61 protein-coding genes and 1 pseudogene (2 of these 62 only partly in view) are annotated in these 57671 nt (G+C 47.0%); 13 read left to right on the top strand and 49 right to left on the bottom strand.

The window, feature by feature from the left end; all coding sequences use genetic code 11:
- Window positions 1–830, top strand: partial view of a hybrid sensor histidine kinase/response regulator gene (locus RB297_RS05725; protein ID WP_375120004.1) — the 3' portion only. It extends 2305 nt beyond the left edge of the window; 830 of the gene's 3135 nt are visible here — the last part of the coding sequence; its start codon lies off the left edge, out of view; the stop codon is at window positions 828–830.
- Window positions 831–959: 129 nt separating this feature from the next.
- Here the strand turns inward: RB297_RS05725 and RB297_RS05730 are convergent, their stop codons facing one another.
- Window positions 960–1865: a LysR family transcriptional regulator gene (locus RB297_RS05730; protein ID WP_192571682.1), complete on the bottom strand. Its 906-nt coding sequence runs from the start codon at window positions 1863–1865 to the stop codon at window positions 960–962.
- A gap of 143 nt (window positions 1866–2008) precedes the next feature.
- On the opposite strand from RB297_RS05730, the gene RB297_RS05735 reads away from it, so the two are divergent.
- On the top strand, window positions 2009–3028 hold the full coding sequence (locus tag RB297_RS05735) for an alpha/beta fold hydrolase (protein WP_096774576.1): 1020 nt from the start codon (window positions 2009–2011) through the stop codon (window positions 3026–3028).
- Window positions 3029–3130: 102 nt separating this feature from the next.
- Here the strand turns inward: RB297_RS05735 and RB297_RS05740 are convergent, their stop codons facing one another.
- The 19 genes from RB297_RS05740 to RB297_RS05830 all read right to left on the bottom strand — a co-directional run bounded on the left by RB297_RS05740 (window position 3131) and on the right by RB297_RS05830 (window position 21227).
- Window positions 3131–3661 carry a GNAT family N-acetyltransferase gene (locus tag RB297_RS05740; RefSeq protein ID WP_375120005.1) on the bottom strand — a complete coding sequence of 177 codons (531 nt, stop codon included), beginning with the start codon at window positions 3659–3661 and terminating at the stop codon, window positions 3131–3133.
- Window positions 3662–3737: 76 nt separating this feature from the next.
- Window positions 3738–4526 carry a nucleotidyltransferase domain-containing protein gene (locus RB297_RS05745; protein WP_096773974.1) on the bottom strand — a complete coding sequence of 263 codons (789 nt, stop codon included), beginning with the start codon at window positions 4524–4526 and terminating at the stop codon, window positions 3738–3740.
- A 178-nt stretch (window positions 4527–4704) separates the two neighbouring features.
- Entirely contained in the window at window positions 4705–4974 is a 270-nt protein-coding gene (gene rpsN / locus RB297_RS05750) for a 30S ribosomal protein S14 (RefSeq protein WP_375120006.1), read from the bottom strand.
- Between the two features lie 29 nt (window positions 4975–5003).
- The gene (locus tag RB297_RS05755; RefSeq protein ID WP_375120007.1) at window positions 5004–6185 is read right to left on the bottom strand and encodes a metal ABC transporter substrate-binding protein; all 1182 of its coding nucleotides are present in this window, start codon (window positions 6183–6185) and stop codon (window positions 5004–5006) included.
- Entirely contained in the window at window positions 6172–7038 is an 867-nt protein-coding gene (locus tag RB297_RS05760; protein ID WP_192571677.1) for a metal ABC transporter permease, read from the bottom strand. The genes RB297_RS05755 and RB297_RS05760 overlap by 14 nt, the downstream gene beginning before the upstream one ends.
- Window positions 6984–7691 (bottom strand): metal ABC transporter ATP-binding protein, encoded by a 708-nt coding sequence (locus RB297_RS05765; protein WP_096773978.1) that lies wholly within the window; start codon window positions 7689–7691, stop codon window positions 6984–6986. The genes RB297_RS05760 and RB297_RS05765 overlap by 55 nt, the downstream gene beginning before the upstream one ends.
- Before the next feature lie 111 nt (window positions 7692–7802).
- The gene (locus RB297_RS05770; RefSeq protein WP_096773979.1) at window positions 7803–8615 is read right to left on the bottom strand and encodes an AAA family ATPase; all 813 of its coding nucleotides are present in this window, start codon (window positions 8613–8615) and stop codon (window positions 7803–7805) included.
- Between the two features lie 80 nt (window positions 8616–8695).
- Window positions 8696–8944 (bottom strand): type B 50S ribosomal protein L31, encoded by a 249-nt coding sequence (locus tag RB297_RS05775; protein WP_375120008.1) that lies wholly within the window; start codon window positions 8942–8944, stop codon window positions 8696–8698.
- Between the two features lie 261 nt (window positions 8945–9205).
- The gene (locus tag RB297_RS05780) at window positions 9206–9880 is read right to left on the bottom strand and encodes a stalk domain-containing protein (RefSeq protein WP_096773981.1); all 675 of its coding nucleotides are present in this window, start codon (window positions 9878–9880) and stop codon (window positions 9206–9208) included.
- 60 nt (window positions 9881–9940) lie between these two features.
- The gene (locus RB297_RS05785) at window positions 9941–11029 is read right to left on the bottom strand and encodes a HAMP domain-containing sensor histidine kinase (protein WP_096773982.1); all 1089 of its coding nucleotides are present in this window, start codon (window positions 11027–11029) and stop codon (window positions 9941–9943) included.
- Window positions 11022–11717, bottom strand: coding sequence for a response regulator transcription factor (locus RB297_RS05790; RefSeq protein ID WP_096773983.1), 696 nt, complete (start codon window positions 11715–11717; stop codon window positions 11022–11024). The genes RB297_RS05785 and RB297_RS05790 overlap by 8 nt, the downstream gene beginning before the upstream one ends.
- Window positions 11718–11980: 263 nt before the next feature.
- A complete protein-coding gene (locus tag RB297_RS05795) occupies window positions 11981–14899 on the bottom strand; it encodes a hypothetical protein (RefSeq protein WP_375120009.1) in 2919 nt (972 codons plus the stop codon).
- A 108-nt stretch (window positions 14900–15007) separates the two neighbouring features.
- Window positions 15008–16348 carry an ABC transporter substrate-binding protein gene (locus RB297_RS05800; RefSeq protein ID WP_096773985.1) on the bottom strand — a complete coding sequence of 447 codons (1341 nt, stop codon included), beginning with the start codon at window positions 16346–16348 and terminating at the stop codon, window positions 15008–15010.
- A 44-nt stretch (window positions 16349–16392) separates the two neighbouring features.
- Entirely contained in the window at window positions 16393–17547 is a 1155-nt protein-coding gene (locus RB297_RS05805; protein ID WP_375120010.1) for an efflux RND transporter periplasmic adaptor subunit, read from the bottom strand.
- Between the two features lie 36 nt (window positions 17548–17583).
- Window positions 17584–18402 carry a carbohydrate ABC transporter permease gene (locus RB297_RS05810; RefSeq protein WP_375120011.1) on the bottom strand — a complete coding sequence of 273 codons (819 nt, stop codon included), beginning with the start codon at window positions 18400–18402 and terminating at the stop codon, window positions 17584–17586.
- Window positions 18403–18480: 78 nt separating this feature from the next.
- Window positions 18481–19347, bottom strand: a complete 867-nt coding sequence (locus tag RB297_RS05815; protein WP_375120012.1) for a carbohydrate ABC transporter permease — start codon at window positions 19345–19347, stop codon at window positions 18481–18483.
- A gap of 341 nt (window positions 19348–19688) precedes the next feature.
- Window positions 19689–20234, bottom strand: coding sequence for a spermidine/spermine N(1)-acetyltransferase (gene paiA, locus RB297_RS05820; RefSeq protein ID WP_375120013.1), 546 nt, complete (start codon window positions 20232–20234; stop codon window positions 19689–19691).
- A gap of 25 nt (window positions 20235–20259) precedes the next feature.
- Window positions 20260–20712, bottom strand: a complete 453-nt coding sequence (locus RB297_RS05825; protein ID WP_096773989.1) for a MarR family winged helix-turn-helix transcriptional regulator — start codon at window positions 20710–20712, stop codon at window positions 20260–20262.
- Window positions 20713–20918: 206 nt separating this feature from the next.
- Window positions 20919–21227, bottom strand: coding sequence for a hypothetical protein (locus tag RB297_RS05830; protein ID WP_096773990.1), 309 nt, complete (start codon window positions 21225–21227; stop codon window positions 20919–20921).
- Between the two features lie 238 nt (window positions 21228–21465).
- Between RB297_RS05830 and RB297_RS05835 the strand changes: the two genes are divergently transcribed.
- The 4 genes and pseudogenes from RB297_RS05835 to RB297_RS05850 form a co-directional block, all read left to right on the top strand.
- Window positions 21466–22140 (top strand): response regulator transcription factor, encoded by a 675-nt coding sequence (locus tag RB297_RS05835; RefSeq protein WP_375120014.1) that lies wholly within the window; start codon window positions 21466–21468, stop codon window positions 22138–22140.
- Complete coding sequence (locus tag RB297_RS05840; RefSeq protein WP_375120015.1) at window positions 22125–23207, top strand: HAMP domain-containing sensor histidine kinase; 1083 nt, start codon at window positions 22125–22127, stop codon at window positions 23205–23207. The genes RB297_RS05835 and RB297_RS05840 overlap by 16 nt, the downstream gene beginning before the upstream one ends.
- Window positions 23208–23265: 58 nt before the next feature.
- On the top strand, window positions 23266–24747 hold the full coding sequence (locus RB297_RS05845) for a serine hydrolase domain-containing protein (RefSeq protein WP_375120016.1): 1482 nt from the start codon (window positions 23266–23268) through the stop codon (window positions 24745–24747).
- A 50-nt stretch (window positions 24748–24797) separates the two neighbouring features.
- A pseudogene (locus tag RB297_RS05850) lies at window positions 24798–24980 on the top strand (TetR/AcrR family transcriptional regulator); the annotation flags it as partial.
- A 229-nt stretch (window positions 24981–25209) separates the two neighbouring features.
- On the opposite strand, the gene RB297_RS05855 reads toward RB297_RS05850, so the two are convergent.
- The gene (locus tag RB297_RS05855) at window positions 25210–25986 is read right to left on the bottom strand and encodes an NAD-dependent epimerase/dehydratase family protein (protein ID WP_375120017.1); all 777 of its coding nucleotides are present in this window, start codon (window positions 25984–25986) and stop codon (window positions 25210–25212) included.
- A gap of 253 nt (window positions 25987–26239) precedes the next feature.
- Here RB297_RS05855 and RB297_RS05860 point away from each other — a divergent pair, with 253 nt between their 5' ends.
- On the top strand, window positions 26240–26995 hold the full coding sequence (locus tag RB297_RS05860) for a YqjF family protein (RefSeq protein ID WP_375120018.1): 756 nt from the start codon (window positions 26240–26242) through the stop codon (window positions 26993–26995).
- 202 nt (window positions 26996–27197) lie between these two features.
- Here RB297_RS05860 and RB297_RS05865 read toward each other — a convergent pair whose 3' ends face one another.
- The 8 genes from RB297_RS05865 to modA all read right to left on the bottom strand — a co-directional run bounded on the left by RB297_RS05865 (window position 27198) and on the right by modA (window position 35362).
- Complete coding sequence (locus tag RB297_RS05865) at window positions 27198–27830, bottom strand: Vat family streptogramin A O-acetyltransferase (protein ID WP_096773996.1); 633 nt, start codon at window positions 27828–27830, stop codon at window positions 27198–27200.
- Window positions 27831–28098: 268 nt separating this feature from the next.
- Window positions 28099–29463: an amino acid permease gene (locus tag RB297_RS05870; RefSeq protein WP_096773997.1), complete on the bottom strand. Its 1365-nt coding sequence runs from the start codon at window positions 29461–29463 to the stop codon at window positions 28099–28101.
- Window positions 29464–29696: 233 nt separating this feature from the next.
- Complete coding sequence (locus RB297_RS05875) at window positions 29697–30575, bottom strand: metallophosphoesterase family protein (RefSeq protein WP_192571657.1); 879 nt, start codon at window positions 30573–30575, stop codon at window positions 29697–29699.
- 88 nt (window positions 30576–30663) lie between these two features.
- The gene (locus tag RB297_RS05880) at window positions 30664–31500 is read right to left on the bottom strand and encodes a DMT family transporter (RefSeq protein ID WP_192571656.1); all 837 of its coding nucleotides are present in this window, start codon (window positions 31498–31500) and stop codon (window positions 30664–30666) included.
- Window positions 31501–31682: 182 nt separating this feature from the next.
- Complete coding sequence (locus RB297_RS05885) at window positions 31683–32447, bottom strand: DeoR/GlpR family DNA-binding transcription regulator (protein ID WP_036660720.1); 765 nt, start codon at window positions 32445–32447, stop codon at window positions 31683–31685.
- Between the two features lie 190 nt (window positions 32448–32637).
- Window positions 32638–33624, bottom strand: coding sequence for a phage baseplate protein (locus tag RB297_RS05890; protein WP_375120019.1), 987 nt, complete (start codon window positions 33622–33624; stop codon window positions 32638–32640).
- Window positions 33625–33851: 227 nt separating this feature from the next.
- A complete protein-coding gene (gene modB, locus RB297_RS05895; RefSeq protein WP_096774580.1) occupies window positions 33852–34511 on the bottom strand; it encodes a molybdate ABC transporter permease subunit in 660 nt (219 codons plus the stop codon).
- Between the two features lie 11 nt (window positions 34512–34522).
- Window positions 34523–35362 carry a molybdate ABC transporter substrate-binding protein gene (gene modA, locus RB297_RS05900; RefSeq protein WP_375120020.1) on the bottom strand — a complete coding sequence of 280 codons (840 nt, stop codon included), beginning with the start codon at window positions 35360–35362 and terminating at the stop codon, window positions 34523–34525.
- A 224-nt stretch (window positions 35363–35586) separates the two neighbouring features.
- On the opposite strand from modA, the gene RB297_RS05905 reads away from it, so the two are divergent.
- Entirely contained in the window at window positions 35587–36537 is a 951-nt protein-coding gene (locus RB297_RS05905) for a helix-turn-helix transcriptional regulator (protein WP_332296022.1), read from the top strand.
- 121 nt (window positions 36538–36658) lie between these two features.
- Here RB297_RS05905 and RB297_RS05910 read toward each other — a convergent pair whose 3' ends face one another.
- The 5 genes from RB297_RS05910 to RB297_RS05930 all read right to left on the bottom strand — a co-directional run bounded on the left by RB297_RS05910 (window position 36659) and on the right by RB297_RS05930 (window position 41364).
- The gene (locus tag RB297_RS05910) at window positions 36659–37042 is read right to left on the bottom strand and encodes a VOC family protein (RefSeq protein ID WP_213578850.1); all 384 of its coding nucleotides are present in this window, start codon (window positions 37040–37042) and stop codon (window positions 36659–36661) included.
- Between the two features lie 37 nt (window positions 37043–37079).
- Window positions 37080–37358 (bottom strand): ArsR/SmtB family transcription factor, encoded by a 279-nt coding sequence (locus RB297_RS05915; RefSeq protein ID WP_375120572.1) that lies wholly within the window; start codon window positions 37356–37358, stop codon window positions 37080–37082.
- A 200-nt stretch (window positions 37359–37558) separates the two neighbouring features.
- Window positions 37559–40174, bottom strand: coding sequence for a phosphoenolpyruvate synthase (gene ppsA, locus RB297_RS05920; RefSeq protein ID WP_375120021.1), 2616 nt, complete (start codon window positions 40172–40174; stop codon window positions 37559–37561).
- A gap of 223 nt (window positions 40175–40397) precedes the next feature.
- Complete coding sequence (locus tag RB297_RS05925) at window positions 40398–40862, bottom strand: hypothetical protein (protein WP_009592531.1); 465 nt, start codon at window positions 40860–40862, stop codon at window positions 40398–40400.
- A gap of 22 nt (window positions 40863–40884) precedes the next feature.
- Window positions 40885–41364: a GyrI-like domain-containing protein gene (locus RB297_RS05930; RefSeq protein ID WP_375120022.1), complete on the bottom strand. Its 480-nt coding sequence runs from the start codon at window positions 41362–41364 to the stop codon at window positions 40885–40887.
- A 109-nt stretch (window positions 41365–41473) separates the two neighbouring features.
- Between RB297_RS05930 and RB297_RS05935 the strand changes: the two genes are divergently transcribed.
- A complete protein-coding gene (locus RB297_RS05935; RefSeq protein WP_375120023.1) occupies window positions 41474–42436 on the top strand; it encodes a helix-turn-helix transcriptional regulator in 963 nt (320 codons plus the stop codon).
- Window positions 42437–42580: 144 nt separating this feature from the next.
- On the opposite strand, the gene RB297_RS05940 is transcribed toward RB297_RS05935, so the two are convergent.
- Together RB297_RS05940 and RB297_RS05945 are read right to left on the bottom strand one after the other, a co-directional pair.
- Window positions 42581–43039 (bottom strand): DinB family protein, encoded by a 459-nt coding sequence (locus RB297_RS05940; RefSeq protein WP_228468903.1) that lies wholly within the window; start codon window positions 43037–43039, stop codon window positions 42581–42583.
- Between the two features lie 203 nt (window positions 43040–43242).
- The gene (locus RB297_RS05945; protein ID WP_096774009.1) at window positions 43243–43866 is read right to left on the bottom strand and encodes a flavin reductase family protein; all 624 of its coding nucleotides are present in this window, start codon (window positions 43864–43866) and stop codon (window positions 43243–43245) included.
- 308 nt (window positions 43867–44174) lie between these two features.
- Between RB297_RS05945 and RB297_RS05950 the strand changes: the two genes are divergently transcribed.
- Complete coding sequence (locus tag RB297_RS05950) at window positions 44175–44918, top strand: EcsC family protein (RefSeq protein ID WP_096774010.1); 744 nt, start codon at window positions 44175–44177, stop codon at window positions 44916–44918.
- Window positions 44919–45221: 303 nt separating this feature from the next.
- Window positions 45222–46571, top strand: a complete 1350-nt coding sequence (locus RB297_RS05955; RefSeq protein ID WP_192571648.1) for a glycoside hydrolase family 64 protein — start codon at window positions 45222–45224, stop codon at window positions 46569–46571.
- A 164-nt stretch (window positions 46572–46735) separates the two neighbouring features.
- On the opposite strand, the gene RB297_RS05960 is transcribed toward RB297_RS05955, so the two are convergent.
- Window positions 46736–47140: a nuclear transport factor 2 family protein gene (locus RB297_RS05960; protein WP_096774011.1), complete on the bottom strand. Its 405-nt coding sequence runs from the start codon at window positions 47138–47140 to the stop codon at window positions 46736–46738.
- A 93-nt stretch (window positions 47141–47233) separates the two neighbouring features.
- A complete protein-coding gene (locus tag RB297_RS05965) occupies window positions 47234–47701 on the bottom strand; it encodes a DinB family protein (protein WP_096774012.1) in 468 nt (155 codons plus the stop codon).
- A gap of 197 nt (window positions 47702–47898) precedes the next feature.
- Between RB297_RS05965 and RB297_RS05970 the strand changes: the two genes are divergently transcribed.
- Window positions 47899–48801: a LysR family transcriptional regulator gene (locus RB297_RS05970; protein ID WP_096774013.1), complete on the top strand. Its 903-nt coding sequence runs from the start codon at window positions 47899–47901 to the stop codon at window positions 48799–48801.
- Window positions 48802–48841: 40 nt separating this feature from the next.
- Here RB297_RS05970 and RB297_RS05975 read toward each other — a convergent pair whose 3' ends face one another.
- Both RB297_RS05975 and RB297_RS05980 read right to left on the bottom strand, forming a co-directional pair.
- Window positions 48842–49237: a VOC family protein gene (locus RB297_RS05975; protein WP_036660737.1), complete on the bottom strand. Its 396-nt coding sequence runs from the start codon at window positions 49235–49237 to the stop codon at window positions 48842–48844.
- 114 nt (window positions 49238–49351) lie between these two features.
- Window positions 49352–49537, bottom strand: coding sequence for a hypothetical protein (locus RB297_RS05980; RefSeq protein WP_375120024.1), 186 nt, complete (start codon window positions 49535–49537; stop codon window positions 49352–49354).
- 164 nt (window positions 49538–49701) lie between these two features.
- Here RB297_RS05980 and RB297_RS05985 point away from each other — a divergent pair, with 164 nt between their 5' ends.
- Complete coding sequence (locus RB297_RS05985) at window positions 49702–49842, top strand: hypothetical protein (protein WP_375120025.1); 141 nt, start codon at window positions 49702–49704, stop codon at window positions 49840–49842.
- 176 nt (window positions 49843–50018) lie between these two features.
- Here RB297_RS05985 and phaZ read toward each other — a convergent pair whose 3' ends face one another.
- The 9 genes from phaZ to RB297_RS06030 all read right to left on the bottom strand — a co-directional run.
- Entirely contained in the window at window positions 50019–50897 is an 879-nt protein-coding gene (gene phaZ, locus RB297_RS05990) for an intracellular short-chain-length polyhydroxyalkanoate depolymerase (protein ID WP_375120026.1), read from the bottom strand.
- 17 nt (window positions 50898–50914) lie between these two features.
- Window positions 50915–51613, bottom strand: coding sequence for an ABC transporter permease (locus tag RB297_RS05995; RefSeq protein WP_277746073.1), 699 nt, complete (start codon window positions 51611–51613; stop codon window positions 50915–50917).
- A gap of 7 nt (window positions 51614–51620) precedes the next feature.
- Window positions 51621–52535 (bottom strand): ABC transporter ATP-binding protein, encoded by a 915-nt coding sequence (locus RB297_RS06000; protein WP_096774582.1) that lies wholly within the window; start codon window positions 52533–52535, stop codon window positions 51621–51623.
- Between the two features lie 170 nt (window positions 52536–52705).
- A complete protein-coding gene (locus RB297_RS06005; RefSeq protein ID WP_375120027.1) occupies window positions 52706–53644 on the bottom strand; it encodes a sensor histidine kinase in 939 nt (312 codons plus the stop codon).
- Window positions 53645–53647: 3 nt separating this feature from the next.
- Window positions 53648–54346: a response regulator transcription factor gene (locus RB297_RS06010; RefSeq protein WP_375120028.1), complete on the bottom strand. Its 699-nt coding sequence runs from the start codon at window positions 54344–54346 to the stop codon at window positions 53648–53650.
- A gap of 230 nt (window positions 54347–54576) precedes the next feature.
- On the bottom strand, window positions 54577–55521 hold the full coding sequence (locus RB297_RS06015; RefSeq protein WP_375120573.1) for an MBL fold metallo-hydrolase: 945 nt from the start codon (window positions 55519–55521) through the stop codon (window positions 54577–54579).
- 241 nt (window positions 55522–55762) lie between these two features.
- Window positions 55763–56311, bottom strand: a complete 549-nt coding sequence (locus RB297_RS06020) for a TetR/AcrR family transcriptional regulator (RefSeq protein WP_332296009.1) — start codon at window positions 56309–56311, stop codon at window positions 55763–55765.
- Window positions 56312–56414: 103 nt separating this feature from the next.
- Window positions 56415–56810 carry a MerR family transcriptional regulator gene (locus RB297_RS06025; RefSeq protein ID WP_332296008.1) on the bottom strand — a complete coding sequence of 132 codons (396 nt, stop codon included), beginning with the start codon at window positions 56808–56810 and terminating at the stop codon, window positions 56415–56417.
- A 56-nt stretch (window positions 56811–56866) separates the two neighbouring features.
- Window positions 56867–57671: the 3' portion of an aldo/keto reductase gene (locus RB297_RS06030; protein ID WP_213579831.1), read on the bottom strand. 176 nt of this gene lie beyond the right edge of the window; the window shows 805 of its 981 coding nt (coding positions 177–981); its start codon lies off the right edge, out of view; its stop codon occupies window positions 56867–56869.

Consider the following 57671-nt stretch of genomic DNA (forward strand, 5'->3'; position numbering starts at 1 on the left):
ATGTCATGATGCCGGAGATGTCCGGCTACGAGCTCACCCGCACCGTAAGGGAGCGCTTTAACGCCTCGGAGCTGCCCGTACTGCTGCTGACGGCTCGAGGCGAATCGGCCGATGTGTATGCCGGCTTCCAATCCGGCGCAAATGATTATGTGACGAAGCCGGTTGATCCTGTAGAATTGAGATATCGCATCCATTCCCTGATCACGCTGAAGCATACGGTGGATGATCGCATGCGCATGGAAGCAGCGTATTTGCAGGCACAGATCCACCCTCACTTTTTGTTCAACACCTTGAATTCGATTATGGCGCTTAGCGAAATGGACATCGATCGCATGCGAAGCCTTGGCGAGGCTTTCAGCTCCTATCTGCAGATCAGCTTCCATTATCGGAATCAGGATCGATTGGTACCGCTGCAGCAGGAGCTTGAGCTTATCCAAGCCTATTTATACGTAGAGAAGGAACGATACGGGGAACGCCTTAACGTGACCTGGGAAGTTGATTGGAATATCAATATCCTCATCCCGCCGCTGGCGATCCAGCCATTATTGGAGAATGCGGTTCGGCACGGCATTATGAAGAGGGCCCTTGGAGGCACGATACGGGTCAGAATTGCGATGCAAGAGGACTTTATCGTTGTTGAAGTGACGGATAACGGGCTTGGCATGGAACCCGACCAGGTTGCCCAGCTGCTGAATGCACCCGACCATCGTAAAGGCGGCATCGGTCTCTACAACACGAATCGTCGTCTGCTCCAAACCTTCGGCTGCGGGCTGGTCATCAAGAGCACGATGAATCAAGGCACTACGGTTTCTTTTAAAATTCCGATATAGCTCCCATTACATTCTTTATTAAAAAAAATCCCAACCTCAACATGTTGGGATTTTTTATAAAGTGGGTGAGTACATTTACAGGTGAAGAGCGGCCTCTTACCGGCGCAGAGGACATTCTTCACCTTGTTCCTACGGCCTATTATCCTCCTCTGTTGCAAGAAGTTCCCTTGCCGCTTCTATGAACGACATCATGATTGGTGAAAGCCACTTGTCCTTATGCCACAACATTTGTGTATACACGTGCAAATCCGGAATTTGCCATGGAAGGGCAACCAGTTCCCCTCGTTCCACTTCGGCTTCCGCTACGATTTCAGGAAGAAAGGCAATGCCGATTCCCGAAATGGCACATTGTTTAATGGCTTCGGCACTTTGAAACTCTAAATACGTAATACTGTCAATGCCCTCTTTTTCAAAGGACCGGTCAAACATGGTTCGATAGGGACACCCCTTTTCATTCGTCAAGAACACTTCTTCGTGAAAATCTTCGAGCCGCAGCACAGTCCGTTTTGCGAGCGGGTGGTCTGGAGCGGCGAATAAGCGGAACGTTTCTTCCAGCAAGGGTTCCACGGCAAGTCCGCTTGAGCGAATGGGTTCGTCCAACATAAAGACAACGTCCGCGCTTCCTTCAAATAGTGTTTGTTTGAGCTCTTGATTGGGAACGGAGCGGAAGATGAGACGCACGCCCGGATGACGCGAACGAAATAACTGAAAGACGGCCGGAAGCCGATAGGCGCAAATCACCTCGTTGGCACTGATCGTTAGGGTGCCGCTTAGAACCTCGTTGTCATGAACGACGGTTTTAGCTTCTTCCAATTGGTCAAGAACACTCTGGACATGTGTTAAAAATCGTTTACCCGCCGTTGTGAGTACGAGCTGCTTGCCCAAACGGTCAAACAGGCGAACCCCCAGCTCATCCTCCAATGCCTTCATTTGCATCGTGACGTTGGAAGGAACGTAACTCAGCACTTCCGCAGCACGACTGAAATTTAATGTGGACGCCACCGTGCGGAACGTAATCAGTTGGCGTAATTCCATATACGATGCCCCTTTTACTTTCAATTTTATTGAATACTGTTTTGAATTCTATTCACTTTTATTGAGAGTATCATGACTCTATACTGAGTACAAGAACGACATTCTAAATATATGGATTCATTTTGAAGGGAGCAAACGATATGATGGATTATGAAATTTTTGATTTGGGTGACGTAACCTTGCAATCCGGAGTGACGTTACCGGACGCTTTTCTTGCCTATAAGACATATGGACGATTAAATGAGAAGAAAGATAATGTCATCGTCTATCCAACTGCTTTTGGAGACCAGCATATACAGAATGAATGGTTGATTGGAAACGGAAAGGCCTTAGATCCGCGTGAATATTTCATTATCGTTCCAAACCTGTTGGGTAACGGATTATCTTCCTCCCCCAGCAACACGCCTCCCCCATTCGACCGGGCTCATTTTCCGCAGGTAACCATCTATGACAACGTTAAATTTCAGCATCGGCTGGTGACCGAAAAATTCGGCATTCACAAGATCGCTCTTGTCGTTGGGTGGTCCATGGGAGGCATTCAAGCATTCCAATGGGGTGCGAGTTATCCCGACATGGTGGAGCGAATCGCCCCTTTTGCCGGCGTTGCCAAGACTTGGCCCCAAACGTACGTGGTCCTGGAAGGAATGAAAGCTCCGCTCATGGCTGCAGTCGGCTTCGATTCAAGCAAACTAAACAAGTTGACTTCCGCAGACATGCGCGCCGTCGGCCGCGTCTATGCCGGGTGGGGCGTATCGCAGGCGTTTTATAGAGAGGGACTTTATCGTGAGATGGGTTTTGACTCTTTGGCAGAATTTATGGAGGGCGTCTGGGAAGACAGCTTTATGAAGATGGATCCGCACAATGTCCTGGCCATGTTATGGACTGGTCAACATGCAGACATAAGTGCGAACCCCTCCTATGAAGGAGATTTCGATAAAGCGCTCAAAAGCATTTCGGCGCTTGCCTGCATCATGCCGGGTAGCACGGATCTCTTCTGCCCGGCCGACGACAATGAATACGAGGCCAATCTTATACCTCATGCTCTATTTAAGCCCATTGAGTCGATCTGGGGTCATTTTGCCGGACGTGGAATCAACAGCGCCGATAATCAATTTATAGATGATAACTTAAAACGCTTGTTAGCGCTTCGTACAAACGAATAGAACATCAATAGCTGAGGTCACCAGAGCTTGCTGGTCGACCTCTTTTTATCCATCGCCCTCAAGCCCGGACTAGGATGGGTAAAATCTCTCAATGCAAAGAGTCTATAAGAATATCCAGAATCGTCTTACAACGTTCTCATTCTCCTCCACATACTCCGACTCAAACTGACCACCATTCTTCAGAATCGTTTTTTCCGATGCCACATTTCCTTTATCGCAAACCAGCAGCACTTTGTTTAGTCCCATATCTCTCGTGATTTCAAGGGTTAATGCTAAGAGTACGGAAGCATAGCCCTTTCTTCTTTCCGACGGACGTATTCCGTAACCGATATGCCCGCCGCTATTCAAAAGTTTTTCATTAAGTCTGTGTCTAATATTGACTGCACCCATTACTTTTTTTGAATAGCTGTCGATAAGCCAGTACGTAGAATGTGGGACAAAGCTCTTGTTCTGTAATTTCTCCTCTGTATCCTCCGCATATAAAAATTCGATCATGGAATCAAAATCAGAAGGATCTTTCCTCACTACCCACGGGGTAATATCCTGTTCATCCGACATCCAATCTTCGTAAAAAGACAGATACTCCTTCTTATATGCAGCTGAAGGTTTCACCAACTCAACGGAGTTCGACATTACACCATATCCCATCTGTTAAAATTTATGTAACTCCTAGTAAAATGCGTTTACCTTTATTGTCGTCCGACCTTTTTTATTGAAGTTTGGCTGAATAGACATGGTCAAGAAACTCGATAGAGATGCGTTCTGCTTCCGTTTTGGTTACAATTTCCGATGCCTGGCGTAAATTTTGGTACAACGCTATCGAATTCTTTAAAGCCTGGTAGCAACTATCAAAGTTGTGGAGGGAAATCGTTCCTTTAAGCTCCTCTAATTCCTGGACACCGTATTTCTCTAATTTTCGAACCCCTCGCGGTTGCTGGCCGTTACTCATGAGAACGAGCGGCCCCAAGACGGCGCTTCGCATAAATGTTAAAAGATCTATTACTTCAAACAACTCGCCTCTCCCTAGTTTTGTTGCACCGTAATGAACCCATACCCAAAAGCGGTCTTCAATCCATTGCGGATCAGGGTTAGGAAAAGACATCGTCGTTTTGTTCAGTATCGTTGTAATGTCAGAACCTCTCTCCCATAGAATTCTCGGATCTTCGATTCGAGATTCGAGCTCTTGCGGCTGTACAAATTTGAGGTCGACATGAAGCGGATCGGGGCCGTATAGGCAAATAACCAAACGAGGTTCACCAACATGCTCCCCGGTGAATGCCGACAGCAGGTTACCCAGCCCTTCCGCAATTTGAAGCCGTTGTTCCATGATCTCACTTCGGAATTCATTACGATAAACCACAATTAAATCTAAATCACTGTACTCATCCATAGCGCCGTGCACCATAGAACCGCCTGCGAGCAAACCTGCAAATCGTTGATCTTGGCGAAAATGCGCTATTGCCTGTTCAATGAATCGTTCATGCACGGGTAACCTCATACAAAACACTCCTTAAATGATGACCCATAAAATGGGTATTATTAAAAAGTAACATTGAAGCAATGCGCGTGTCAATCAAATGAAATCCAATTTGCGAAATATGAAAAAAGCCGCAGTTTATGCGGCTTATCCATGTTTATCTGTTCTTGTCGTCCAACAATAGCAGTTGACAAGGTAGTTACCAGCTGGACTTCGTTATACCAGGAATTTGCCCCTTATGGGCCAACTCCCGAAAAACAATGCGTGAAACGCCAAATTTACTGATATAACCTCGTGGCCTGCCGCTAACCGCACAGCGATGATGAAGCCTGGTCGCGGAAGAGTCGCGGGGCAGTTTTTGGAGCGTTGCATAGTCGCCCTTCTCTTTCAGTTCCTTACGCTTCTGCGCGTATTTAGCAACCATCTGTTGTCTTTTCCGTTCTTTCACGACTTTCGATTTTTGTGCCACTTGGAACACACCTCCCTTCCTATTCGCGATTATTCATTCAAAGCCTGTGCTAAAGCGTCGAGATTTTGTCGCATAATGGCAATGTAATCATGGTTATCCGCGATATCTTCCTCGGTTAACCCTTCGATCGGATTAAGGACGGAAGTCGAAGCCCCGATCTCAGAGGCTATCGTCTCTGCAACGTTTGACGACACAAGCGTTTCAAAGAATATCGTTTTTACATTGTGCTCCTTGGCAAATTCGATCACTTCAGCCATTTGAGAAGCCGAGGGCTCTTGATCCGGAGACAAGCCTGCAATCGGCACTTGAGTCAAACCGTATTCTCTGGCTAAATACCCGAACGCAGCATGCTGCGTAATGAAGTCTTTTCGTTTGGTATTTTTCAGCCCGTCTCGAAACTCCTTGTCCAATGCCTCCAGTTTACTAACATAAGCATCTGCGTTTGCTTTGAATGCCTCTTGATGTTCCGGAGCAGCTTTGGCCAAACCTGCCTCGATGTTGCGCACTTGTTTGACAGCCATGGCCGGCGAGAGCCATACATGCGGATCCAGTCCACCGTGGTCATGGTGATGCCCCTCATCCTCATGATCATGGGCATGCTCATCGTGGCTGTGATCCCCCTCTTCACCATGATCATGGGCATGCTCATCATGGCTGTGATCGCCCTCTACAGCATGATCATGGGCATGCTCATCGTGGCCGTGATCGCCCTCTTCACCATGATCATGGGCATGCTCATCGTGGCCGTGATCGCCCTCTTCACCATGATCATGAGAATGACCGGTACCTTCCATGATCTCTATTCCCTTACTGGCCTCAATGGCAAATACCCCGGTGCCTTGGATGCTCTCCAGAACCTGATCCACCCAGCCTTCCATGCCGGCGCCATTATACACCAGCACATCGGCATCGGAAATTCCCGCCATGTCCTGGGGTGTCGGCTCCCAATCATGCGCTTCAATACCCGGAGGAATTAAATTCTCCACATCTGCCAGATCGCCCGCTACCTGTCTAGTAAATTCATACATGGGATAGAAGCTGGTTTTAACTTTCAGCTTTGTAGTTTCCGTTGTGGAGGCATCTGTCGCTTGGTTATTGGCGGAGGAAACGTTTCCCTCATGAGTAACCGTCGAATTTCCCGAGCCGCAGCCTGCAATAGCCAATACTGCGGATAGGGATAGTAGGGTTAATACTCGCTTAAATCTCTTCATAATTCTTATGACTCCTATTTCTATTTATTTTTTGTATCGACCTTCGATTTTGTAACCGAAGTAATTTTTGAAAGATTACGGCCATGATTAGAAATCCTAATAGAATCAGGGCAATGGTACCTCCTGGCGGCGTATTGAGATAGTATGAAGCAGCAAGGCCCGAAAAAACACCACTCAACCCAACAACGACGGCGATCCCCATGGCTGCTAAAAAACCTGTTGCCATCCGCAGTGCGATCGAGGCCGGCAGCACAATTAACGCCGAAACCAACAGCACGCCGACTACCGGCATGGCGGCGGCAACCGTCATTCCCGTAAACACGGCGAATAAAAAAGACAGGAGAGAGACACGCATACCGGATGCCGCAGCGGTCTCCTCATCAAAAGCAAAGTTATAAAGCGGCCGGCGCAGTCCAACAAAAAAGATCATTCCCACTGCTGCTACCACCGCAATAAGCCGAAGCTGCGTATCGCTAACCGCAACAATCGATCCGAACAAATAGGAGCTGAAGCTCTTGCTCAGATTTTGATTCAAGCTCATCAGGACCACCGATAGAGCAAGCCCAGAGGTCATAATAATGGCAACCGGAACCTCGGTGTATGTACGATACACTCTTCTAAGCTGTTCAATCACAAGTGCCCCGATCATAGCCATTGCAAAACCGCTGAGTGCGGGATTCAGTTTCAAGAAAGAACCCAATGCGACTCCCGCCAAGGATACATGAGAGAGTGTGTCAGCCATGAGAACCTGGCGCCGGAGCATTAAAAACACGCCCAGAACGGGACCGATCACGCCGATCAGGCCTCCTGCCCAAAACGCGCGCTGCATAAATTCGTAACCGAGCATCGCCATCCCTCATTCTCCTTTCGCTCCAATTGGACGACCTGGTCCAGATATGGACCGATTTCATCAAGCGAATGGGTGACCATAATGACCGTGCTGCCTTTGTCCTTGACATAATCGTTTAATAGTCGGTACAGATCCGTACGACTCGACACATCCATCCCTGTCGTAGGCTCGTCAAGAATCAACACCTGCGGCTCCTGGGCCAACGCTCTGGCAACGCATATTCGCTGCTTCTGCCCTCCCGATAACTCGCCGATCCTCCGATAACGATATTCCCACATCCCCACTTCCTTCAGGCTTCGCTCAACGATCTCATGATCTGCGGATGTGAAACGTTTGAACAATCCAAGTCGTCCGTAGCGGCCCGATCGTACAAGCTCAATCACTTTACTGGGAAAGCCAGCGTTGAACGAGGCCACTTGCTGCGGAACATATCCAACAGATATCCTGGATCCGTCCTCCAATACTCGCTTGAAAACGATGGACCCGCTCCAGGGCTTTATCAAACCAAGCATCAATTTCAGCAAAGTTGATTTTGCGGCGCCATTTGGACCGGATATACCGATGAATTGTCCGCCATGAATGTCGAGCGACAAATTCTCAACGACAGCTTGATCCCCGTATCCAAACATAACGTCGCGCATGGAAGACAATAACATATCCCCATCTCTTCCTTCCTTGTGACAGAAAAACTGTTTTATTCAGCATGAAACCCGGTGTATCCTAAATCTAATCCCTTTTCCAACTCGGCAGCATGACAGCCGTCCCACTTAAACCTTTGCCAGATCAGGGTTATATTCATCATAGGAATCTTTTATATGGCTTCTTAGCAGCGGCTGCCGTTCAATAATGGCTTTTCGCTTTGCTTTCAATACAATTTGCTCCATGTCGGCAAAGCTGCACCCTTCAAGCAGGTCGCATGCCTCCGTCAACGCTGACGCCTCACACCGGAAATCTCCGAGAAGAATTTCGATATAATGCTGCCTTCTGCCAAAGTCCGGCAGGGAATACGTCATCTTCGTGTCGAACCTGCGCCATATTGCCTGATCCAATTCCTTCTCCAAATTGGTGGCCGCCATCATGATGCTTTTGTCCCCAAAATCATCCAGACACTGCAGCAATGTATTTACGGCACGGGCCATCTCCTTCACTTCATCGTTGCTGTCCCTCGTCCTGGCAATGGCATCGAACTCATCAAGGAAAAGAACGCAGGGAAATGTGTCTGCATATTCGAAGATTTTGCGAATATTGCTCCCCGTTTCGCCCAGATGACTATGGATGATAGCATCCAGTCGAGTCAGAACGAGTGGAAGCTCCAGTAGGTTGGCCATATAAAAGGCCGTTAAGGTTTTACCTGTTCCCGGAGGACCGTACATGACGATCTTGTTAGGTATCGGTACGTGATGCTCTTCGAATTCCTCCCTCATCCCCAAAATGGCTATAAACTCATCCACAATTCTCTGATTGAAATCCGGCAAAATCAAGTGCCTCGCTTTTTTGCCGCACTCCTTAGGTGAATACACGGTTGCCATATCGATCCCTTTGGCACGCGGAATACGCTGGCTTGCATTGCTTTTGCTCATGATCAACTGCTGCTCCTTCACTGCATAAATCGAGTATCATGACGTGACCGTTCTTTCTCTGATTCGGTACGTTAACCTCTCTACCGTTTATAACTTAATCGTTTCTTGAACTTATCGACACGCCCGCCGATTTCGGTATTTTTCTGCTTGCTCGTAAAGAAAGGGTGTGAAGCCGAACTGGAATCTACGCGAATCACGGGATAGGTTTGACCGTCTTCCCACTCCATCGTTTCTGTCGAAGTCTTGGTGGAGGCACTGAGAAATGAATAGCCCACGCTCGCGTCTAGGAATATGACTTTTTGAAATGTTGGATGTATCCCTTTTTGCATGGTAATGTTCTCTTCTTTCCGAGCCGATCGACTCTGTATTATTTGTTATTCGTAATTTTTACGATTAACGTCATGGATGAATATTAAAATATAAAATCATTTCTGTCAACTCTCGGCTCCATACTGAAAAAATCGTTTCATTACTCTTGGGCATAAAGAAAAAACCGCATACCATGAATGGAATGCGGTCGGACTATGCGATCATAAAGGCGTAAAGTCTAATTTGATAGAGTTCTAAACTAATCTTTAATCGCTTATACCCTAGCCGTCAGTAATATGTACAACAAAAGCATACGAGGTGAATCCTGCCTTCCAATCCGAATTCACTAAAATCGTATAAACTCCCGGTTCCGTTGGCAGCTGTAAGCGCCGATTCACCACCATCATGTCAACAAACTGCTCGGTTTCATTGCCCGTATCCATGACGTTAAATACCGTCAATCTGTCAGGCTCCAATCCAGCCGGATAGGTTATTACAAGATTAGAGTCCGGCTTCACGCTGACCGGCGGATACCGGGCTTCGGTTACCCATTGCCCTACAGAGTCTTTTACTTCCAGGCATCCATTCCAGCAAGAGCTTCCCTGTAGCAGCGGAATCTCCTGCATCCAAACGCTACCATCCTTGTATGTGTTCTCATAAGCAATGGATGGAACGGGTGCCTCTACCTGTTCATCGAATGCTAAGCTTTGCTGTTTGATCGTGATTAATTCCTTCTCCTCATCGTAATGAACTTCAGCATGCATTTCTTTCCCTACAAGGCGAAGAGGAACGTAGACGTTTCCGTTGTAGTTAATGACGGGCAGTCTTGCTGATATGCCATTGATCACAAATTTTCCGGATGTCAGGAAGTCGATCGAGGAGCTTGCGCCATAAGCCACCAGACCGATAACGGCTAACAAACCGAACCATATCCATACCAAAACATATTTCCGCAAAAAGCATCTACGCTCCTTTCCTTAGTCAGTCATATCAGTTATTTATTCAGATATTGGCATTCATCGCGGCAGCCTTACTTCAAAAACTGTACGAAGCAAGCTGCTGTCGGCCGTGATCGTGCCATTATGCTGCATCATGATATTTTTCGAGATAAATAAACCGAGGCCTGTGCTGCCCTCCCGATGAACCCGGGACGCATCGCCGGTATAAAACATGTCGAATAGATGCGGCAGCTCGTTCGGATGGATGCGATCCCCATAATTGATTACCTGGACCACCGTTTCGTCTGCTTCAAGGAAAGCGCGGATATCTACAAACTGGCCGTCGCTGCCGTACCGTATCGCATTGGTCATTAAATTTTCAAATACGCGTGCCAGCAAGTCGCCATCTCCCGAAATGATCAGATTAGGCGTAACGTGCAATCGAGCTTCCAGTTTATTTTTCTCAAGAGCCGGAAGCAATTCTTCACTTAACTGCGTCAGCAGCTCGCTTAAATTGATCGGCTGTTTATCGACAGGCAGCATACCGTAATTCATTCTCGTGATTTCGAACAATTCGTCTATCAGCCTCTCCAGGCGCTTAGACTTCGCGAAAGCAATGCCCGTGTAATGCCGTACCTGTTCTTTGGTCAATAATTCGTCCCTAAGAATGAAATCCAAATAACCGATGACGGAAGTGAGCGGCGTTCGCAAATCATGAGCCAAATTCAATATCAGCTGATCTTTGCTGCTCTCAGCAAAATCTCCTCTCGCCACCGCTTGCTTCAGCATCTCTCCCGTCAGATTAATATCCGCCGCGATATCACCGAACTCGTCCCGGGACGAAACCGAAACCCGCTTGTCGAAATCGCCGCTGGCGAGATGACGAATCCCCGCAGAAATTTCACGAAAATATGCCACATAAGGCTTCGTAAGCAGGAAGAAAAACAAAACCGCCAACGGGATAAAAAATATCAGAAAAAAATTAATATCCCCGACCGTTCTTATGAACAAGCGGACATAAGCCAGCGGATCCTCGAATTTGACCTGTGTTCGGTAATAATATTGCAGGATTTTATATAGTGCGTACATGATGATGCCGGATATGATCATGCTGAAGCCGAACAGCACGATCATTTTGGAGCGGAAGCTTCGTATCAAATTAGCCATTGAACGTATAGCCTACCCCCCAAACCGTTTTGATCAGCTTATTTTTGTTCGTATCATCGCACATCTTTTTTCGCAATGTTCGAATATGGACCATAACCGTATTGCTTGTTTCAAAGTAGGCCTCGCCCCATACGTGTTGAAAGATATTTTCCGTACTAAACACCTTCTTCGGGTAACTGGCCAATAAGTACAGAATGTCAAATTCCTTAGGCGTCAGCTCGATCGTTTCGCCGTATAGGGTCACAACTCGCTGATCGGGGTATATGACCACTCCTCCTGCTTCCAGGGCGGGTTTGCCGGAAGTCGCCGGCTGGTTCATCTGCATATAACGGCGAAGGTGCGCATTCACGCGAGCGATCAACTCCATCGGGTTAAAGGGCTTGGTCATATAGTCGTCTGCGCCTCTCACCAGCCCGGCAATTTTATCAAGATCGGACGTTTTCGCGCTCAGAAAAATGATCGGCATATGATTGCGTTCCCGAATGTGCTGGATCACTTCATAACCGTCCAGCTTCGGCATCATAATGTCCAATATCGCTAAATCGACGGAATGCGCTCGAACGGCTTGCACCGCCTCCTGCCCGTCAGCCGCTTTCAGGACATCATAACCTTCTTTTATCAGGTGCAGCTCGATCAGGTCCGCTATTTCCGCCTCATCGTCCGCAATGAGAATAGTAATCCGCTTCATGGTATGTATCCATCCTTTGCATATCGTTTACGTAGGAACATGATTGAAATTTAGGACAATAAGAAGGAGGTTCGTTAACACTCCATTACGCTTGTAAGCACCTTCCGACTATAGCTTACGTGGAAAATCTTAAAAATTCTTTTAGAATAATTAAAGAGTTATTAAATTGACAAACCAAACGGAAAGAAGTATATCAAAAACACCCCCGAATCTCCTCATTCTTCAGGGGTGTTGTCTTCACTGCCAGTGTATTGGTGATTCTTTTAATCGGTACCTGGCCTGTTGGCCTGATTCTCTTCATACATGATTGGATAGCTTTGACTTCCTAGCAGCATTCTACGTCCTTGGAACTCGTCATACAGATTGATTCGAACCGCCCCTCCACTCACGATTTTACTGAAGTTGCTATTCAAGCTAATGGAGTAGGATTGATTGTTGCCGATGGTCAAATCGGTACCGAGTGTTAACGTCTTCTCTGTGGATAGACCGTTTGGATCAATCAGCTCCATGATGAGTTTATGGTCATAAGGACCTGCCTCGTAATCCCCATTCCTAGAGAGATTATAATGAATAACGGTAGTGAGCATATCTTTCCCTGCGCTAAGCGTACCTTCTCCTCTCGTGATGGTTAGATGGTACGGAAACAATTCCACATTTTGCAGATTCGTTGCCGGATGCGTAACTTTAGGGTTAAGCGCTAAACCCACCGTATTGATAGATCCCGTTGATTCTTCCCCTAAATTTGTCATTTTTCCGTTCGCTACGCCTTCCCCGACAAATAAAACAAGCTGGGAAGCATTCACATTCTGCGGAAGCTTGCTCCAAATGGTCACAAGATTCTTTCCATTGGGACTTGTCTTTTCGGATGATTGACTAATCTTTGCCTCAAAAAACTCGTTGTCCGGTGTTTTATAGTAAGCAACCAGCTGCGCCTGTTTGGATTGGCGTGTTTCCTGACTCGTCATCACCAGTTCCGTATATATTAGATTGGAGCCGTTGTCTTGGTATACGGTCGTCAAGCGTTCCCGGACTTCCGCTTTCTTGCCTGTCGTATGGATAAGATAAGATTCGCCTGCAGCCACCTGTTTCATGACATTGTTGAGCGAATGGGTATTCAGCGACAGAAATTTGTGAACATCCTCTCCTGAAGTTTCCTGCAGATCGACTTTGAGCTGATTGAATGAATAGGAATACGGTACATTGGCAAGCACATACAGCTCCATGGTTTCATTCGGCGCCAGAGTTGTTTGATCATTCGGCACTACCATTTGGGACGTATTGCTGAGATTGCGCATGCCTGCCTTAACTGCAGCTTTAAACTCAGGCAGCGATACGGTCGTCGATTGGGTATTGCGAATGCTGATTTGGGCTACAATTTGATCCACATCTCCCAGCGGCACACGCTGATATGAGCTTAGTTTGACGCCGAATGTTCCATGAGCATTTTCGACGATGTTTTCTACACCCAGATGACTTTTCCCCTCAGGGGCATAAGGAATTTTATAGTGGGCAGCCGGGAAGCTGATCCTCCCCTCCACAGCCGGCTCTGTCAATTGCAGCTGCAATTGATTCTGTTTCATGTGCAACGGCACATCTGCACTGAGGTCGATAAGCTTCTCTTCCAGCGGCTTCAGCGTTACATGGTCAAGCGCCTTCGTATTCACCGGGATGCTGTAGCCTTCATCCGTGAGGATGGAAAGCTCATAAGCCGGCAGCTTCAAGGATTTATCACCGAGATTTTTAACGCGGAATTGAAGGTTCCATTTGCCGGTATCGTTCTCTGCAAATACCGAAGCATGTTTCAGCTGCGTCTCTATCGTTTGATGGTTCACCGATATGTTTCGGATGGCATAATTCGCCGCAGGCACATCAGCGGTAACACCCGGAAGTTTGAAGGTTTTGACCGGAAGCAGCTTGTTCAGAGCCTCGTCTTTCTGCGTGAATTGCATCGTCATTTGGTCTGTTTTAAGTTGGGACGGAACCTCTGCCAGATAAAACACCGTTCGTTTTTGTCCTGGCTGGATCCTGAAGCTGCCCCCTGTGACATCCTCAGGCGTAAGATCGAATACCGAGCCGCCGGCCGACTTCAGTTGTACTGTATATCCGGGATCACTCAGCACCTTCTTGCCTCCGTTTGCAAAATGAACCCCCACTCTCAAATACACTTTTCCATTATGCTTCATTCGCTTCACACTTTCCGCCTTGACCGTAACAGGCTGTTGTTTCATAATCAGCTTTGCGCTTTTGCCCTTGGCCACGGCGAAATCCGTCGCTGCCGCCGGAAGCTTGAACGTTTGCACAGGAATACTGATCTTCAATGCTTCGTCCTCCTGCGCCAGCTGCAGTGTCATGCCGTTCGTCTTTATCGTGGATGGGATCTCCGCCCAATAGAAGATGATGCTGCTCTCCTGAGGCTGCAGCTTGTATCCGATGCTGGCTGAATCGGAGGTGAGCTCAAATACCGAGCCGCCGGCCGACTTCAAATATGCCTTATACCCGGGGTCGCTTAATGCCTTTGTCCCTCCATTCGTGAGCCTGAGTCCTAATTTTATAAATACTTTTCCATTGATGGTATACCTCTGCAAGGTATCCGCCTTGGCCGTAACCGGAAGATGATTCATCGTGATCTTCTTGCTCTTTCCTGTCGGAACTACCGAAGAGTAATCGGCCGGAACGGTGATCTGCCCCAGTTTTTTCTGATAGTTCGCGCTGTCAAAATCCCATCCGAACAGGGAAACCTTGGCTCCGTTGACCTTAGTTGATTTTCCAACGTTTACATAATACGTCACGGAGAGGCTGCTGTTCGCCGGCACCGTTCGTTTAATCGCGTCACTCGTAACGTTCTTGCCTTTTCCCGTTGCCCCACTAGGCATAGAAACTTTGGAAAAATAATCGATAAGATCTACTCTACTGCCGCTGCTGTTACGATAACGAAGCGTATAGACCAAAATATTCCCGTCTGGCTGAGTTAAAATATCCATCCCCGTCAGCTTCACGCTGACGTTCTGCTTCAATGGAACAGAGCCCAGTTTATCTAATGCCATGCTGGACGCGACTGCAGCTGCTGATTTAGAAACAGAGTAGCCTGTTGCGGATGCCCCATACGCATCAAGGGCAAACCCATGACTTAACATCGCTGCACCAAGCATGATGACCGCGCATGTCTTTTTTGGTCCGTGCATAATGTACCTCCTGTATAAAAAGAAAATCAAAAAGCCTATTCTCCGTTGTCCCTCTTCTGTGAAATAGGGAGCAGCGCACAAATGTGAGCCGCTTCCTGGATGATCCTCCTATTCGTTTAAATAGGTGGTGACCCGGTTCTGGATCAGCTTCGCCACTTCTTCTGCCGTTTTCTGTCCGCTGAAGTACGCCATAGACTCTTCACCGGCAATCGATATGACTTTACTGTCCAGATCGACGTATTGATCCGCGGACTGAACAATTTGTTTAAACACGTTGAATTGTTCGTCAGATACTTTGGCCGGCTGCCCGTTCGGAAGTGTATAATCGCCGCTCCCCACCTTTTCCTGGAGGTCATTGATCAGCTTTTCATTCACGGATTTAAGCATCGAGAACCCTTCTCTTTCCTGCAGTAATTGTGCTTCTTCAGACAATAGGAAGGAAATGAACTTCCAAGCTTCTTCTTGCGCTGGCGATTTGGCATGGATCGCGAACCCGGATGATGTAAAAACCCTCGCGCCTTTTTGACCCGCGGTTTCTCCCGCTCGGGGTAACAGCATGATCTTTGGATGATCAAATAGCATATATGGGCCTTCGATAAATTGAAGCGGCGACAATATTGGGGTAGAGCTGAACAATTGATTGCCCGGCTTTGCCTCGTCGGATGTAATGATCTTGTCATCATTCATTTTCATGGCTTGCTGGAGCAAACCCACAAATTCCGGAGAGTCGAACGATGCCTCTTTGGCTGTCGTATCAACAAATGCAGCGTAGTTTTCATATAGCATCTCCTGAAAGAGGTATTCCGGCGGGTAGGACGCTAATGCATAAATCTCATCGGTACCGCTCTCCTTTGCCTTTTGGATAACTTCCTTTGAAACCTTCTCGAACTCCTTCCAATCCCAGGTTTTATCATCGAACGCCACATTGGCGTTGCCCAGCATGTCCCCATTACCAACCAATACTCTCAGGGAGTATCCCAAAGGGATGGTATACACCCCGTCATTCAGTTTCAGACCGTCCACAATATTCATTTGCAAATCGTCTTTATGGAGCGTCTGGTCTTGCTCCAGCAAATCATTCATATTGAGCAGGAAACCTTTGCTCACATATTCTTTAACAGGCAAGCCGCCAACTTCAATGATATCCATGCCTTTGCCCGATAACATGGCTGTATTCGTTGCAGTACGATACTTCTCGAATTCTCCAGGTCCCCATTGTTCACCCATGCTTTTATATGCATGGATCTGCAGGTCGATATCCGGGTATTTTTCTTCGAACTTTTTTTCCAGCGTTTGATAGAACGGAGTCGACTCTGTCAATGACAGGGTAAGCACCGTCTTTCCCTCTTTCGTTGCGGGCTTATCCGCGTTCCCGCCTTCTCCTGGGCCGCAAGCGGTTAAACTCGCGATTAAAGCCCCCATAGAAATAAGTAAAAGCCATTTTTTCATCGTATGATTTCCTCCTGATATGTTCTGATTACAATGCCGCCTCGCTATTCCAAACGAACCCGGTTACCATCCTGCAGAGGCTCGCTGCTTTTCAGAATGATCTTATCTTGTTCATAGATGCTATCCGTTTGGATCATCGTTTCTTTGTCATTCCGCTCGCTGAACTTGATGTTGACTTTTCGGGCAACAAAAACATTACCGAGTGCACCCGGCTGCTCTTCGACTACAAAAACGTACATGCCTTCCCGGTCCTGATGAACAGCTTCATTAGAAACAAGCAGCCCTTGATCGAGAGAGTTTTTCTCGATATTAATCCGAGCCTGCTCACCTCCCTTCAGCTTGGCGTTGATGAGTTTAAAACGAATCCTCTTTTGAGGGACTGTTACCGTCTCCACTCCTTCGGTTGCCCCGTCAATCATCGGCTCCGCATTGGTGATTTCTTCAATGATGCCTTCAATGACACTGGCTTGCTGCTCTTTATCTGTCTGCACCTCTACCTCGATCCGCTCACCAACGGATATCCCGATGCTGGACAAGCGTTTTGCATCAGCACCAACGTCAAACCTGTAGCCTTGACTGCTATTCGAGACAATGACATCCGGCTCGCCCTCAGATGCCAGTCCTTCTACCGCATTCAGCTTCGTTACAATACCGTCGAAGGGAGCGGTAAGCATCTGATCATTTGCCAGTCGTTCTTTCATCTCGTTGATCTTGCGTTCCTGCGCAGCAATATCAAGTTTCCCTTTTTCGATTTCGCGTTTGGCGCTGCGCAGCTTAAGTTCATCCTCTTCAATAGAAGATTGAATAAACTGATCCTGAAGATTTTGCTGCTCAATTCTTTGCTTTTCCAGATTCGTTACTTCAAGCTCGATTTCTTGTCTTGCCGCTACGTTGTCATAAGCGATAAGCTTCTGTCCCTTCTTCACACGCTCACCTTCTTTTACGTGAATCTGCTGAACCTTCCAGTCGTTTGAACCGGATAGCTTAGCTTCGGCGATCGGTTGAAGTATTCCGCTTCCCTCGATTGACAGCGCAATGCCTCCCTGTTTCGGCTGTTCCGTGGTCACCTTGGGTAATGTCAACGACTGCAGCGTGTTACTAAACAAGGTAAACAGCAGCAGCATCCCCATAAAACCCAAGAATACGAATTGAAGGATTCGCTTTCGTCTTTGGTCAGCTAACCCTTTTCCAAGCTCCATATCCTTTCTTCTCCTCCTAAAAACCGCCTTGAAAAGTTAACCCTTAACACCTGACAATTGGATGCCCTCGATGAAATACGACTCCGCATACAGAAATAACATCACCATCGGGGCCATATAGAGCATGGATGCAGCAAAGGCAATCCCCCGGTCGGTATCATTAATCCTGGATAGAAAGACAGACAGCGGCTGCTTGAAGGGGTCATCCAAAAAAATAAGCGGCTGCTCCACCATGTTCCAATAATCAACGAACAGCAAGATCACAAGTGCGGCCAGCCCCGGCTTGATCATCGGCACAATCATCGTTATAAAAATCCGCAAATGTCCGGCGCCGTCTATTTTGGCAGCTTCAATGTAGACATAGGGAATGTCCAGCATGAACTGTCTGAGCATAAACACGCCGAAAGCTGCGAAAATGCCGGGAACTATGATGGCGCCCGTACTATTCAGCATGCCAAGCTTATCGACCATAATATAGTTGGGTACCAGCGTGACTTGGAACGGCATGAGCATCGTCATGACATAGAGCAAAAACATCGAATCCCGGCCGCGGAATTTCAACTTGGAGAATGCATAAGCAGCCAGTGCTGCCACGATTGTCTGACCCACAATGATCGGCACCACCATGAACACGGAGTTCCAGAACATCGTCAGATACTTCGGGTTGTCGATGAACACCTTCCCATACTGTGCAAAAGACACCTTGTCGGGAATTAATTTCAGGTTTGCAAAAGAGCCATCTCTACCTGGAATCGCTTCATTCATTTGACCGATGAGACCGTAATTGATCTGGATCTCCAGTTCTGTCATCAATGAATTTGTGAATGTAATCACAATTGGTGATAGTAAGATCATGGCGATAACACCCAAGACGAATGTTAATATACTTTTTTTCAATATGTGGACGACTCGCACGAAACTTCGTTCCACCTCCTATTCCATGTACTGCCGATGTCGGCGCTCAATAGCAAACAGCACCAGGACGATTAGCAGAATACAGGCAAACATCAAGGATGCCGCTGCGGTCAGCTTCTGAATGTCGAGTGAAATGAACATATTATTCATATAGTGCTGCATCATATAAATGCTGTCGTGGGGATAGTCACCTGCGATGAGATACGTTTCCCGGAACACTTTGAATGAGTTGATAATGGACATAATCACAACAAAGAACATGGAAGAAGTCAGATAGACCAGCGTAACGCTTCGGAATTGCCTCACGCGGCCAGCCCCTTCAATCCGGGCCGTTTCGTAGTAATCCTTCGGAATTTGCTGCAGCCCGGCCAAGAATAAAATGACGTTGTAACCGATGTTCTTCCATAGATACACCATGATCACGACCAAACGTGCCGATTCCGTCTTCATCCAGTCCACGCGTCCATATCCAAAGCTGTTCAGCCATGCGTTCAGGGAGCCGTTCCAGTCAAATAGCATCTGCCAGATCATGATAATGGAGGCGACGGGCACAACAAGCGGCATAACGTAAGCAGTCCGAAGCCATTTTTGAAAATATGTATTTTTATGGAGCAGGATCGCTAACCCGAGTGACAGCATGACCATAAGCGGAACACTGACCGCGCTGAAAAAAAACGTGTTGGATGCCGCCTTGCGGAAGGAAGCACTCCCAAACAGCTCCACGTAATTATCGAGACCCGCAAAATGGCCGTCTACCGATTGGCTCATAAAGGAATAGTACACACCCATGGCAAATGGAATAAGGTAAAAGAGTGCAAATCCGATACCGCTTGGCATGAGAAAGAATATGGCCGCCGAAGCATCCTTGCGGAGCCATTTGTTCATGATTATCTTGATACATCCCTTCACTGTTAATTTAAGTCTCCCATGCTGCTGACTCCTGTCGCGCTTCCCCATGCATTCAGATTAGATAAGATTGCTTAAGAAAAAAGGGGGAAAGTATTAAAAATATCTAAAATATTCGTATAATATTGTGAGCCCAGCTCTCACTATGCCAATCAGATATTGAATCGAAAATGATGATGATAACCTTGGAATCGGAAGATAACGAGTGAAAATAAAAAAACAACGCGTCCACTCACTTCGAGCGGTCCTCGCTGTTTTTTTTGTAATGTGGGTCTTACGTGTGGTCAGAAATGGAAACCCTGCGGCCATATTGTTGCTATTCATTGTAAAAGCGCTCGCCGCCTGATTTCCGAAAGTGTGTGGGTCATGATAAGATCGGTTTGCACTTCATCCCCCATATAGAAAGTATGGGTCCCCGTCTGAACAAACCCCATTTTATTATAAAAGGTAATGGCATTCTCATTTTTTTCCCAAACCCCTAGCCAGATCTTCCTTAGATTGCGTTCTAACGCGATCTCTACGGCTTGATTCATTAGATATTTGCCAAGCCCCTGTTTATGAAAGCTTTGCTTGATATAGATCCGCTCGATCTCTAGGCAATCATCGCCCATTGCTTCAGACTGAGCATGCTGGGTGTTAATTTTTAAATATCCTGCAATTTCCCTACCAGCATAAATAAAATAGAATTCCGAGAAGATATTCGATAATTCTTTTTCCAATTGATTCAAATGGAAAGCTTTATCTAAGTAGGCTTTCATATTTTCAGGCGAATTTTGATCCTTAAAAGTCTCGTTAAATGTTTTAATGCTTATTTCTTGAAGCAAGCCCAGATCTTTAATCGTGCACTTTTCTATAGTTATGGTCACTTTGCTTCGTCCTCCTTCGAATACATCAATAGTGTCGCTTGTTACCCTTTTTAACAAACTCCCAGTCTTTTTCCACATTGTGCCGGACTCTTTGGAGAAGCTCCAACATGACTTCTACTTCGCTTGCAGAGAATCCGGATAGTGCAACCAAATTGGAATAATCGTTCTCCCTTTTTATTAGTGGATACACATGGCTCCCTTTCTCCGTAGGAAACAGTTTTTTGATTTTTTTGTTATATTGATCTTCTCTCTTATCAATAAACCCATTCATCTCAAGCTTCTTTATAGCCCGGGCCGTTGTTGTTCGGTCGACCTTTATCATTTCAGATAATTTTTCTTGAATAATTCCTGGGTGTTCACATATTCGCACGAGGTACAAATACTGTCCTTTTGTAAGGTCGTATTGCTTAAACTCAATATTGCTTATCGAATCCAATGACCTGGCGATCATACCAATCTCACGTAGTACGTCCTTCATATATGCAGCTCCACTCATCTCGAATTTTTCAAATGCAGTAAGAAAATAGTATACTATTTTTGTTGCATTTACAACAAAAAAACACCGATGGACTCGGTAAGATCCTCTAACCAAGCTCATCGGCGCTTCTCATTTCGCTGTTTATCTCGACAGCCTAACATATCTAATACGGATGTTCTTACGAAGCTCTTACAGGATCCATTCGGTTACCCTTCTACGATATCCGCCTGCAAATCAGTTGCAATTTCGATCATGAGAGGCACAAGCTCTTGATGGGAAACGGCGACATACAGCTCTCCCATGTAGTGCCTGAATGGAATCAAGGCTTCCCCATGTTTCCACATAAAGAAATCGCCTTCTACCGACATGGTGCTCTCTTCCCCTCTCACAGTGAGCTCCGTCTGATAAATAAAATCAGCTTTGGTTGAAAAATATTGTTGGCATTCTTCCAATGAAATCTCCTGATCGCCAGCGTCGGGTAGCATGGATCTCGTGATCCGAAAACGTTGATTCATTATTGATCCTCCAAAATAAAATAACTTGTATCTCCAATTACTTTCGTTAACCAGCCCTTCTCTAACGGTGGTGGTGTCGAAGCGCCACCGACTCAGCCAATACTATTCATACCACGATTGGTGAACCTCGTCTACACTGCCTTAGACTTTCCATGCCGTTCAATTAAAATCCGATTGGTATGCGAAAATTTCTTTGATATGCTGAAATCAAACATATGGAACTGGAGATGAAGCATGTATGCATAAGATACTAATCGTGGACGATGAGGCGGATCTTCGAAAGCTGCTGACCGATTACTTTGAAATCAATGGATATTTTGTCATGACGGCCAAGGACAGCCGGGAAGCTATGCGAAAAGTGGAACTAGGACCCGATCTCGTATTGCTCGATATCAACATGCCTGAGGAGAACGGCCTTGAAGTATGCGAAAGAATTAGAGGCTTTGTCTCGTGCCCCATCTTATTTCTGACCGCTCGAATCGATGATGCCGATAAAATAGCCGGCTTTCGGGCAGGAGGTGATGACTATATCCTGAAACCTTTCAGTATTCGCGAGCTTGGCGCCAGAGTAGAAGCGCATTTGCGCAGGGAACAGCGAGTCCTAACCAAAGCCTCGGTGAGGTTTAACCATGATTTGGTCATTAATTATACGGCCCGGGAGCTCTATTTCCAGGATAAACGAATACCTCTGGCCAAAAAAGAGTTCGACATTATCGAATTGCTGTCCATGAATCCCGGCATGGTATTCGAGAAGGAGCGCATTTACGAGAAAATTTGGGGCCTGGACGAAGAAGGCGATAGCAGCGTCATCGCGGAGCATATTCGGCGAATTCGCAACAAATTCAAGGAATACGGCTGCAGCGATCGAATCGAGACGGTGTGGGGAGTAGGATACAAATGGCTAAACTCGTAAATAGGCTGCTGCTAGAAAGACTTAATTTGCTGCAATCGTTCATCCTGTTATGCATTCTTACGCTTTTTGCTGTACTGGCCATGATCACTTTGGAATTTGCCTGGGCGGAGATCCTGCGGGAGCGTTTTGGAGAGGCCGATTGGTTGCTGCCCTCCCTCGTCGCGGCGGTGCTGTTGACGGTAGCCGCGGGAATTGTCGCCATGGCCGTTCTATTTTACCGATGGAAGCTAAAACGACCGCTGACGATTCTGATGCAAGCATCCGAGAAGATCTCGGCCAACGATCTAGGCTTCAGCATCTCCTATGACAGCCGGGACGAGATGGGCGAGCTCATCGCCGTATTTGAAAACATGCGCTCACAATTGGAAATCAATTTAAAGGCGCTCTGGCGTTCGGTGGAGGAGCGCAAGCAGCTCAATGCAATTTTTGCCCATGATCTGAGGACGCCGCTGTCTGTGCTGAAAGGGTACGCCGAGTTTCTCGCCACCTATGTTCCCGAGAAGAAATTGTCGGAAGAGAAGATTCTGGACCTGATCCATACCATGAACCTTCACATCGTTCGCCTGGAGAACTATGCGGAGGCCATGAGCTCGATTCAGAAGCTGGAGGATACCCCGGTGCATCGCGATCCCGTGGATATCACCCCATTCACGGCTTTGTTGAACGACAGTGCCAATCAAATAGCTAGTCAATTCGGCATAAACTTTGCCTCTTCCATTGATAACGCTGATTCTGAAATCAGCCTGGATGCCCATGTCGTCATGCAGGTATTCGAGAACCTGGTAGCCAATGCGGCGCGTTACGCAACCAGTCAGGTGAACGCTCGTTTTATCATTCGGGAAGCCTCTATGGATATTGCCGTCACGGACGACGGACCCGGTTTCTCGAACGAAGCCCTAAACAAGGCTGCTCTTCCTTTTTACCGCGGGGATATGTGGGATGCAACCGAACATCGTGGACTAGGACTGTATGTTTGCAAGGTGCTTTGCGAAATACATGGCGGGAGCTTGCAGGTCGAAAACGGACCTCAAGGCGGCGGCTGCGTAACCGCAAGTTTTGGATCGTAGTTGATAAATAGTTGAAAATTATCCGATAGCATATCCTTATCTTGATTGAAGGAGTGCTATGATGCCGAAAACAATACAAAGAATGTTTACCGTAATTACCTGCCTGCTGCTAACTTGGACCGTGATGGCGGAGTCCGTATCTGCATTGGAGGACGGGGACCGCACGGAACTTTGGCGGGACATTGACGAATACATGAGCCGGAGCATGAAGGCCAACCATATCGAAGGTGCGTCCTTGTCGATCTCCTTAAACGATAAGACCTTCTATGCCAAAGGTTATGGTACGTTTGGTGAAAACCAAAGCATAACGGACGAAACCCCTCTACCCATTGCTTCGCTTAGCAAGTCCTTTACCGCATTAGCCGTTCTGCAGTTGGTGGATAAAGGCCGGATTGATCTGGATGAGGCTTACGTTTCCTATTTTCCCGAACTGGCTCCTCAGGATCCTCGAGTTCATGACATCACGGTCCGGCATTTATTGAATCAGACCAGCGGCCTGACGGATGGTTCCAATCCCGATATGACGAGGACTCCGCAATTCCAAGCACTGCACGAGGCGAACCGGTTATTAAATGAGGTTGAACTCGCCCATAAACCTGGAACAACTTACAGCTACCACAATCCCAATTACGTGCTGTTGGCGAACCTCGTGGAAAGCATCAGTGGAGAGCGGTTTTCGGATTACCTGAATCGTCATATTTTTAAACCCCTGGGTATGAACCATACGTACAGCGTCAGCACGACGCATCAAATCAATGGGAATGAAGCTATCCCGCCGGGTCATTACTCGATTCTGGGCCGCTCCGTGAGTCGCTCAGAGCCTCTGTGGTTTATTGACGGTCCCGCAGGGATCGTTTCAACCGCGGAAGACATGTCCAGGTGGATGATTGCCCAATATAGCGGCGACCTTCTTCCCCCGGCGCTGATGAAGCAATTTCATTCAGCCGGAGAAGCTTCGCCGTACGGCATGGGTTGGCTCGCAGACCATGATCCATCGGGAGGCCGAACGATCTCCCACAGCGGTATTTTCTGGACGTACAAGTCGGAAGAAACGGTTTTTTTGGACGAGCAAATGGGGATCGCGGTGATGTTTAATTCGGGATTGAACGCATTTGTGGATTACTCGGGAATCATCGATGGGGTCGCGGCTATGATGAGGGGAGAACAGCCCAACATCTCTTTTCTTAACGATCGAAACATGTCTATGATCATGGTGGCGTTGATTCTCGCAACGCTTGTATGGGGCGGCTATGCTTCTATTCGTATTCGTCGGAAGAAAAAACGCCTTACGATCGGCATGTTCATTCTCGTATCGGTCATTAGGCTGATTCCGGTCCTCATCCTCTTGTCTCTCCCCCCATTGCTGACGTTTATCGGCGGAGGGCGCGTGCTGCCATGGTCCGGTCTTTGGACTACCCTATCGTCACCGATCATCTGGCTCGTTGTATGGTCGCTCGTCAATTTCGTGCATGTGGCTTGCTATTATAGCGTCTATGCGCATTACGCCAAGAATAGCCAATCGATGGCTAACAACCCATAATGCCACAAGTTCAACACATCGTAATGAAGAAAGGCAGCTGCATCAGCTGCCTTACGTCCTTCAACGAAGGATTCAAAGGCGAGATTGACAAAGAAAGCGGAAAAAATGCGGAATTGCATGAAGATGTGATGCTGCAATATGCCGGGACGGCTTATGTTGGGATTATTGAATGGTGGATCTCGCCGCAAGTCATGGCCAAACAAGTGGGGACCTTGTTGGAAAGAAGCCTTTAATCGGCGTACGTGCGGCCGGGGCGGCTGATCACGTAATGCACTCCAATGACACGAACATCATGCTGAAAATAAAAAAAGCCGCAATATTCACGCGACTTTCAGAAGACATACGTCTTATCTTCAGCGTATCCTTTTGGCTGTTGGCTGCTGTATGCCTGGTAATCTCCTTCAGAATAACCGATCTTTAATCGGTGCTGAACTCCAGGGTACGGGTGCATCTACGAAGCTGTCATTGTTGTTGGCCTCCCTGGTAGTCCGTCTCATCCTGGCGTACTTTGCTTCCCGCCGCCTTGGCTAACTCAAGCAGCTTGGCTGCGTCGTCCTGAGGTTTGTATCCGATTAATTCTTCCAGATAATCGATGTTATAGTAGTTATCCGTATTGGCGGAGGTTCCGTACAAATTCAAATACGTTAGTGTGTCATCTGCTTCAATGCAGCAAACGATCAGCTGAAGCATATCGCGTTCCGATATCCAGATATGCCCCGCACGCTCTGAATGAGGTCGATCGTCTCCAGGGAAGTTGCCGATTCGAATATTAACCGAAGAGATCTTGCCCTGATCTGAATAAAGCCGGCCCAGCAGTTCGATATAACATTTGCTGAGTCCGTAGAAGCTATCCGGACGATACGGATCGTCAGGCTCTACCTTTTCGTAAACCTTGTAATAACCGGTCGCATGATTGGAGCTGGCAAATATCATACGCCGCACGCCATTCTGTGCTGCTGCCTCAAACAGCTTGTACGCACCGCTCACATTTCCCTCCAATACCTTACCAAGAAAATCCCCGTTGTCCTTAATCCAGGCAAAATGGAGCACCGTATCGACTCCTTGCGTAAGCTCTGCCAGGCGCGTTTCGTCCACGATGCCCATCTGCACGATGCCCTGGGTATCGTCCGCCTGTATATCCGCACCGATGATGTCATACCGGCCGTCTTTTTGCAGCCCCTTGTAAATTACGTTCCCTATGGTGCCCGCCGCTCCGGTTATTAACAGTTTGCGTTTCATTCGTTTCAAGCCCCTTTCTCACTGATCGTCACGTTTTTGCTGTGCTGTTAGTTATTACCCGTTGGGCGAGGGATGTATACGATAATGTTTTGGGTTCCCGCTTGCGGAAAGCAGAAGCGGCTTATACGCACCGCACAACGGAGATGATCTAGTCAAAATGCGGCTATTCCTTCCGGTTTGATCCAAAATTTCATGGTTAATAATGATGACATTCGGCGAAAATCCATAGTACAGCTCTGGAGGGGAGTTACCGATGAAAAACGAGGTCATTTTATCCCATACAGATCACCGCCCCTTTCCACTTCCCCATGGCCCATGGCTCATGAAGCAAGGATGGAACGATGTATTATGCGCGCATTGGCCTGTGAGCGAGAACGTTCTGAGACCCCTTATTCCCGATGGATTGGAGCTCGAAAAGCATAACGGCAGCGCCTGGCTGACCGTGATTCCTTTTCGGCTGAGTCCTTTGCGTTTGCGCGGCCTGCCTCCCATCCCTTTCGTTCAGGATTTTCTTGAGCTCAACGTTCGAACCTACGTCTCGAGAAATGGCAAACCCGGCATTTATTTTTTCAACCTTGAGGCCTCTAACAGTTTGGCTGTCAAGGGCGCCCGTACATTCGCGCACTTACCGTACCACCATGCCCGCATGTCCATAAGACGGGACCACGATTCTTACCTGCACTATACAAGCATGCGGAGTCTACCCCAAGCGGAGGATCCGGTGTTTATCGGCTCGTACAAACCAGTGAACAACACCCTATATCATGCTGAACCAGGATCGCTGGTTCATTGGCTCACGGAGCGATACTGTTTGTTTACGACGACATCAAAGGGAAAAATCCTAACCGGGGATATCCATCATTTTCCCTGGCCGCTGCAGGAGGTTCAATTACAGCTGACGACAAACCAATTAACCCATTATCATGGATTTGAACTCCAGGGCCCGCCTGCAGTCGCGACCTATACCCGACGTCTGGAGGCATTGTTCTGGCCGTTGAGGAAATGCTGAACAGCGGTATCCCTTGAACACTCTTCATCTCAATCGATGCGCGTCTTGAAACACCGTTAAATTACAAAAAGCCGCAATGCTGCGGCTATTGTAAAGGTATGTTCTTCATAACGCGATTCCGACACTCGCATAGTCGTTAAAATTTCTCAGGGAATTGCCGCTCAATAAGTAGATTCACCCATGAGATGCTATAATGAGCAATTTATATTTCCTTGATTTTAGTCAGATCTCCGCTGCATAACGTTTCAAGATGGTCAAAAATTTTCCGAGCAGGCCAATCCCACCATTGGATGGCAAGGAGATGGTCGATGAGTTCGTCATCAAATCTTTTCTTAATAACCCTGCAAGGGTTCCCGCCTGCAATATGATAAGGGGGGACATCTTTTACAACAACCGAATTGGCCGCTATGATAGCTCCGTCGCCGATGTGGACACCGGGCATTACGGTCACGTTTTGACCAATCCACACATCGTTGCCAATGACGGTGTCGCCTTTAAGGGGTAAGTCGGCCAATGCCGGAGTCGATTTCTCCCAACCGTTGCCCATGATGTTGAATGGATAGGTAGTAACACTGCGCATTCTGTGGTTGGCGCCATTCATGACAAATTCAATCCCCTTTGCAATAGCGCAAAACTTCCCGATAATCAGCTTGTCTCCAATAAATTCATAGTGGTGCGTGACATGCTCTTCGAATTTTTCGGCACCGTTTAGATCGTCATAATAGGTATAGTCACCGACAATAATATTAGGGCGTGTCACAACGTTTTTAATATAGCAAATACTTTTAATCGCCTCATTCGGGTAGATTGCGTTAGGGTCAGGTCCATATGGCATATAGAATCCCTCCTTCGTTTTATATCAATCATGAGTTGTTCAGCGTCGTGTTCCTATCCATGAGGTCCGATACCGAGAGACAAACATTTACCTTTTCAATTTCGACGTTTAGATTGGTTATCCTGTTTGAATCCTACATAATATCACCCGAGCTCGTACCTCAAAATGAAAACATCCCATTTCCACTTTGGTGAGAATGGGATGTTTATTGATTTCATCCATGGATGATTTGCCAATTCATTTGCTTTCATATGTTTTTATTTGCTGCTTACTCACGGTTATTTTGTGCCTTGTTAACCCCGGAAGCATAATAACTGATCACGACAATACCCAAGAAAACAATGCCTGTAATCAAGGAAATCCGAGTTTCATCGTTAATCCACATACCGACCAGCACCATAAGCAAAAAAGCAATCGTCACATAGTTGGTCACCGGGGCGAAAGGCATTTTGAACGGATGATCATCCAAGGCACTCCCCTTGGTTCTTCGGAAATTGATTTGACTGATCAAAATGACGAACCACGGCACCATTCCGGGAAGCACGCTGGCGCTGTACACATGCACAAACAGATTTTCCGGTGCGATATAACTTAAAAACACCCCAAGGCCCAACCCCGCGAGTACGCCGATCGTTCCCAGCAGAGGCACGCCGTTACGGGACAGTTTCGTAAATATTTTCGGTGCCTGTCCATTGACTCCTAACGTATAAAGCATGCGTCCTGCGCTAAATATCCCGCTGTTGCAGCCCGACATGGCGGCGGTGATGACAACAAAGTTGATGATTCCGGCTGCCGCAGTAATGCCGACTTTCGCAAACGTGGCAACGAACGGACTGCCGAGGGCTTGCAGCTGATTCCAAGGATAGACCGTAACAATCACAAAAATCGCGCCGATATAGAAGATCAAAATGCGCCAGATAATGCTTTGCGTCGCGCTCATTAACGTTTTTTGCGGGTTTTTGGCCTCACCTGCCGTAATCCCTATCAGCTCGACGCCTTGATAGGCTCCGATCACTAACGAGAGAGCAAAGAAAAAGCCTGACCATCCGCCGGTAAAAAAGCCCCCATGCTGCCACAAGTTAGAAAATCCGATCGCATTTCCGCCATTGCCTAATCCGAACAAAATCAGACCGAGCCCGGCAACAATCATCAAGACGATGGTTACGATTTTAATCATGGCAAACCAAAACTCGAATTCACCAAACGATTTCACGGAGAACAGGTTGGCTGCACCGAGAATCGCCATGGCGACGAGCCCCGGTATCCAAGCGGGCAAATCCGGAAACCAGTACTTCATGTAGGTCCCAACGGCAATGATCTCCGCCATCCCGACGATCACCCATTGGAACCAGTTGCTCCAGGCCGTCACATAGCCCGCCAAGGGATGAATGTACTTATGGCCAAAGGTCGCAAACGATCCCGTGCTCGGTTCGATGTACTGCATTTCCCCCATTGCGCGCATAATGAAGAAAATAAAAATCCCTACAATAGCATACGCAAGCATCACCGATGGACCTGTCCATTTGATCGTGCTTGCCGAACCCATAAATAACCCGACACCGATGGTGCCGCCCAAAGCAATCATCTGAATGTGGCGAGCTTCGAGCCCCCTCTTTAGTTCGTTGTTTTTCATTCCAAGTTTCCCCCTCTGTTACTCTCTTGGCTGTCAATTTGAACAAGAGCAAAATCTAAACGCTAATATGTAAGGCTTGATCCAATTGTAGTATCTTTTTCCTGTGAAAACAATTATATTCATTTGGTAATCCTGCATCGGAGCCGGAAAAACCCTCCATTTACCCGACAGCCCCGTTCAATCATAATGAACCGATGTCGTTGAATGGAGGGTTCTGTTGTAGGCGTTTCCAATTATTCGGATTGCTCAGGGATGTTACATTCAAACCGGACATTCTCCAGCCACTTGCCTGCAGCGAAATCCCGGCCTCTGACGATTACACGATCTGCATAAACCTCGACGAACAGCCCTTGACTCCCATCTTTATGTTCGTCTTTATCCGTCCATAGGTACGCGACAGAGGATCCGTTAAACATATAAGGCAGTTGTTCCTGTCCATCGAACATGGTATGCTGCGCCTCCAGCTCCCAGTGAGTATGCCCCGTGAACAGGATGGCATGCCGGTGTTTAGCCAAAACTTTCTTGAGCGCTTCGTCCTGAGCAACGCCGTACCATCGCTGCGACTCATAAGATCCTGCAACCGTGTCTTTGAGCGGCTGATGCAGGAAGACGAAAGCCGGTTGAACCGGATTCTTGCTCTCGGTTAGCTTAGTATCGAGCCATGTCAGCTGAGTTTCGGACAAGGAAGCAAACAGTTCCAGCCCCTCCTCGGTTCCGAGGAAGATAAAGTGGTACCCATTCACCCAATGATCGTGATAGGGTCCCCTCATCCCCGTGGCATCCAGATAAGCTCCCAAACGTGAAGGCCAATGCCCCAGACCGACATCGTGATTGCCTGCAGCAAAATAACTGACCGGCAATCCTGCGCCATGCTCCCGCCATATTCTGCGAAACTCCGCATATTCCTCCGTACTCCCCTGGTCGGTTAAATCGCCTGCGTGCATAATGCCGTCACTGTCCGGCGCCATTCGTTTAATATCTTCTAGTGCCCTCGCCAAATTACAATTGTAGCTATGTCCAGGGTCCGCCTTCACGTGCGTATCGGTGATAACCTGAAATCGGAGCAGCACGTCCCCCTTCCGGTTTTCTCCATCTTGATTTCGCTTGTTCAAACTACTCAATCCTCCTTCAAAGTGATGTCGAATATGGCCGACGCGTTATCCCGGTGTTCACCGCAACGGTAAAATGCCGTCTAACTAATCATATGCCCAGCATGCCTACGAGTAAGATTCCGATAAAGATAATGCCGGCCGATACGATCCGCAGCCCTCCTTGACCTTCCTTCAGCAGCAATACGCCCAGCAAGGTGCCGAATACGGTTCCAATCTCTCGAAGAGGCGCTATGTATATTAACGGGGACATACTCATGGCAAACAAGAACAACAAATATGAACCTGGAGAAAGGACCGCGCCAACTGCAAGCCATTTTCCATGTTCTCTTATCTCTCTTACCCAGCGGATTTCGCCAAAACGGATAAACGGGGCCAGCCCCAGCATAAATCCGATATTGGATATTTCCAAAAGCAGCGTTGGCGAAAAATGCTGCAGATTCACTTTGTCTACCATCACGTACGCCATTGTGCAAAGCCCCACGGCTGCAGTATAGAAAAGAACCCTGTGAGGGGCATGAAATCTTTGCTTCCTCATAAAGATGCCGCTTGATAGAAAGAAGCCAAATGCAATCAATCCGAGTCCCAGCCATCCCCAGACGGATAACCGCTCGTTCAGGAGAATGACTCCGCAAAGAGGCAACAAGAAAGTGGAAATGCCTCTCATCATCGGGTAGACCTGGGATAGGTCGCCATAGGTTAAGGACTTGGACAAGAAATAGGCATATCCCCCTTGAATGAATACGGACAGGAATAACAAAAGATAACCCGACATGGGTGGATTCGCAGTGACGATTTCGATCATAAAGCCCGGGAGCAGCATAAGCGTGGTGGGGATATAAATCATAAATAAAAACAACTGCTTATTCCCGCTCGACTTCGCCAACATATTCCATATTGCATGCGCCATGCCAGAGCCTAGAACCAATAAAACTGCAAGTGAAATTGCTACACCCCCTCTAAAAACACTAGTTTACACACTTTTATGCTTATAAACACACATTTTCACAACTTGATTTTGATCGTATCATGGGATTTTCTTACTGTCAATTGATATGATGAGCAAAAAAAGAACCTCGTCGAAAGGCTCTTCTTGTTCCTTTGAAATTATTAGCAATCGATGTTGACCCCTGCCTCCCGATATTGTTCAAGGACATCATGCCCTAGCCCGGAGTCCGTCACAATCCGTTCAATCTGATCCAATCCGCAGACCGGTGTGAGCGAAACCGCGTTAAATTTACTGCTGTCTGCAAGCACGATGACCTTGTGTGCCCGGGCCAGCATTTTCTTCTTCAATTGAATCTCGCTTAACCCATAATCCGTCAAGCCTTCGGTCAGGGATATGCCGCTCACGCTCATAAAGAAAAGGTCGGCATGAAACTGAGTGACAAAGGATTCGGCAAAATCGCCGACCACGCAATGTTCCGAGTTACGGACCACCCCACCGACAAAGATGATCGTGAAATGAGGTTTCTCCATAAGTATCGATGCGATCTGAAAGGAATTGGTCAGTATCGTCAATCGATCAAAGCGCGTCATCAAGGCCTTGGCGAATTCGGTATTGGTGGTGCTTACATCCATGAACAAGGATTGCCCTTCTTCCACGTAGCGGAGGGCAATCTGGGCCAACTCCCGTTTCTCTTGAAGCCTCTTCATTTCCCGCACGGTAAAAGGCAGTTCTTTCTGATAGTCCGCTGCCGGCAAGGTTGCCCCGCCATGAACCCTTTTTAAAAAGCCCTCTTGTTCCAGATATTCCAGGTCTCTTCGAATCGTCTCGAAAGAAACTCCGAATTGCGCGATTAAATCCGTTGTCTTGACCGATTGGATTTCGTGAAGCAGTTTCATGATTTGTTGATGCCGATCATGTGCAAGCATTGAATATTCCTCCAATAAACGACTACCGCGTTTGAATTACTAGTACAGAATACCACAAAAACACACAATCTCACATTGTTCTCTGATATTAAGACGTGATAAGCAGCGATTTACAATTGCTGGGGACTGGACATACTAGTTACAATCTCGAAAAAAGCCGCCATTACATGGCGACTTTTTCGTAAAATATTTAAAAAATCGTATCCGGCACATAGTAAATTTTCTGCGTGTTTTTCTTGTTCTTGGGATCCGTCACGATCGTAAAGTAAACCTTCCCGTTCTTGGTCTGAACGCCCTCGATTTCATGCTTTCCCACATTCGTAATTTTCACCAGGCTCTTGTAGGCGCCCGAGCTGGTCATCATGGCGATCTGCGGGGTTTGGCCTTCGGCGCCTCCCGAGGTGTAAATTTTGGAGCTCCCCAGCATATCTGCACCTTGAAACGATCCATTCGGTCTAATAATACGATTGCCGGATTGAGTGAAACTCGCTATGCTCGCTTTTACCGCTGCGGCACTATCCATTCGAACCTGCTTTTTGCTGTCCAGAAGCTTGTTCAGGGCCGCTGTGCTGTATATGGACCAGGTGACGGTCTTTTCCTTGGTTTGTACGCGGAAGAACGTATATTTGCTGTTGCCGCCGCCGTCGACCCTATAGGTTGTGCCTAATCGTTTGCCGGTCTTGTTGGCATAATTCATATAGACGAACCGGTCCAGCTTCGTATAATCGACCTTTGATCCCGCCTTATATTTTAGTCTTGCCACTTGGAGGGACCAGAATTGCTTAGTGGAAGAATCGGCTTTGGAACTGAAGTAGAAATAATGTTCCCCTTTGTACGTATACATATCAAGCGTTTGACAATGGCCGGTATTGGTGACGGTCATTTCGTCAACGTACTTCGCGTCTTTCCCGCTAATAAGCAGCCTGGAAAGATAGCATGTACCCTTAGACCGCTGCGTAACGTAAACATACTTGTCTGCAATATATGCTTTTTGAACGGCCACATTGTGCTTAAGCCCTTTAAGATTATAGGCCAGCTTAGCCGAAGCATTCACGGTTTTGCCTGGTGATGCAGCTGCAGCCGGCAGGACCGGCATGATAAGTAAAATAATGGCGAGAATGAACGATGTAAAAATCTTTAAGTTCTTACCGCTGAGAGCAAAGCGCTCCTGAAACATTAAGATACCTCCTTTGACATGATGTCTCACTGGGGTTGATATGAAGCAGGAATTATAGCTGACGACAGCTAATCACAATCCTCCTTTCGGTTTGCGCGTAATCAGCACTTTTTACTGGAATGTGATGGTAAAATAATGTGCTGTAACTAATGATTACCCTTTTTTTAAAATAAATCAATATCATGAAGTTCCGAAACATGAAAAAAAGCCGCTGTATTTAGCGACTTTTATTGATCACTTCGTCTTGTAAGAAGCAACATTATAAAGGAAATCATGATCATGGATGCTGTCCACGCCCATGCCATCGTCGTATTGCCCGCATCAACCGCAACGAATATGGCTGTAGGAATGGTCTGTGTTTTGCCCGGAATATTGCCTGCTATCATTAACGTCGCCCCGAATTCACCAAGTCCACGAGCAAATCCAAGAATATAGGCAGTTACCAACGAGCGATAAGTCAATGGAAGCGTTATATACCTGAAGACCTGCCATTCGTTAGCTCCGTTTGATCGAGCTGCTTCCTCGACATCCCGTTGGACAGAAGAAAATCCCACCTTCATCGTTTGGTAGACGAGCGGGAAGGCTACGACGACCGAAGCGATCACGGCAGCCCACCAAGTAAAAATGACGGGCGCGTCAAAGAGCCATTCCATCCATTGCCCAAACCAGCTTTTTCGACCAAGTATGACCAACAGTACAAAACCAACCACGGTTGGCGGAAGAACTAAAGGGAGCATAAAGGCGGTCTCAAGAACCGTTTTCCCTTTAAAGGATTTGCGTGACATCCACCAGGCAGCAGCCACTCCAAGCAGGACAACCGTTAGGCTGGACAGTACGGAAACCTGTAGCGACAGTTTAATCGGTAACCAGAATTCGTTCCAATTCATATTGGCCCTAATCAATTCGGAACGGAAAATCCGTACTTCACAAAGACGTCCAGCGCTTCTTGAGTCTGCAAATAAGTGTAGAAATCCTCAGCCTCTTTTCGATGTTTCGTTTCCTTTACGATTCCAATCGGATATTCAACAGGCGTGTATGTTGCGGGATCCACAGCAAATGCAACCTTCACTTTGTCAGAGGTTAATGCGTCCGTTTTATACACAAACCCGACATCTGCATTACCCGTTTCTACATATTGAAGAACTTGACGTACGTCTTTACCTTGTACGATCTTGGATTGGAGCGAATCCCAGAAGTTCGTTTTTGTAAGGGCCTCTTTAGCGTAACTTCCCGCAGGTACACTTTCAGGAATGCCAATGGCAATGTTCTTTAGTTCGGATTTGGACAAGTCGGCAAAGCTTGCAACCGGTACTTGTCCATCCGCAGACACGACAGCCACCAACTCATTGCTAAGTACATTTTTTTGTTGATTTGCATCAATCAGTTGTTTATCCACGAGCGCTTCCATGTTCTTGGCTGCGGCTGACAGGAACAAGTCGGCTGGTGCTCCCTGCTCAATCTGCTGCTGCAATGCGCCGGATGCGCCAAAATTAAAATTTAATGTGATATTTGGATTCTTCGTTTTATAATCCTCCTGGATTTCCTTTAGAGCATCTGTCATGCTTGCTGCCGCAGATACGGTCAATTCAACCGTTTCCGCTACTGCCGAAGTTTGCGTATACTTATCCGCAGCTTGAGAAGCGGTATGATCTTTCGCTGCCGTACCGCAACCCGCCATTACTAATATCATGGATAATACAAGAGATAAAACCACGCTAATCTTTGCCGGTTTAATCATGGGTCCCCCTCCAAAAAACTATATTTAGTTATATTCAAGCATAAACATTATACTGTCATGCGCAATTCTTTGTAAACCAAATATATCTATTTATATCTAATTAAATGATATCTATATAATCCGGAAAGGGAAGAAATCAGGAGAATCGTTTGAATTCATTCAATTGTGTTATAATTAGCCTCAAATGTTAAACCACTTATACAGTTAACCGGGAGGAACATGATATGTCCAATGACATGTCTTATACAACGGAGGAAATTGCCAAGCTCTTAAAAATATCCAAACTTACCGTGTATGATCTGATCAAAAAAGGAGAGCTGCCCTCTTATCGGGTCGGCAAACAAATGCGGGTGGATGCTGCTGACCTGGAGGCCTACAAACAAAGGACAAGAACGGTTCCGGCATCCAACCAACCTGTTGAGGCGCTTTCGCCTTCACCTATCCAACCGCCTACATTCACCAGTGGGAATCGCCCGATCGTCATTACCGGTCATGACATTAGCCTAGATATTTTGGCCAAACATATGGAACAAACAATCCCCGCCATACGACCCTTGCGTTCATTTGTCGGCAGCCTCGACAGCTTAATCTCTATGTACAGAGGCGAGTCGGATATCGTCAGCACGCACCTCTTGGACGGAGATACAGGAGAGTACAATCTTCCGTATATTCGAAAGCTGCTCGTTGGTTCTTCCTATGTGGTCGTCAATCTTCTTTCCAGAAATGCAGGGTTATATGTCCAGCCGGGGAACCCCTTCGGTCTTAAAGGGTGGTCTGATTTAGACCGTTCCGGGCTGCGATTCGTGAATCGCGAGAAGGGATCAGGCGCCCGCGTGTTGCTCGACGAACAGCTCCGCCTTCACGGAATCAATCCGCAGCAGCTTTCCGGCTATGATCATATACAGACCAATCATCTCGGTGTGGCGACGAAAGTTGCTACCGGTGAAGCCGATGTTGGCGTAGGCATTGAGAAAGCAGCCTCAATAATCGGTCAAATTGATTTTATTCCTTTGATTCAGGAGCGTTATGATCTTGTGATACTTAAAACCACGTGGAGTCAGACTTGGATTCCCGCCCTTTTGCAAATTCTGCAATCGGACACCTTCCAAAAGGAGCTGCGTTCGATTCCGGGGTTTGATGTATCCCGTACAGGAGAAGTCCTGTTTGAGACTTGAGCACGGCAGCAATTTGCATGCTTATAAATAAAAGCCGCATACAATGCGGCTTTTATCGTCTTCATGTTCTTGTTGTCCTACACCATTCAGAAGAGTCAGGGTTATCTAACAAATCCGTAAATTACTTCTGCACGATCTGAATAAGGTTCCCGCAGGTATCGTCAAAGACAGCTATTGTGAGTTCGCCCATTTTTGTCGGTTCCATCGTAAACTTCACGCCTTTTTCCCTTAACCGCTCGTACTCTTTGCGAATATCTTCAACGCCAAACATGGTTGCCGGGATGCCTTCGGCAAAGATCTTCTTTTGATACTCCTTTGCGGCAGGATGCTCGTTCGGTTCGAGCAAAAGCTCGGTACCGTCTTGAACTTCGGGCGAAACAAGCGTTATCCACCTGAATTCTCCGACAGGAACATCTTCCTTTTTAACAAATCCGAGCTTCTCTGAATAAAACTCCAGCGCCCTGTCTTGATCCTGCACGAATATACTGGTTACAATGATTTTCATGATTTTATGGCCTCCTCCAGGATTATAAAATTAAAAATTACTCTATCCATCCTTTCAGCAAATTCTTCAGTGGTTCGTTGTTAAAGATAATGACTCGATATTTCCCCTTACGCTTGGTTATGACGAGTCCGGCATCTTCCAATGCAGCAAGATGTTTAGCTATCGCTTGCCGCGAAATGGAAAGGTTGTGCTTCATGATGAGACGTACCGTAAGTTCATACAACGTCAGCTCATTGCGTTCGGATAATTCGTCTAACATAAGCCGCCGTGTTGGATCGCCAAGAGCTTTGAATATTGCGTCTCTGTCCCACTTCATAGTCCGATTATAAGCAACCCCAGGGTTGCTTGTCAACAATAAGCAACCTCGTGGTTGCGTGAATAAACCGTAACGTATAATAAGCTTCCTAAGTCCGCCGATCGCCCCAGCCGATTTATTTCCATGCAAGGCATCTGCTTCCTAAATGCTGTTCAATAATTGAAAAAGCCGCGAAAATCGCGGCTTCATGTTGGTATTTATTATAATATTTCCACATACCCCTCTGTTCCATTCACGCGAATGCGCTGTCCATCCTTGATCCTTTTGGTTGCGTTCTCGACGCCGACTACGGCAGGCAATCCATATTCACGCGCAATAACGGCTCCGTGGGTCATCAGTCCGCCCACTTCGGTGATCAATCCTTTAATGGATACAAACAATGGCGTCCAGCTAGGGTCCGTAAAAGCAGTGACTAAGATGTCTCCTTCCTCCAGATCAGCGTCTTCCATGTTTAAGATGACACGTGCTCTTCCCTCAATAACGCCCGAAGAAACTGGCAGCCCTACAATGGCTTCAGCAGGAATATTTTCCCGTTTGTACTCACCAACAATGATCTCGCCATCCGATGTGATCACACGCGGAGGAGTCAGTTTTTCATATAATTTGTACTCGTCTTTTCGTTTGTTGATCATTCGGTAATCCAATTTATTTGTGCGTACGGCATCGTGAAGTTCTTCAAAAGAGAGATAATATATATCTTCTCTGTCATGAATAACGCCCGTTTCTACGAGTTGTTCGGCTTCTTTCAGTAAAGCCTGCTTATATACGAAGTAGCGATTAACCATGCCGTATTTCGGATACTCCCGATAACCAATGAAATTCCGGATAAGGTCGATCATTCGTTTGGTTTCTGCGGCTTTTTGTTCACCATCCGGCAATCGGCTTAATCGTTCCAGGAGTTCTTGTTCTTTGTTCAGCGCTTCCTGTCGTCCTTGCTCAAACTTTCGATGGCTGGCATTAGGCTCAAAGTTTTTGATGTTACCCAGAATCAACGGGATGAGCGTAGCGGGTTTTTCGCTCCAACGAGTTTTAGTGATATCGATTTCTCCGGCACATCGCATCCCGTATTTGCTGAGAAAATCACGGATCGCGTCTCGGGCTTCACGCCCGCCATCAAACGTAACCAGCTCATCCAAAAAGTCATCATGTTTGACTTGCTGCAAATAATCAATGACTTCCGGATAAGGACGAATCGCATCTGCGACATCGAGCAGCGCCAGACCCATTTCCGAAGTAATATTATGGGGTACAGACTGAGAAAGCGTGTCTGCTGCGTTTTTTTCACCTAGCCACTCGTTCATTTTTTCATTGATCCATGATGAAGCATTCATGGCAGCCATAAAGACAGCCGAACTTTGCGGGTCGAACAGAATCTTCTTCAATTGCTGGATATCTTCCAGAATGAAATCAAATAAATCCGTCCCGGATTTCGTCCCGATGTTATGTTTTAACTCTTCGATCGATGTTTGACTTCGTTGAATCAGATCATTAACGATTGTCGGCTCGTTTTCGAATTGTGGGGGGGCACCGGCAGACGGCATAGAATTACTGCTTTTAACGGGACTCGCTTCTTTTTTATCAACGGGTAACGATTTTATAAAATCTCCTCGATCTATGATGGTCATAAGTGCGTCTTTCATGAGCGGATCGTGTTGTTCCATGCTATTTAATAAAAATTCTCTGCTGTTAGGCGATGCCAGATGATGTGTGACATCAACAAACAATCTTCCGCCGGCTTTGCGCATGGGTGCAGGAGTCGTTAGCAGGAAAAAAGACAATCCCAGCGGTTTCATGGGATCCGTCATCATTTGTTGATGACCAACAGAGATATAGACGCGATTTTCTTGATCACTCGCTTCAGGAATCGGGTATAACGTCGTGATCGGACGGCTCTGAACGATATAAAACACGTCATCGGCCAGGCACCATTCGATATCTTGCGGCCGGCCGAAATAAGCTTCAATCTGTCTTCCGATGCGTGCCAGCCGTAAAATTTGTTGTTCGGTAAGGGTTTGGATCTTTTGCTGATCGGGGGCAATCGACTGTGTCTCCGTTCCGCCCTCCTGTCGTCCATAAATCGCCAATGTTTTGGCGGCTATCCTCTTATCGACGATGACCTCATCCTGTACTTTGTAACAATCGGCAGATACCAAACCGGAGACCAGCGCTTCTCCAAGTCCAAAGCTGGCATCGATGGACAGCAGCTTTCGATTGGATGTCATCGGGTCTGCCGTGAATAGTATCCCTGAAGCCTGCGGGAAAACCATCCTTTGAACGATCACGGATAAATAAACTTGACTGTGGTCAAATCCATTTTGCATCCGGTAGATCACGGCACGATCCGTGAATAGGGATGCCCAGCATTTACTGATATGCTTCAAGACGGCCTCTGTCCCGATGATATTTAAATAGGTGTCCTGTTGACCGGCAAAGGAGGCATGCGGTAAATCTTCAGCTGTCGCACTGGAACGCACGGCATAAGCATGTTCCTCGCCATACCGAGAGAGATAATGAGTTACGGCTTTCACGACGTCGGCAGGAATCTCTGCGTCCATAATGATTTGCCTGATCTTCCTGCTGACTTCACCAATTCGCTCCCGATCCTCTGCTTTTAGCATGGCTAGCTGTCCCAGCAAATCATGATAGGTTTCGTTTTGTTCGATGGCTTTTTGATATCCCGCGGTTGTAACACAAAATCCTTCCGGTACGTGTATTCCTTCGATTTTTGCTAATTCTCCTAGATTCATTCCTTTTCCGCCAACGAGCAACAGCTGGTTTTGTTCCATGTCTTGAAAATCGAGAACCAAAGAACGCATTCAACATCTCTCCTAACCATTAATTTGAGAAAAAAACATTTGACAAGGGTATTTTTAGCGTGGTACAATTAAATTGTAAGATGAGATAATTATACCCTCACATCTGATTGTGCCGCATTCAGATTGTATCATCGTGTCTATGTAATTGCAATAATAAAGAACCTGAAATCAGAGGATTCAGGTTCTTTTTTGGGTTTTCGTTATTTATTTGACTGCTCACCGCTTAGTATTCCTTTTTAATTACAAAGAACGAGCCCCGAATGGTGCCGGCTAATTTGGACTTCTGCCTTGCAAACTTAAACTTCCCTTCCAACTCCTGCGGTACCTCCATCCCCTCCGAAAGCTTAAAACCGACAGCCCGCTTCTTAGGATCATCAACCGTATACATGACATTGACCGCGAGGCCATCCTCATAAAAGACGAAAGCCCACTGGATATTTTCCACTTGAAAACGCGACGTCTCCAAAGGTTTGGCCGCAAACTCAAGATCTCGTTCTTCTTTCAATATTCGGTTCACATAATCCAAAGTCTCCTGGCTATCGCCGGCTGGTACAACCGTAAATTCATGCTTATATTTGTTCATGAAGTAACGCGCCTCATTCGCTCGTAAACCAGCCAGCGCTTCCGCTGCGGGCGAAGACTCCAAACCAACCGTAGATACATTTTTAAAATCAACGATATAAGCCATGCCGCTTCTCCTTTGATCTTATTTATTTCCTTACGACGGGAATCCACAATTCGCCACATACGAAGCCGTCCCGCTCTTCCATCTCCACCGTTGCATTCGGCCCGCCGACATAGGCAAAATCCTTGGCTGACGGCAATACTTGGCCAAAGGCAATGCCGGTAAGTTTATTGCTCAGCTCATCCGCCGTTTTCCCTTCCCCTTTTACAATGAGGTATTCCCCTTTAGGAAATTGAATAACTCTAGTGGCCTCTGGTAACGACTCCTCCGTCATGACGCCGGCATAATACATCATCTTGTTATTGACCGCCTCGTTTACGGCAAAAATGTAATCATTTGCAGCTATGGCCTTTAAGGTATCAAGCCTTCCATCTTGCTTCACCGACTCCCAAAATTCCGTTTTTTCCTTGTTGATGCCGGCATAATCCGTGTAATCGCTTTTAAGTTCGGTTCCAATACCTAATACGATAAAGCTGTCTTTTTCCTCAAGCGTATAATTCTCCATATTCAAAACCTTCCTTTTTTATAATTTTTCAAATGATTTGTCTTTTCACTTGATAGGTTTATAATAACCTTAAATCATGTCAAAAAATGATACTGTTTAGGAGAGTCCGATGAAAAAAGTTGAGCGGATTAATACCATCATGCGGTATATCAACAACCGCGCCCACTTTACCATTTCTGAAATAATGCGCGAATTTAACATTTCTCGCTCGACGGCGATTCGAGATATTCGAGAAATCGAAGCCATGGGGATGCCGCTTGTCGCTGAAGTTGGGAGGGATGGGGGGTATTTTGTCATGAACAACTCCGTCCTGCCCACGGTCCGCTTTACCGACACTGAAATCAAAGCTTTGTTTATCGCCTTTATGGCCACTCGAAATCAACAGCTCCCTTATCTAAAGAGTCGCCATTCTTTGGCTGAAAAATTACTCGGCCTCATCTCGGAGAACCAACAAGACGATCTTGTTCTACTAAATCAAATATTGCTGTTTGAAGGAACCAATCCTCATAATCCCGACTTGCTTGATCTGTCCGACCTGCCCCATCCGATGTTAGAAAAACTCATCCAACTCCTTCTGCTGGACAACTATTTATTGGTTTCCATCCAGGAAGAGAAGGAAATAAAATCTTATCCCATTTATCTCCTGCACCTTTATCGTGAAAAAAGCTTATGGTTAATTGAAGGCTTTGACTTAGCGGAAGAAAAGAGACGGATTATTCCTGTCGACAATCTTTCTGACATAGAACGATTCCATACGAAAAAAAGAGTTGGCAAGAAAAAGATTTTAGAGCAGCTGAGTAAACAGGAAGAGTTCATCAACCTTGTCCTTGATCTTGGTCCAAAGGCGATTGCCCAGTTCAAAAAGTACCATCCTGTAAAGTTTTCCATTGCATATACGAATCCTTACCAAACCACAGCCGTTCTTAAGGCTTTTATCGATGTGAACAAGGTGGAAGAATTGACCGAAATCACGAATTGGCTGCTATTTCTAGGTGGGGATATCAAGGTTAGGGAGATACCCGAACAAGTCGTAGAAGGTTTGAAAGAAAGATTCAGCTTGTTCTGCCCATAAACACCGCCAGTGAAACGATTAATTCAGTGATAGCCTTCCCGTGGCCTTTCATCGAAATCAGCAATAGGAGCTCCATCCAAAATTTGGCCCGCGACAATTAGCATAACTTTTGTTCCAGTTCGGCCTTCTGGAGCAGGTGGTATCTTATGATTCGTCCGCGCTCGGGCCATACATCCCCGGTACCGGTATGCCGAGCAGGCGGAGATAGACCGTCAACTGGCCCCGATGATGATAAACGTGGTTGAACATCAGCGTGCGCGCCATGTCGATCCGAGGCGCTTCCAAAACGGTTTCCCCCTTGCTGACGAGCCTCCAGGTATCTCTTAGACCGTCTTCTCCCCATGCCCGAAGCTTGGTCTCGGCGAGTGACATGCTATTTTCCAGTGCATCAAGCAATTCTTGCCGGTTAGTCGGCTCGGGCAATGGTACAACCGGAACCTCGCTGACCGAATCATCCAACAATATAGCCAGCCCTCCGGGTACTCCGGCAATATGCAGGGCAAGCTGCCCCAAAGACATCGATATCGGATGCGGTCTCCAAGAAAAATTGTCTTCCGGGAGCTTTTCGAGAAGCGCCCGTGTCGATTCGGCTTCCCTTTTCAATTCGATGATCCATTCCTCAATTACGCTGATGGTGATCTCCTCCTCCGGCCTATGCCGTTCATCTCTTCCACCTTATCATCCCATGCGGGTAATCGTTTCTTACGGATTGCGGAAATCGCATTGGATCCCAGAGAACGCAAAGCTCCAAGCTGCGAGTAACGCACCTGTACGCGCATAATCAACGTGTCTTTTTTGAAAGCAGGCTATTTTACGGGATCCGGTCCGAATACCGGCGCCAATTTTGATGCAGACAATTGCTCGCTCAGTCCGAAATATTCGCAAAAACTCATAATCATCGGATTCCATTTCGCTGGATCGATATAATTGGGGTTACCAGTCACAAGAAGTTCTTCTTCAATATGGATTTTTTCTATTCGAACTTCAATGGCAACCAGCGAGCTGGGTTCTTCAAATGCATGGAGCTTCACAAGTTTGGCTTCCAGCTGCACTGGGCATTCTTTGACGCGCGGAGCCTGAACGATGAGGGATGGAAGTGGCGTTAAGCCAGCGACTCCGAATTTATCCGCTTCATACCTGTAGCCCCTCTGTGCTTTAGAATCAGGGACTGGGTTGCTGCCCGTCAACAGCGTCAGCCGATCCACAGCAGGAATCAAGTCAACCGACGGAAGACTAAGTACGCACTCCCGTTCTCGGATCAGATTTTGAACCGTCTTCGATTTTCTGCTCATACCCAGCATACACGATTGGTTGAGCCACCAGGCTGACGACATCGGAGACAGGTTGGGCGTACCGTCATCGTTCATTGTGCTGATTAACACAACCGAAGTCCCGAAGTAAAGGATTTTGGGTTGAACTACTTTATGCATGACAGATTCACTCTCCTCGATAATAAGCTTCAAGGGTAATGTATCACAAATTTCGGGATGTTCTGGGGAATATCGAATAAGAGCACAAGATACTGAAATTATGGATACACCGCAGTTACGACTGCAAAACTTCTGACTTAAAAACCGCTTTAGCAACCATTTATAAGTTATTAGAAAGCTGTGAACAGGACTTGTACCCTTAATCCGATACTGGACTTTAGTCGAGGTCTGTTACCTGCCGCGGTCTGTTCCGAACCACGAAGATATTCGTTACAATATAGCGAAGACGTTTAGAGGAGCGATTGATCATGAATTACGAGCATAAAGTACAGAGGGAGATCGCCGACTGGGAACACCAGATGTTCAAACCGCCGGGCTGGCTGGAAAAAACATCGAAAACCATCGGCAGCCGGATTAATCATTGGATTCCCCCGAAGGTGCACACCATCATAACGACCACCATACGATCGATCGTGCGTACGGCACTGTTCGGAGCAGAATATACGCCTAGCCGGCCGGTCCAGCGTTCTCTGGAACTGGAAGCTGCCGATCAAGAAGCGAAAGCGTTGTTTGCTCTGTACCAAAAAATCGCGGTTGCCGAAGGAGCTGGTACCGGAGCCGGCGGCATCATGTTCAGCATGGTAGACTTTCCGGCTTTAATCGCGATTAAAATGAAATTTTTGTTCGAGCTGGCGCATGTTTACGGTTATGACACCAAACACTTCTCCGAGCGGGTATTCATCCTCAAGGTATTTCAAATGACGTTTTCGGGGCCTGAAAACCGTGCCAGGCTGCTCGATTCCGTCAAGCGTTGGCATATTGAAAAGGAACAATGGCGCTCCGATACCGAATATGCCCGGAATATGGACTGGGAAACCTTTCAGGTCGAGTATCGAGACGCCATGGATTTCCGGAAAATGCTGCAGATGGTGCCCGGGATCGGCGCTTTTGCAGGCGCTTGGGCGAATTACACCATACTTGAGGAGCTGCGCGAATTCGCCATGAACGCTTACCGCCTGCGCAGATTGCACGATTTCGAGGGATTGGGTTAGCCCTATCCTATACATCTAAGAAACAAGAACGAAGCATACCCAAAAAGCAGCTCATCCATAGGATAGCTGCTTTTTGGGTGTTTCCATTGTCATTGCCACGCGCATACTTCCATTTCCGAAATGGCGAACCCCATCCCGAAATTCCGCTACTACTAAATTTTGGAAAACGGAATTATAATCTTTTTGTCATCGCATGGATTGACACTTACAGTCAGCCAATTATCACGCCAAAATAAAGGAGGGATGCCGTTTCAGTCCCGATTGCGAAGTTGTTTTAATCCTAAGTCCAAAGGAGGAAATTTGATGATGCAGAAGGGAATGCGTTACCTGCTGGTTCTGTCGCTGCTGCTGACCTGTTGGTCCGTTTTCGGTACGAGAGCCGAAGCTGCGGACTATACACAGGGGGTTGAATTATCCGGCAGCGCAGCCACCGTATGGTTCAAATCCGCCGTCAACACTAGCTGGGTCGATGTCCATTATCGAGTAAACGGCGGTGAACAGCAAAATTTCAGAATGTCTTACCATGCCGGAAAATCCCGATATGAGCAGGCCATCTCAGGCATTGCCGCCGGCCAAGTGATTACTTATTCGTTTACTTACAATAACGGGATCCCTGCCTATGACACAGGTGTATTTTCTTACACCGCGGGTTCCACGCCGCCTCCCTCTTCTTCCGGCTCCATATATGACATTCTTCCATCCACTATCCCCATGCCGCCAAACGGTGCCGTCTCGGTCAAGATCATGAACGGGACCCATGGCGCTTATACCGACCAGCAAATATACTGGGGCGTTCTCGGCATCAATCCCGTCAACAACCAGTGGAGCTATTTGGACCTTAACGGGAATCTGGTCCCGATCTCCAGCGCTTTGAATGATGCGCCAGGCCATTTAACCAAGAACGGCATCAACTACGCCAACATTTATCATAAGGTCAGCGATGCTTCTTGGGTCACATTGCCCCAGATCACATCGGGCCGAATGTTCCTTAGCGTCGGCACTCCTCTGTACTTGAAGACCTTTAACGATGGATTCGCCGGCCCCGATCTGAACAATCCGACCGACCCGAACCGCGATATTTATTTTGATTTCGTTGAATTCACGATTGACGCCGCCGGCTATCACGGCAATACGACACGCGTCGACGGATTCGGTTTTCCCCTTCAGCATCGTCTGGTCAATAAATCCGGTTCCTTCGACCAGACTGTAGGCGAGCTGGAATCCGAAACCCGAAACGGAATCTTCGCCAAATTCCAGGCGGAAGTTCCTGCCGCCTTCAAATCGTTGGCCACGATCCAAGCACCGTATCGCATTGTCGCGCCGATTCACGGTTCTTTTGCCCAGGGTGGCGCGAATGCCAACTATTTCGGCGGGTACGCTCCGTACAGCACCCAGGATATTTTCCGGTGCGACGGCGCTTTAACGGATGCGGCAACTTGTGCCGCCATTCAACGTCATGTTTACAAGGCCAACGACTGGAATAACGTTTCGAATTACTATCAAGCCGCCCCGGCCAATTATTACGCAAAATTCTGGCACGACCACAGCATTAACCGCTTGGCCTACGGTTTTCCGTATGACGATGTCAACGGCCAGGCCGCCTACCTTGAAGTTGGCGACCCGAAAGGCCTGATCATCCGCATCGGTTGGTAAATCCCCCATGATACCTGAGTGACTGAGATTGGAAATTGCCTACTCGCTTTATCTATCATCTTTAGTGCAAAAAAGCCGCGATTTTGGCGGCTTTTCATTCGTTTATACCCAGTAAACCGGTTAGAAACCACATAACGCCGTGGAGAACAAGACCGGCCTGCCCATTAGGGAGCCTCGTAGTTTTTTAACGGCATACCTACATATTCGCGGAAGGAGGCAATCCGCTCTCCCTCGAACTCGAAGACGATGGCAAGCTCATTACTAAAAGACCGGCCATTCAACAAACCTTCTGAGCGAAATACCACCATCCCGTGGTCCGCATTCTCAATCAAGACGAGCGGAATCAGCTGCATCTGAAATACGGAACGCTCGAACCTGACCAGCTCCTCGAACCGCTCTTTGCCTTGCTGCTTGTGATCCCACCCATCTAGCGGGAGCGGAACAAAGAAATGAAAACCATCTGTAACCTTATCAAGAAAATCCGCTGTATGCCCTGTTTCTAAAGCCTGCTTAAAAGCTTCAAAACTTTCAGTCGTTCGGGTTGATACGGAGTCTACGGATTTTTGCATGTAGGCTTCCTCCTTATGGTTAATCGTTAAAATGATAGCTCCATTCATGAAGCTGTCGATCATTCGCCTTTGTTTACGCTTTCCAAGCTTTGATTAGCGTGTCTGAACCTTTAGCTGGCTTGATATCGTTCCGAGGTGAATGGCTTCGTGAAGCAGCGCGAAGTTGAACAGGTCCCCAGCCGTACTGAATTGGAACGGTCCCATGACAAACGGAGTTGAAAGCTTCTCGTCCAGCATATCAGAATTCAGCCCAGATAGGCGTGAAAGCTGAGCTGTTAACATCTCGACCAGCTCTTTTTTCGATGGAGGAGCCACCTTCCATTCCGAGGGCTTGGTTCCGGAATTAAACAGTAAAGCATACGAGTCCGGTATGTCTGATGGGGAACCAAAGCTCAGGGCAGTATACGTATCCATCCAATAAATGATATGGCCGACATTCCAACGGATGGTGTTGTTAAATCCTGCAGTTTGTATGTCGAACTGCTCCTCCGGTATAGCCTGCACCTGCTGCAGCACCACTTGACGTCCAATCTTCGCCGTATTGATTATCGCTTCGGACATGTTCATTTCCTCCTTTGTCATAAAAAACGTTTGTTATGCTCCCCAGTATAGGTCGCACGGAACGTTACATCAATACAGTGGACATTACCGGAACGTTAAGTATAAGTTAACGATAATGAATTGACAGATCGGGAAGATAACGCCACAATAATCGTGAAACATCCATTCAATGATGCAAGGGAAAGCAGGTGTGCAGGATGGAGTTAAAACAACTGCAGTATTTTATGGCTATATGCGAAGAGCTTCACTTCTCGAGAGCAGCCGAAAAAATGGGAGTCAGTGCTCCCAACGTAAGCCAGCAGATCAGGAGATTGGAAGAAGAATTAGGGGCTCTGTTGTTCGATCGCGTGGGAAAAACCATTGTTCTTACGGACGCAGGAGCGATTCTTCATGAACATGCCGCCGCCGTGTTCGGGCATCTGCAGCAAGCGGGCGATGCCATTGCCGATCTGAAGCAGATGCAAGGTGGATCGCTATCGATCGGCGTCTTGCCCGGTGACGCGGATCTCATGTTTAATGCCTTGCTGCTGGATTTCCATCAGACCTATCCCACCATCTCGCTGTCCCTTCTGGAAACCATGAAGGTCACGGAACAGGTTCTGGACCGAAGCATCGATATCGGCGTAACCATCGGACCCGTTAACGATGAACGTCTTACGTCAATTCCCCTGTTTCACGAGGAATTCTCATTGGCTGTACATAGGAACGATCCTCTTGCCGGGGAGAACTTCATCCCATTGAACAGGCTGCGCTCCATGAATATGGTCATGTTTCCACCCGATCATCAATGCCGCAAGCTGATCGACCGCTTCTGCATGGACAACGGCTTTGCAGTGCAGCCGCATATGGTGACAACAACATTATCCTCCCTCCTCCAGATGGTACAGAGCGGTGTTGGCGCGTGCGTTCTGCCGCGACTTCTACTGGATAATCTTCGCAATGCAGAGATCAAAGTCGTTCATCTGAGGAATCCTACGCCTTCTCAAGACATTTGTCTGATCTACCGCAGCGACAGATTCGTGGGATACGCCATGCGCACATTCATAAAAAATTTGAGGGCTTATATCGAGACAGCCATCCGTCATTCAAAGTCTTCATGAGATAGGGATCTTTCCGTGTTCAGTTGTGCACATAACTTTTTCAAATGATTTGCTGCGCAATCTCCCACACATGCCCTGCCGGATCTGTGAAGGCAGCGGTTCGGACACCCCATGGCCGATCCATTGGACCGTTAAGCAGGGTAACGCCGCGTGTTTTCAATTCGCTGCATACTGCATCCACATCATCCAACCGGATCGTAAACTGGAACCGAGATCCGGATTCACGGCTCGCGACTGTTCCAGGACGGATCAGACCGTGGGCTTCGGAGATATTCAGGAGGTTAATGCTCATATTTCCGAAATTGAACACCGCAGAAACATCGTCTTCATAAACGGCGGAAAAACCGAATACTTCTTGATAGAATACCTTCACATTGTGCAAATCCTCCACAAACAATGTAATTACATCGACATTCAACGACCCTAAAGACCTCATACATACACCCCTTCACACTCAAATCAAATCATATTCATCATAATAGAATTAAGGAATTGATATTTCTTTTTATTTGCTATGTCATTCCTATGAATATCTCATTGTTTCTTCATATCATATAAATTTCACTTGCGGCACTTTGTTAAGTTGCTCTTTTATTACGCGAGCTATGGTTTGGACTCCGATTTCGATGAGCTCCTCCTCTACCTGCGATACGCTTAAGCGAATCACCGAATTCTGGGCAAACTCGGGAAGATACATTTTTCGGGCATCGTCTACGTATACGTTTTCCTTCTTCAAATCCTCAATCAACATCCCGGCCTTAAGCAGACCAGGCAACCGGATTGTCGAATAGAATCCCGATTGAGAAACCGAATATGCGGCGCTTGACGGCAGCATCTCTTGATAAGCCTTTTGCAATAAGGCCGCTTTCCGTCTGTAGATGGATCTCATGCGCTGGATATATGGGGCTTGGCTGGTATGTCGGATATGTCGAAACGGATAAAGAGACCTGGGTGTTCGCAACGAATGCAGCCGGCAGCGGTGCATTCGCGAAGCAATTAACGCTGACAACATTGGAGAAGATGAAGATCTTGAATAATTAATAAAGAATTCGCGTCCCATCTGATTGATTACCTTACAACTTTAGAGATACAGATTAAAGATTGGAGATACATGCCACCGGACATAATATGGTAACAGGGTCCTGACGAATAGATCGTCAGGACCCTGTGTTTGTTTTAAGATTTCGAGCAGTATGACAAGATCATTGATCAGCCTTCTATGGCTGAGCAATGAATGCTTGGACGGCAGCGGCCAATCCATGTAAATCATCGATTAGCGGGGAATGCCCTGCATCCAAGGATACATATTGAACTGGCTTTCCATGACTTGCAAAGTCTTCTTTGATTTCTTCCGTCATCTGCTGCGTGGTAATCAAATCCTTAACGCCCCAAATGACGAGGACCGGACATTGAATACGCTCCAACTCTCCTGTTCCATCCGCGAGTCCGTTGGATACGGAACTGATATTGAATCGGTTTGCGGCATCGGCAGCATCCACCATGTTACGCTGCTTCATGCAGGCATCGATGTACTTCCCACGGGTGGCAGCATCAGACTCACGTTCATGAAACAAAAGGTAGTCCAACGCCTGAGCAAAGTAAGCCCGGTCCTGCCTCTGATTTGCTTGAAACGTCATGGCAAGTCCTGGGTCTTTGACTATTTCCTCTTTAGTCTTCAGACGAATGCCATCGGCATTCACGGCTGCATATCCTCTAGTCGAGATAGAGGAAAGCAGAATCAACTTTCGTACGCGATCTGGATATTCTGCCGCAAACTGCATGGCGATGCCTCCACCATTCGACCAGCCCATAACCATAACATGGCGAAGGCCAAGCTGTTCTACGAATTGATGCAGATCCGAGGAAAAGTCTTTCATGTCACCAATGGGATTCTGATAGCTGGACTCGCCGTAACCACGCAAGTCTACAGCGATGAAGCGTTGGGTCATATCGGCATGCGTCAACAAGGGTTCCCACAGCTCCGAAGAAGCCATATTCCCGTGAATCAACAGCATGCAGGGTTCCGTACCTGTTCTTTCTCTATAACTCAGCGTTTCTCCATTAGGTAACAAAGCCGTTTTCACTTCAAGTGTCATAATGCCACATCCCCTCCTTACAAATCTCCTAGTTTATTCACGAATTTAACCGATAAAATAACGCTTGCCACACCCAATACGCTGAAAATGGCATATAAAAAGTCAGGGTGCAACGTAATCCGCAGCAACCCGAGAAAATTAGGGAACTGCATCAGGAAGACGGCGCAAATGACCGTTGGGATGACCGCCCTTTTCCATATTCCGAACCAAAATAGCGGAATCAATGAGGCAAGCGCGACAACGATGGAGTGTAAAATCATTCGGAACGCATAATTCGCCAGGTCAGCTGCCGTCGGCGTTCCCGGGATGACATCCATCACTTGGTTGAGCGCATAAGTTGCAACACCGCCAAGTACGAAGGACACCAGCGTACCGAAGAAAACCGCCAACACAATGAACAGTACCTTGGCCATCACGAGCCTTTTTCGGCTGAGTGGATATCCGTATGAAAGAGCCATCGTCTTGTTCTTATATTCTTCAATGAATACATGATTGATCAGGGACGCTCCGAACAATATAAACCCCATCTGAATGGGTATCATCAGTTCCAGAGCGGCAGCATAACTTTCGCCAAAACGAATCATCGGCATATCGGCAAAAACGACCTTGAGAAAAAATACCGGCAAGAACATAAGAATGATCCAATACGTAATCGCTTCACCGATCACTTTCTTACGATCCAGCTTCTTCCATTCCAGCTCGATTAATTTCAACATATCGGATTCATTCCTTTCCCTGAATTTGATGATAGAAATAGTCTTCCAGTGTACTGTTATATTTTTGGATCTCCTCGATTTCAATCTCATGCGCAATCAGCAGTTTGGTAATTTGACTGGTCGATACGTCCGTATCATAGACTCGGATTCGCTGATCCTGTACGATTTTGATATTGGATATACGAAGCTCATGCTCAAGTAAAAAGGCTGATTTCTGCACATTCGAGGTTATAAGTTCAATATATTCGGTACGCTGCTTTCGAATGTCGGACAACGTGACTTCGTCGACCAATTGACCGCGTTGAATGACGCCGATCCTATCGGCTACCTGCTCAATTTCCCCTAAGATATGGCTGGACAGGACAAATGTAATCCCATATTCCTGGTTCAGTGTTCGGATCAAATCCCTCATGTTTTTAATGCCGATCGGATCCAGTCCGTTCGTGGGTTCATCCAGCACGATCAATTCCGGCTTGGTGATGGCGGCCCTGGCGATGCCAAGACGCTGCTTCATGCCGAGCGAGAAATCCTTCACTTTTTTATCTTCGATTCCTTCCAATTGGACCAGGTCCAGGGCTTGACGTATAGCTCTCTTATCATAATAGCCCAAGTATTCGCAATGAATTTGGAGATTCTCCATGGCCGTCATGTGCTCGTAAAATATCGGGTATTCAATGATGCTCCCTACCCGCTTGAGGCCTTCTTTGGAGGTTTCTGAAAAATTCTTGCCAAACAGCATGATCGCTCCGGAGGTCGGAAGAATGAGCCCCGTCAGCATTTTCATGATGGTTGTTTTACCCGCGCCGTTTGGACCCAGCAAGCCATAAATCTCGCCCTTTCTCACATTGAGATTGACACGCGTTACAATGGACATCCCTTTTACGGTTTTGCTCAGATCCGAAGTTTGAATGACGTAATCCACGAAGACCACCACCGTGTTCACAATTTGATTTCCTTTGTTATCTTTATCATAGACCTGAAAATGGACTTATTCCTTTCCCATTCCTTACATGTTTCTTAAGAATGAATCGAAACGCGCGGCTGAAATAAAAAAGAGACGTTGAACAGAGGACAACATCTCGTGGATTAAGGTTAGTAGGTTAATTGCTTGAATTTGCATGTGAAAATAGTCTTTTTGTCAGCCTCCGAGCTGCTTAGACTGATCCATCCGTTCATTTCCTCGGTTAGGCGCTTGGAGATACTGAGTCCCAGCCCGCTTCCTTGAAATTGCGGGTTCCGGGCATCGTCCAGGGTATAAAGTCTTTCGAATACGCGTTTCTGATGAACCTCTGCGATCCCTTTGCCCCGGTCCCACACGTCTACTGCCACATATTCTCCTTCTTCCCGAACCGTCAACCCGAACACGCCTCCGTCGCTTCCATAGCGGATGGAATTCGATATGAGGTTGCTCAATATTCGATGCAGCGCATCCTTGTTGCCAAGGAAATAAAAGGGCAGCTCCGGAATGTCGATCTCAACCCGAAGATTTCTGGAAACCAGCAGGTCGTAAAACTCAAGCACGCTGTTCCGGCAAACCTCGCTCAATGATATTTTGCTAAGCGGGATATCATAATCCTCCGACTCGATTTTGACAAGGTCGAAGAATTGATTAAGCAAGGCGATCAGACTGTTTACTTTTTCATTCAACCGTTGAATGACTTCCTCCTCGTCTTGCGCGGTCAACGTATTCTTCTGATTCAGCTTTTCCGTGTAGCCGAGAATGACCGTCAGCGGCGTCTTCAAATCATGAGACATGTTAGAGATCATTTTCTTTTGGCTGTCCTTCGTTCTGGCATAATCCGCAAATACCTTCTGTTTGTTATCCAGCAAACGGTTAATCTGTGTGAGTAGCTGCCTGACGGCATCGTCGCCCGTGGGCATCAACACTTTCTCCGCTGTGTCCTGGTCCAGAATATCCGAGATTTTATTCGCTATCTCGAGGATGCTTTGATTTTGTTTCTTCCCGGATATAAATAGCAAGCCGATGATTGCAACCAATACGGCAATAATGACGGACAAAAGAAGGACCATGTGCTAATCCCCCATTTTATATCCGATGCCCCAAATCGTCCGAATGTATTGCGGAGCTGACGGATCCTCTTCGATTTTTTCCCGGAGTCTCCGGATATGTACATTAATCACGTTCTCATTTCCGTAATAATCTTCTTCCCAAATGAGTTGATAGATTTGTTCCTTGGTGAATACCCTGCTGTGATGGGTTAGGAGCAGCTTCAAAATATGAAATTCCTTCGCGGTGAGCGGTACGCTATTCCCTTTGACTTTTACGGAGAACGAATGCAAGTCCAGGACGAGATCCTTAAACGTAATGACGGGAGGGTCTGCAGGTTTGCTTTCCGTTTCCGCGTATACCGTTGCCCTCCGAATGGCAGCTTGAACCCTGGCTGTTAATTCGATCATGGAGAAAGGCTTGCTGATATAATCATCCGCGCCAAATCCAAGGCCCATGGCCTTGTCGAGGTCGCTGCCTTTCGCAGAAATAATCAAAACAGGAACTTTGCTGGTCTCTCGGATATGTTTGAGCAGCTCCATTCCGTTTACCTTGGGGAGCATCAAATCGAGCAAGATCAGATCGAACTTCTCTTTTTGAAAAAGCGCGAGTGCTTCCTCGCCGTCGCGTGCAGATGCAACGCTGTAATGATCCTGTTTCAGCTGGCTTTCAATCAACTGATTGATGTCGTTGTCATCTTCAACGAGCAGAATGCGTTTTTGCATATCCTATGTCCTCCTGAGCATGCTTTGATCCATTCCACGGTTCCGATCCGAAACAGTAGTTTTTTCGATTTTAACACAAATTGGCATAATCTAGTGATCAATAGGGATGAAGCAATTACAGAAAAATCCCTTTCGCAGCAATCGGGTGCGGCTTCATGGGTGAAACAAAAAAATCCGCGTTTTCCGCGGATTAATAATGCATGTAAGTTGACAGATTGCCGCTGTTTTTGTTATTTCCACCAAACGACAGCATGATCAGGCTCCGTAGAATATGCCGATGGAGCTATTACTACCGATTCCCCAATTTGAGGAGTGAGTATGTGCACTTGTTTTTGTTTAGCAGCCATAGTCACGCGTTCGATCGGTTCATTCCAGTCATGCAAGGCCAACGTAAACCCTGCCCAATGGATCGGAATCAACCATTGCCCTTTCACATCCAGATGAGCCTGTACCGTCTCTTCAGGCATCATATGAATATTCGCCCAACGTTTGTCGTATTGACCACATTCCATGAGCGTCACATCAAATGGGCCGTATTTTTCTCCGATCTCATGAAAATGTGGACCATACCCGCTATCCCCGCTGAAATACACTCGACTCTTGTTGCTGATAATGACCCAAGACGACCATAAGGTCGAATCGCGGTCAAACAGGCTTCGCCCTGAAAAGTGTCTCGCTGGCGTGCAGATGAGTTGTAGACCGTCTAACCCGGATGCATCCCACCAATTATGTTCGGTAATGCTCGATTTTGAAATCCCCCAGCGCTCCAAGTGACCACCAAGGCCAAGCGGCACATAAAAATGCTTAGCCTTCTCCTTTAGCTTCTGAATGGAGCTGAAATCCAGATGATCATAATGATCATGTGACAAAACGACGGCATCAATGGGAGGAAGCTTGTCCAGATCAATAGGAATCTCCCTGCTATAACGTTGATTCCCAAAAACAGGGATTGGGGATGGAGACGTTCCTAACATAGGGTCGAACAGCAGCGTTTTCCCCTCGATTTCCAGCATGAATGCAGAATGCCCAAACCACGTTACACGTGTTAGCGCTTGTTGTTGTATACTTGCGGGATCTACTCGCTTTATCGGTAATGGAGAAGTCGGCTTCCGATTGGGATTCCGTTTCATGTAATCGCGTAACAGTGACATGAAGTCCGTTGTTCCCATCCTCATGGAGGTATGGATTGGATTCACAAAATGATTACGGTCGAAATTCGGGAGTTTGCGAAATTCGTTTCGTTTTTCCCTAGATACTCTTTGGCCGAATGGCGGATAATATCTCAGAAACAATGCAATGGATAGGATTAAAGCAGCGCATATTAAAAAAATGGTCATAGGGTTCTACCTCGATTTGTCCAATCTAGTCTAAGATAAAAGAATCGGATTACATAAATTGTAATGCTCCTTCTTACATTTAAGCTTTCACAGCATCCCAGCTCATAACGATAGCTGCTTCCAATTCCCGATTACCAAATCGGGTTCCGTTCTTCAGATGTGATTTCGCCAATTCGGCTACGGGTAAAATCGAATAAACGATCAACATATCCACATCTTCCGCTTTCAATATATTCTGCTTCTTTCCCGTTTCAAACATCTCGAAAATGGGTTGGAACAGGCTTGCGGTCTCGTCCAAACACCATTTCTGGGGCAATGGAGAATTCATGATTTGCTCTAAAAATAGAAAATAGTCTTTGTGCGTATATATAAACTCCACATACTTCCGGATGATCGATTCAAAGCGTTCTTTAACCGATCGCGTATCATCAAATCCCTGTAACATGCTCTTACTCATCTTGCCCTTCACCTTTAAGTAAGTCTTAAGCAGCAGATCCTCCTTATTCTCATGATAAATATAGATCGTTGCAGCCGATACATTAGCCTTCTTAGCTATTTTGGATATCGACGTTTCCGCAAACCCAATCTCATTCACTAATTGAATCGTCGCGTCAAAAATGGCTTCCACTTTGTTATCGTCTCTATGTCTCATGAAACAATAATAAACGATCATTCGTTTATAATCAAGAAACCGGGCCGGGAACTCCTCCCAAAACCCGGTTTTTGATAAGTTAGTCTGCCTGCTTCTTGAGTGCATTTTCTTTTTTCATGATGGTATGTTCATATCTTGCGATTTTATCGTTCAAGCGTTCCAGTGTGTTCGTCATTTCTTCGATTTTGTCCCCCAGTCGATTGCGCTGTTCAATCAACAATCCCTTTCGTGTTTCAAGCGTGTCGTCGCCTTGTTGAAAAAGCGAAACATACTCGATCAGTACCTCGACCGGAAGCCCCGCGCTTTGACGCATGCATTTAACAAAATCAACCCATTTGATGTCTTCCTCCGAATAATCCCTGATACCATTTTTGTTCCGGTTTACTGGCGGAATCAACCCAATTCGCTCATAATAGCGCAGGGTATCCTGGGAAAGCCCGAACCTTTCGCTGATTTCTTTAATCGTCACCGTCATGTCTTGATTCACCTTCTCTGTTCAATACCGTTTCCTAAATAAGTCAGTTGTTAAAGCTATAAGGCGCCCACAACCCGGTGAGGTATGTACGGCTCTTCCAGGGAGGCCATCTCCTCCGGCGTGAGTTTGACCGTAAGCGCGGCTGCGGCATCCTCCAGGTGAGATATTTTGGTCGCGCCGACAATGGGAGCCGTGATCGGTTCTTTCTGCAGCAGCCAGGCGAGCGCAATTTGAACGCGCGGAATGCCCCGCTCATTCGCAATGCCTGCAAGCCGTTCCACAATGATCCGATCGGCATCCGCCGTGGCATCATACTTGGATTTCTGAACCATGTCCGTTTCGGAACGCTGCGTCGTCTCCGACCAGTCTCGCGTCAATCTTCCCGATGCTAGTGGGCTGTAGGGGATCACGCCGATTTTTTCGGATTGGCACAACGGCAGCATTTCGCGCTCTTCTTCGCGGTAAATGAGGTTGTAATGGTTCTGCATCGAAACGAACCGGGTCCAGCCATTCTTTTCAGCGGTATGCTGGGCCTTGAGAAACTGCCATGCATACATGGCTGAAGCTCCGATGTAGCGAACCTTTCCGGCTTTCACCACATCATGAAGGGCCTCCATCGTTTCTTCGATAGGCGTATCATAATCCCATCGATGAATCTGGTACAGATCGACATAATCGGTACCCAGCCGCTTGAGGCTCTTGTCGATTTCGCTCATGATTGCCTTCCGGGACAGCCCCATCCCATTAGGGCCCTCGTGCATACGGAAATGAACCTTTGTCGCCAGGACGATTTCGTCGCGATTCGCATATTCTTTCAAGGCGCGGCCGACAATTTCCTCGCTTGTACCGTCCGAGTAGACA

It is taken from the genome of Paenibacillus sp. CR_12 (assembly GCF_041953985.1).
Classification (GTDB): Bacteria; Bacillota; Bacilli; order Paenibacillales; family Paenibacillaceae; genus Paenibacillus_AQ; species Paenibacillus_AQ lautus_A.

What these genes read in the sequence shown, in the direction of transcription:
- RB297_RS05730 (WP_192571682.1), bottom strand. Translation starts at nt 1,865, where the DNA reads ATGGAATTACGCCAACTGATTACGTTCCGCACGGTGGCGTCCACATTA.
- RB297_RS05735 (WP_096774576.1), top strand. Translation starts at nt 2,009, where the DNA reads ATGGATTATGAAATTTTTGATTTGGGTGACGTAACCTTGCAATCCGGA.
- RB297_RS05740 (WP_375120005.1), bottom strand. Translation starts at nt 3,661, where the DNA reads ATGTCGAACTCCGTTGAGTTGGTGAAACCTTCAGCTGCATATAAGAAG.
- RB297_RS05745 (WP_096773974.1), bottom strand. Translation starts at nt 4,526, where the DNA reads ATGAGGTTACCCGTGCATGAACGATTCATTGAACAGGCAATAGCGCAT.
- RB297_RS05755 (WP_375120007.1), bottom strand. Translation starts at nt 6,185, where the DNA reads ATGAAGAGATTTAAGCGAGTATTAACCCTACTATCCCTATCCGCAGTA.
- RB297_RS05760 (WP_192571677.1), bottom strand. Translation starts at nt 7,038, where the DNA reads ATGGCGATGCTCGGTTACGAATTTATGCAGCGCGCGTTTTGGGCAGGA.
- RB297_RS05765 (WP_096773978.1), bottom strand. Translation starts at nt 7,691, where the DNA reads ATGTTATTGTCTTCCATGCGCGACGTTATGTTTGGATACGGGGATCAA.
- RB297_RS05770 (WP_096773979.1), bottom strand. Translation starts at nt 8,615, where the DNA reads ATGAGCAAAAGCAATGCAAGCCAGCGTATTCCGCGTGCCAAAGGGATC.
- RB297_RS05775 (WP_375120008.1), bottom strand. Translation starts at nt 8,944, where the DNA reads ATGCAAAAAGGGATACATCCAACATTTCAAAAAGTCATATTCCTAGAC.
- RB297_RS05785 (WP_096773982.1), bottom strand. Translation starts at nt 11,029, where the DNA reads ATGGCTAATTTGATACGAAGCTTCCGCTCCAAAATGATCGTGCTGTTC.
- RB297_RS05790 (WP_096773983.1), bottom strand. Translation starts at nt 11,717, where the DNA reads ATGAAGCGGATTACTATTCTCATTGCGGACGATGAGGCGGAAATAGCG.
- RB297_RS05795 (WP_375120009.1), bottom strand. Translation starts at nt 14,899, where the DNA reads ATGCACGGACCAAAAAAGACATGCGCGGTCATCATGCTTGGTGCAGCG.
- RB297_RS05800 (WP_096773985.1), bottom strand. Translation starts at nt 16,348, where the DNA reads ATGAAAAAATGGCTTTTACTTATTTCTATGGGGGCTTTAATCGCGAGT.
- RB297_RS05805 (WP_375120010.1), bottom strand. Translation starts at nt 17,547, where the DNA reads ATGGAGCTTGGAAAAGGGTTAGCTGACCAAAGACGAAAGCGAATCCTT.
- RB297_RS05810 (WP_375120011.1), bottom strand. Translation starts at nt 18,402, where the DNA reads ATGATCTTACTATCACCAATTGTGATTACATTCACAAATTCATTGATG.
- RB297_RS05815 (WP_375120012.1), bottom strand. Translation starts at nt 19,347, where the DNA reads ATGAACAAATGGCTCCGCAAGGATGCTTCGGCGGCCATATTCTTTCTC.
- RB297_RS05825 (WP_096773989.1), bottom strand. Translation starts at nt 20,712, where the DNA reads ATGAAGGACGTACTACGTGAGATTGGTATGATCGCCAGGTCATTGGAT.
- RB297_RS05830 (WP_096773990.1), bottom strand. Translation starts at nt 21,227, where the DNA reads ATGAATCAACGTTTTCGGATCACGAGATCCATGCTACCCGACGCTGGC.
- RB297_RS05835 (WP_375120014.1), top strand. Translation starts at nt 21,466, where the DNA reads ATGCATAAGATACTAATCGTGGACGATGAGGCGGATCTTCGAAAGCTG.
- RB297_RS05840 (WP_375120015.1), top strand. Translation starts at nt 22,125, where the DNA reads ATGGCTAAACTCGTAAATAGGCTGCTGCTAGAAAGACTTAATTTGCTG.
- RB297_RS05845 (WP_375120016.1), top strand. Translation starts at nt 23,266, where the DNA reads ATGATGCCGAAAACAATACAAAGAATGTTTACCGTAATTACCTGCCTG.
- RB297_RS05855 (WP_375120017.1), bottom strand. Translation starts at nt 25,986, where the DNA reads ATGAAACGCAAACTGTTAATAACCGGAGCGGCGGGCACCATAGGGAAC.
- RB297_RS05860 (WP_375120018.1), top strand. Translation starts at nt 26,240, where the DNA reads ATGAAAAACGAGGTCATTTTATCCCATACAGATCACCGCCCCTTTCCA.
- RB297_RS05865 (WP_096773996.1), bottom strand. Translation starts at nt 27,830, where the DNA reads ATGCCATATGGACCTGACCCTAACGCAATCTACCCGAATGAGGCGATT.
- RB297_RS05870 (WP_096773997.1), bottom strand. Translation starts at nt 29,463, where the DNA reads ATGAAAAACAACGAACTAAAGAGGGGGCTCGAAGCTCGCCACATTCAG.
- RB297_RS05885 (WP_036660720.1), bottom strand. Translation starts at nt 32,447, where the DNA reads ATGCTTGCACATGATCGGCATCAACAAATCATGAAACTGCTTCACGAA.
- RB297_RS05890 (WP_375120019.1), bottom strand. Translation starts at nt 33,624, where the DNA reads ATGTTTCAGGAGCGCTTTGCTCTCAGCGGTAAGAACTTAAAGATTTTT.
- modB (WP_096774580.1), bottom strand. Translation starts at nt 34,511, where the DNA reads ATGAATTGGAACGAATTCTGGTTACCGATTAAACTGTCGCTACAGGTT.
- modA (WP_375120020.1), bottom strand. Translation starts at nt 35,362, where the DNA reads ATGATTAAACCGGCAAAGATTAGCGTGGTTTTATCTCTTGTATTATCC.
- RB297_RS05905 (WP_332296022.1), top strand. Translation starts at nt 35,587, where the DNA reads ATGTCCAATGACATGTCTTATACAACGGAGGAAATTGCCAAGCTCTTA.
- RB297_RS05910 (WP_213578850.1), bottom strand. Translation starts at nt 37,042, where the DNA reads ATGAAAATCATTGTAACCAGTATATTCGTGCAGGATCAAGACAGGGCG.
- RB297_RS05915 (WP_375120572.1), bottom strand. Translation starts at nt 37,358, where the DNA reads ATGAAGTGGGACAGAGACGCAATATTCAAAGCTCTTGGCGATCCAACA.
- ppsA (WP_375120021.1), bottom strand. Translation starts at nt 40,174, where the DNA reads ATGCGTTCTTTGGTTCTCGATTTTCAAGACATGGAACAAAACCAGCTG.
- RB297_RS05925 (WP_009592531.1), bottom strand. Translation starts at nt 40,862, where the DNA reads ATGGCTTATATCGTTGATTTTAAAAATGTATCTACGGTTGGTTTGGAG.
- RB297_RS05930 (WP_375120022.1), bottom strand. Translation starts at nt 41,364, where the DNA reads ATGGAGAATTATACGCTTGAGGAAAAAGACAGCTTTATCGTATTAGGT.
- RB297_RS05935 (WP_375120023.1), top strand. Translation starts at nt 41,474, where the DNA reads ATGAAAAAAGTTGAGCGGATTAATACCATCATGCGGTATATCAACAAC.
- RB297_RS05945 (WP_096774009.1), bottom strand. Translation starts at nt 43,866, where the DNA reads ATGCATAAAGTAGTTCAACCCAAAATCCTTTACTTCGGGACTTCGGTT.
- RB297_RS05950 (WP_096774010.1), top strand. Translation starts at nt 44,175, where the DNA reads ATGAATTACGAGCATAAAGTACAGAGGGAGATCGCCGACTGGGAACAC.
- RB297_RS05955 (WP_192571648.1), top strand. Translation starts at nt 45,222, where the DNA reads ATGATGCAGAAGGGAATGCGTTACCTGCTGGTTCTGTCGCTGCTGCTG.
- RB297_RS05960 (WP_096774011.1), bottom strand. Translation starts at nt 47,140, where the DNA reads ATGCAAAAATCCGTAGACTCCGTATCAACCCGAACGACTGAAAGTTTT.
- RB297_RS05965 (WP_096774012.1), bottom strand. Translation starts at nt 47,701, where the DNA reads ATGTCCGAAGCGATAATCAATACGGCGAAGATTGGACGTCAAGTGGTG.
- RB297_RS05970 (WP_096774013.1), top strand. Translation starts at nt 47,899, where the DNA reads ATGGAGTTAAAACAACTGCAGTATTTTATGGCTATATGCGAAGAGCTT.
- RB297_RS05975 (WP_036660737.1), bottom strand. Translation starts at nt 49,237, where the DNA reads ATGAGGTCTTTAGGGTCGTTGAATGTCGATGTAATTACATTGTTTGTG.
- RB297_RS05985 (WP_375120025.1), top strand. Translation starts at nt 49,702, where the DNA reads ATGGGGCTTGGCTGGTATGTCGGATATGTCGAAACGGATAAAGAGACC.
- phaZ (WP_375120026.1), bottom strand. Translation starts at nt 50,897, where the DNA reads ATGACACTTGAAGTGAAAACGGCTTTGTTACCTAATGGAGAAACGCTG.
- RB297_RS05995 (WP_277746073.1), bottom strand. Translation starts at nt 51,613, where the DNA reads ATGTTGAAATTAATCGAGCTGGAATGGAAGAAGCTGGATCGTAAGAAA.
- RB297_RS06005 (WP_375120027.1), bottom strand. Translation starts at nt 53,644, where the DNA reads ATGGTCCTTCTTTTGTCCGTCATTATTGCCGTATTGGTTGCAATCATC.
- RB297_RS06010 (WP_375120028.1), bottom strand. Translation starts at nt 54,346, where the DNA reads ATGCAAAAACGCATTCTGCTCGTTGAAGATGACAACGACATCAATCAG.
- RB297_RS06015 (WP_375120573.1), bottom strand. Translation starts at nt 55,521, where the DNA reads ATGAGGATGGGAACAACGGACTTCATGTCACTGTTACGCGATTACATG.
- RB297_RS06025 (WP_332296008.1), bottom strand. Translation starts at nt 56,810, where the DNA reads ATGACGGTGACGATTAAAGAAATCAGCGAAAGGTTCGGGCTTTCCCAG.